This is a genomic window from Parabacteroides sp. AF17-28, from assembly GCF_003479205.1.
Classification (GTDB): Bacteria; Bacteroidota; Bacteroidia; order Bacteroidales; family Tannerellaceae; genus Parabacteroides; species Parabacteroides acidifaciens.
On record NZ_QUGV01000004.1, the window covers coordinates 227,816 to 271,450 of the forward strand.

The window sequence follows — 43,635 nt, forward strand, 5'->3', positions numbered from 1 at the left end:
GAACAGCGCCCGCCTGACCTGTGACTACCTTGGGCTGCGGCAAGGCGACAAGGCGTTGCTTTGCATGCCTCTCCGGTATATTGCAGGCAAGATGATGGTCGTCCGCTCACTGGTTGCCGGGCTCGACCTGGTGGTGCGCGAACCCTCCGGACATCCGATGCAGGATGTAGAAACGCCGCTCCGCTTTGCCGCCATGATCCCGCTGCAAGTCTATAATACGCTACAGGTACCGGAGGAGCGGGAACGTCTCTGCCGCACCGATATCCTGATCGTAGGCGGCGGCTCCATCGACCGCGAGCTGGAAAAGGAAATACAGGCATTGCCCAACCAGGTCTATTCCACCTACGGAATGACAGAGACCCTTTCCCATATCGCCCTCCGCAGGCTGAACGGGCCGGATTCATCTCCTTATTATACGCCTTTTCCTTCCGTCAGCCTCTCACTCTCGGCGGACAATACATTGGTCATAAACGCCCCGCTTGTCACAGACGAAACACTCGTCACCAACGACGTCGCCGAACTCCTCCCCGACGGACGTTTCCGCATCCTGGGGCGGAAAGACAATATCATCAACAGCGGCGGCATAAAAATACAGATAGAAAGCGTCGAGGAGGCTCTGCGTCCCGTTATTTCTGTTAACTTTGCAATCACATCGGTCCCGGACCCGAAATTCGGAGAGGCAGTCGTCCTGCTGATCGAAGAAACAGAGCCAGCGAGGAAGTCCCTCGCCGATGCACTTGAAACAATACCCAAATACCAGCGCCCGAAACACGTCCTGCAGGTCGAAGCGATCCCCCTCACAGGCAGTGGAAAGATCGACCGGGCCACCTGCCGGAAGCTGGCTATACAATTGACAATGGATAATTGACAATGGACTATTAATAAACACTATAAAACATGAAGCACCTATCTATCTTAGCATCCGCCCTTCTCTTAGGCGCTGCGTCCACATACGGACAAGCCCAGGAGAGTTGCCGGTTTGCACCCGATCCGACTCTGCAGAAGCCGGAATTATATGCAGGCTACGACTGTGTAAGCCTGCTGGACAGTACCGCCGTGACCGTGCAGCCGACCGGCTCCGGCTCATTTGCCGTCTGTAAAATCATCAAAGTGATGAATACTTGCGGAGCCGTCGCCAACCGCATTCTCAAATACGATTACGACCCGCTGACGGCACATGCCGAGTTCCACCGCGTCACGATCTACAAAGCCAACGGCGATGTGGTTAACCTCGACATCACACAGCAACAGGATTATGCCGCCCCCGCCCGTGCCATTTACTGGGGAGCCCGCCAGATCATGATGGAAGTAGGCCGCCTCGACCCGGGCGACATCATCGACTATCAGATCGATAAGAAAGGTTTCACCTACGCCCTGCTTGCGGATGCCAGCGACGACGAGTCCCGTTTCATCCCGCCCATGCGCGGACAGTTCTACGACATCGTCCCCTTCTGGGCGACCGAACCGACCGTCCGCAAAGTATATAAGGTAAACATCCCGATGGAGAAAGAGATGCAGTTCCAGTTCTACCAGGGCGAATGCACCTCCTCCATGCGCTACGAAGACGGCCGGAAAGCCTATACCTTCGTCAGCACAGACATCATGCCTACCCGCCGCGAACCGAACATGGTCGACCTCTTCGACGCCGCACCCAAGCTGATGATGTCCTCCACCCCACGCTGGCAGGACAAATCCCTTTGGTTTAACAAGGTGAACGAAGACTACGGCAGCTTCGACGCCATTCCCGAAGCCCAGAAGAAAGTGGACGAACTGATCCGGGGCAAGAAGACCGAGATGGAAAAGATCGCCGTCCTCACCCACTGGGTCGCCGACAACATCCGCTACTCCGGCATCTCGATGGGCAAAGGCGAAGGCTATACGCTGCACAACCTCAAGATGAACTATACGGACCGTTGCGGTGTCTGCAAAGATATCGCCGGTACCCTGATCGCCTTCCTCCGCATGGCAGGCTTCGAAGCCTATCCGGCCATGACGATGGCAGGTAGCCGTGTGGAAAGTATTCCGGCCGACCACTTCAACCATTGCGTAGCCGTCGTGAAGCTATCCAGCGGAACCTATATGCCGCTCGACCCAACCTGGGTACCCTTCTGCCGCGAACTCTGGAGCAGCGCCGAACAACAGCAGAACTACCTGCCGGGCGTCCCCGAAGGTTCCGACCTCTGCCTCACCCCGGTTTCCGCTCCCGAGAACCACTACGTACGCATCAAGGCGGACAACAAGCTCGATGCCAAAGGAACGTTGACCGGACAGTTCACCATTACCGCCGAAGGACAGTCGGACAGCAACATCCGCCGTATCTTCACAGGTGGCTGGCAGACGCAGTGGCAGAGCGCATTGGAGGCACAGCTTCTCGCCGTCTCTCCCAAAGCCCGCCTGATCAGTGTTGACTATGGCAAAGACCCGAAGGACTACCAGGCCGCCCCAATCAAGATGACGTTCCGTTATGAGATCCCCGGATATGCCCTTCCCGGCGAAGGGGAAATGCTGTTCAAACCGATGGTGATGAATAATCTTTACAACCAGGTGAAAAGCTACCTCCGTATCGATACCGACCTGGAAGAACGCCAATATGGTTTCAAGGACGCCTGCTCCCGCCTGGTCGAATTGGATGAAACGATCCAGCTCCCCGCCGGATACAAGCTGGTTAGCGAGGCTAAGGAAGACAGTAAGCAAAGCAACGCCGCCGACTTCGAAGGCTATGTCCACCAGGGAGACGGTAAAGTGGTGCTCCATCAGAAGCTGGCCCTGAAGAAACGCGTTTACGAGGCCGGCGACTGGGATGGTTTCCGCAATGCCGTCAATGCGCATAAGGCGTTCGGCAATTATCTGGTGATAAAACAAGGGAACTGATTGCTTAGAAGTAATCGCACCCGATTAGTCCTAAGTAATCGCATACGATTATACCTAACCAATCGCACCCGATTACTGGTAAGTAATCGCATCCTCCCACAAAAGGGAGAATAACAGAACAAAGAAGAAAGATTATTAAAGCAATAGATTACAATGATACAGAACAAACATAAACTCGCCCTCCTCCTCTGTCTCCTGTTAGCGACAGTCACCGCGTTCGGCGCCCCGGAGGCAGAATACAAGAAGTTGGAAAAGACCTGGACGCTCCAATCCGATGGTAGCCAGGAGTTCCGTTGCAACATGGAACTGACACTCTTCACCCACACCGCCATGAACGGCACATACGGAGAGAGCTTCATCGTCTACAACCCGCAATACCAGGAGCTGAAGATTAATTCTTCATACACCCGGCAGAAAGACGGCACCGTCATCAAGACACCGGACAATGCCTTCGTGGAAGTCCTTCCCCGCAATGCTGCCGACGCTCCAGCCTATAACCACTTGAAAGAAATGGTGGTTGTCCACACCGGATTAGAGCTGGGCGCAACGATCTATCTCGACTACACGGTCACTTCCAAGCCGGGCTACCTGCCGGAGGTGGATGTGTTCGAAACCCTGCTCCAGTCCTCCCCCGTCAAGGAATACAGGCTTACGATCGTAACGCCAGCCGACAAAGAGTTAGCCTTCACATTGGCCAGCAACAAGACGAAACCGTCCGTCACGCTCTCCAACGGGATGCGTACGACAGCCTGGACATTGCGCAACCTTCCGGCTGCCTCCCGCGCGCCGTTCGTTTCGGTTGCCAATGGCGATGTGCCCTTCCTTGCCGCTACGACCTATGCGACTGAGGGCGATGCACTGGCCACCCTGTTCAAACAGTTCAACCCCGTCGGCAACATACAGCTCACAACCCTGGCCGAAAGCCTCACAGAAGGCATCACCAAGGATGAAGACAAGCTGAAAGCAATCCTCGAATACACCACCAATCACATTGCGAACAATACGCTGACGCTCGAGCAGACCGGTTACCGCCTGCGCCCCGCCTACGAAGTCGTAAACACAGCCTACGGGACAGAGGCCGAGAAAGCCAATCTGCTCGCCGGCCTGCTGGGCGGTGCAGGTTTCAAAGCCGAACCAATGGCTACCTATCAGGCACACGCCGACAAGGGCTTGGCGCTGAAAGCGATCGACCAGTTGTTTGTATCCTGCATGGTGAACGGAGACTTGTATGTATTCTCCACTTATTCCACCCGTCGCCCACAGACGGTGAACTTCGACCGGACACCGCTCTTCAGCCTGACGGACGGAAAGCCTGTCGCTATCGCTGTCCCTAAGGACTATCAGATCAAGAGCGACATCGCCCTGACATTCAAAGACGGCAAGGTGGTAACATCCATGAAAGAATCCGTAGGCAATGCACTGATGCCCTACTTCACGACAGGCAACAGCGAAAGCAACAACACGGCGCCTCTAAAGATACAGGACGGATATGCGACAATCGTATTGCCGGATGCCGCCTACGGCTTCTCACACTTGGGTTACGGATACCTGAACAGCCAGCGGAAAGAGAACCTCCTGTTGCCCCGCCAGGTAAATGAGGTTTACACCTACACCGTCGAATGTCCCGACAACATGGAGCTGCGCACCCCGGAAGCCAACCGGACGATCCGTAACGCCGCCGGTAGCCTCACCCTGTCTGTCAAGAAGAGCGGCAAGACAGCAACCGTCACCCGCAGCCTCGAACTCAGCAAACAACTCTATACTCCTGCCGAATACACCGCCCTGCGCCAGCTCCTGACGGAGTGGAGCGACGTGAATGGGAAGACGTTGTTGTTCGAGGTTCACTAATTAAATACTTAAATTACCCCAATATGAAACTACTAAATCTAACCGCCGCCCTCCTGTTGGGAGGTGCGCTGCAAGCACAAAACCCGTTGCCGGTCATCCACCCGCAACCGCAGATGGTCATGCCGTCGGTCAACCCTCTGAAAGCGCCTCACGGCTTTATCCTCTCCGGGATGAAGAACCCGGATCCGGATGCCATACGGTTGCTCAGGGAGACCCTGTCGATCACAGACGAGCCCGATGCCCTGCCTCTCGAGATCACAATAGAGGGGCAAGCACCGGAGCCGAAACGATCCGGTGCTTATCGCTTGATTATCAATCATACGGGAGTCTACATTGTCGCCCCAGACAGCCGCGGTCTCTTCTATGCCGCCCAAACCCTGAGACAATTGGTTCAGACAGATAAACAGGGAAATCAGACACTGCCGATATGCACCATCATCGACTATCCCGACGTTGCTTTCCGTGGTACCGTCGAAGGCTTCTACGGCGATCCCTGGAGCCATGCCGACCGTATCGAGCAGCTCCGCTTCTATGGCAAGATGAAGATGAACACCTACATCTACGGCCCGAAGGACGATCCTTACCACAGCTCTCCCAACTGGCGTAAGCCCTATCCGGAGAAAGAGGCCGCCCAGATCAAGGACCTGGTCAAGGAAGCTGCCGCCAACAAAGTGGACTTCGTATGGGCCATCCATCCGGGACTGGATATCCGGTGGACGGACGAAGACCGGATGAACGTCCTGAATAAGTTCGGCATGATGTACGACCTCGGTGTCCGCTCCTTTGCCGTCTTCTTCGACGACATATCGGGCGAAGGAGCCAAGGCCGACAAGCAAGCCGACTTGCTCAACTTCCTGCAGAAAGAGTTCATTGAGAAGAAGGAAGGGGTAAGCCCCCTTATCATGTGCCCGACGGAATACAACCGTGCCTGGGCTGGAAGCGACTACCTGGACGTACTGGGCCGGACGCTCGACCCCGCCATCCATGTGATGTGGACAGGCAACAGCGTCATCCACGACATCACCCTCGAAGGGCAGGAATGGGTGAACAAGCGCATCCAGCGCCCGTCATACGTGTGGTGGAACTTCCCGGTGAGCGACTACTGCCGCGACCACCTGCTGATGGGACCTTCATACGGACTTGACCCGGAAGCCGTACACGCCATGTCGGGCTTCGTTGCCAACCCGATGGAACGGGCAGAAGCCTCGAAGGTGGCCCTTTTCGGTGTGGCCGACTATGCCTGGAACATGAAAGCCTACAATCCGGAGAGCAACTTCATCGATGCTTGTCGCTTCATCCTGCCCGAAGCACCGAAAGCCTTCCGCACCTTCTGTGAGAACAACTGCGACCCGGGGCCTAACGGGCACCGCTATCGCCGGGATGAATCCGTCCGCTATGCCGGAGATGCCGAAACATTCCTCCGCGACTTCCGCCGGCACAGCTATAATACAGAAGCCGCCGACCGGATGAACCAGCTGTTTGCCGAGATCACTGCCGCCCCTGCCGCTATCGAAACAAGCAGCAACAAGGCGCTGATAGATGAGATAAAACCCTGGCTGATGCAATTCCATTTGTTAGGTAAGGCCGGCCAGACCGCTCTTTCCGTTGCCTCGGCCGGACAAGGTGAAGATCGTGCCGCCACCTGGCAGACGTATCTCTCCCTCACCTCCCTGCTCGACAGTATGCGTACAATCGACCGGACATACAATCAGAACCCCTATCAAAAGGGAGTGAAGACTGGCTCACGTGTCCTGACCCCGTTTGTACAGGAAATCTATTTGCAGACAGGCCGTGACCTGCTGTTCCCCGATCAGGTAGACCAGGCCGCAGCGCAAATGAGCAAAGCCTCCATCCTGACGGATATCGAACAGCTGAAATACCAGCCGTTGAAAGAGAGTGCAGACCAGATCGGCTACAACCGCCTGAACGAAGTACTTCGCATCGAGCCGGGACAATCCTTCGGCCTTGCCTGGGAATTGCAGAAGGAGGCGACCTCATTCAGCTTTAGCCTGCCGAAGAGTGAGAATAGCGGACGCCTATTCGAATGGTCCGCCGACGGAAAGACATGGACAGCTATCACCAGCATTCCTGCCGACCAACCCCGTTTCAAGTTGGAGCAGATCGCACCGGAAGCCCGCTACATCCGTATGCGTAACACGACGGACAAGCAGATGCAAATCTATCTCTACGACTTTACAGTGACGACGAAGGAAGATATGTCCATCGATCCTGCCCGCTTGATGTACGACAAGAACCTGGAGTCAGCCAATACACTGCCGGCCGGTTCACGTATTGCTATCGACAATGGCAAAGGCGGTTCACTCGAACTCTACCTGTCCGGCTCATCATGCAGCCGTGTCGTAGTGGAAGGGACTCCGCTGAAAGGGAAAACCAAACAGGTTCTCTATTCCGGCCCGGCCGGTTACATCAAACTGGACAAGGAAGCATTGGAGAAGGTAAAGAAAGTAGAATTATGTAATGAGGGACCGGACGACGTCCGCATACATGAGGTTATTTAATTAATAAACTGGACGCAGATAACGCAGAAGACGCAGAGGAACGCAGATATTATTATTTGGAATAAAATAAGTCTGCGTTCCTCTGCGTTATCTGTGTCCAGTAAATACCGACTTTTGATACCCCCTCCTTATCATTCATCCATCGGGAACTGTACCCCCCACTCCGACCTGAGGTCGTCCAGCATCCGCATGACACGCAAGGTTTCGCTATGTGGCATATAAGGTGTTTCGATCTTTCCCTCACGGATGGCATCGATCGATGCCTGCACCTGATATTCGAAGCCTGTTATCTGCGGCGGACAAGTATAGCGGGCCACCTCCTCATGATTGATCGAATAAACGACCGCCTGTTGCGGGTTATTTATATTATCGACAATGATGTAGCCATTATCCCCGGAGATTACCCCCTGCCGGTCATTCGCACAGAAAGCAGTCATTTGCAGGACAGCCATCCGGTGGTTCTTATAGACAAACGTAATACTGTTCTGCAAATCCACGCCCGTCTCCCCTTTCACACAAGCCGAGGTAATCCCCGTAATCTCCGTACCAAAGAGCATCATGGCAAAATTGATCGGATAGACACCGATGTCCAGCAAAGCGCCCCCACACAGGTCCGGCCTGGCAATGCGTTCCTTCTCTGCAATCGGATAGCCAATGTTGGCAGTCAGCATCATCACCCGTCCGATCGTCCCGTTGTCCACTAACTCGCGAAGCGTCGCGGAGAAAGGCATATAACGCGTCCAGATCGCCTCCGTCAGGAACACCTGTTTCTCTTCCGATAGCCGGATCAGTAACTCCGCTTCCCGGGCATTAGCTGTAAAAGCTTTCTCCAACAAAACAGGTTTGCCCTTCCCGATGCACATCCGGGCATGCTCGAAATGGAAGGAATGGGGAGTGGCGATATAAATCAACTGTACTTCCGGATCATCCGCCAGTTCTTCATACGACCCGTAAGCCCGCGTAAAACCCCATTCACGTGCGAAACTTTCGGCATTCCCGAAGTTACGTGAGGCTACGGCATACGGTTCTACCCCTTCCATATCGCGCAATGTATGCGCCATTTTACGGGCAATATGCCCGGCTCCAATTATTCCGACTTTAAAGTTTTCCATAACATACTATTCATTTATTAGTCGGTAAATATACGAAATAATTGCTGATCTATTCCATGATGACCACCACCGGATTATCCTCCTCGCCTACTTTCTTCAGGGCGGAAACTGCGGCAGGGAGATCGGTTTTGCCGGCATTGTCCTCAAACCACTGGACCACCTCTTCAGAGGGGAGCACGGCGGCAAATTCACCGGCGGAAGAGATAGAGATCGGTTGCAGGGGAAGGAAACCGTTCATGTCATCGGTTATCTTTTCTTCGAAAGGATATACTTTTACCGTCCCGTCCGCCTTCCGGTAAAGGGCATTATAGGTTTTACTATTGTCAGTATAGACATTCGTCAGGAAGCGGAACAAGATAACGTCCTCGTTCTCCATGAATTTCCCCGGATAGATTGCATCTTTCTTGTCGTCAAAACGATCATCATAGTCCCAACGATGTGTGCCGAAGTCCAGTACACGCACCGGCTGCAAATCCTTGTCCGCTGAAACCTGGTAGATCGTATCGTTAAATGCCTGCCTGAAATAAAAATCCTCATCGTTATGCCAGAAACAACCGTTGCCAAGCGACGTGATAGAAGAACGGTTGTCTTTATATTTTATGATAAGTACCCCGTCTCCCCCGTCCCTCCGAACGGAAAGCATTGCTATTTCATCAACGGCGACAGCCTTTTCGCCTTTGCTGTCTATCGGCAACCATTGTTCGCGGACAATTTCATCGCCACGAAACAGGGCGAGGCGTGCCGGCACACTGTCGGTAGCCGAATAATAGCCTACGGTAAGGTCCGCATCCAGATTATCAAAAGAAGCAACTGCCGGAAATTCAGGAGCGGCAATCGGCGGGGTCCAGATATGGTCAAAGCTGCCATCTGCCCGATAGACCACCATTTTCCCGTTCCAACCGGAGAAATTGAGTTTGTTTGCATTCGGATTCAGCCATACCCCATGTGACGTCGAATAGCCTTCGGGATCTTCACCCACATGGCCGATATTACGGATGAATCGCCCGGTCTGTTTGTCGAACAACTGGCAAAGCTTACGCCCGGAGGTCACCACGATCCAGTCATTCAGAACAGTTACCCAAGCCCCCGGCCCCACAAGCGCGCTGTCTGTCGTCTCCAACGGGACATAGCGTATCTTCTTGAAACAGTCCGACGTTTTCAACTCCGCCTGCTGGTCGAAAGCGGCTCCCAAAGGGATTACCTCCAACTGTCCACTCTCCGTTTTATCCCCGCTGCAAGCGCCCAGGAAAAGGCAAGCCGCGAGGGTCGCCTGATACAGATAACTCTTATTCATTTTCTTTCTTCAAGGTTATTTCCATTATACTTCTATTCGCATATTTGTCCCCGTATTTCTCTGCCGCTGATTTCTTGGGCAGCATAGTCAGCGACTGAACCCTTGTCTCATCAAGTTCGGAGAGCTTATCGTAAGGATATTCCTTACCGTCGATAAAGAGAACCGGGTCCGGCTCCGGATGTGAACCGGGACGGGGAGCGGGACGCATTTTGATACCTTCCAGCTTACGGAACTTAAAATTTCCTATCGTACCGCGAAGCGTACCTTCCGGCTGAAGATCGGGTCTTATTTTCGTCGTCACGAGGATCACGCCGTGCTCTCCTTTCTTCCCGTAAAGCTCAATGCTTTTCATATCTTTCAGGACAGAAATGCTGCTGATCGTAGACGGATCGAGCGTATTCGCATCGAAATCCGGCTTCTCCACGCCGTCAATGATGAAGAGCGGACGGGGGACCAGTGAGTCTGCTACTACAACGTTCGTCGGCATATCGCCATAACCCACTACACGGACGGTGTCTTGCGGTACTGCCTGTTCCTGCGCCTGACGCGGGATCGCAGAAGCACGAACGGTGTTTACCGAAACAGGCCTGTTCTCCTGCGGCCCCGCGTCGAGCGCGGGGACTGGTTTCGCTTTCGCTATCGGAGCAGCGTCTATAACAGGAACAGCTTCCATAACAGGATCGGCCTCCGCAACAGGAAGAAATTCCGGGACGTTGACCGCTGAGATCTTTTCTAAAGAGCGCGAGATTTCCGGACGGGCAAACGCCACTACCGCAACAGCGGCAAGGGGCAGGACGTAAAGGAACTTCAACCGTGCCCAGGGATTTGATTTTTGTTTTAGCATCATAGTAATTCGCTTTTTAAGTTTACTGTGGTTAAAGCTGTTGGCCATAGAGGTGAAACGCTGTGTGCCGACCGCTTTTTTGATTAATAACATCTGATAATGTCGCGCATCCACACCATGTCGGATCACGCTTTCGTCCGCCTCGAACTCATGCACGTTCTGCAACTCCTGTTTCAGTAGCCAGGCGGCAGGGTTGAACCAGTGCAGGACGACACATACGCCGGCGAGCCACATATCCAACGAATGCCACGCCTCGATATGCGCCTGTTCGTGCGTCAGAATCTCCGTCCCACTCTCTTCCATATCGATGCGCGAGATGACGATGTAGCGCATCCAACTGAAAGGGCTGACCGGCCGATCGACCACAACAAGCCGCACGCCGCTATCCAGAACCGTCACTTCGCCCGAACGGATCAGACGCACAATCTGCCCGACGGAATAGAGAAAACGCCCTGCAAAAAACAGGCAACCGCCCACATAGATTACAAACAAGGCCGTCAGCCAGAGCGTCATGTCACTTGCCGGTGCCGTTGTCTCCTCAACCGGTGCGGCGGCCATCAACAGGAGCCGCTCGATGTCAAGCATCGTGCGCTGCACAGCCACCGGCTCGTCCGTCACCAGACGGATAAAGGGAATAGCAACGGAAAAGACAATCACGCCCAACAGCGCCATCCGGTTGAACCGATGGAACGTGTCTCGACTCAGCAGCAGGCGGTAAAAAAGATAGAACGCCGCCAGACAGCAGGTCGACTTCAACAGAAAGACTAAAAATGTACCCATACGTGCGTCGTTTTATTGGTTACCCTTCTCCACTTCGTCGATCAGCTTCCGGAGCTCGTCCACCGAAATCTCCTCCTCCCGGACAAGCGACGAGATGACGCCGAGATAGGAATTGTTGAAATATTTGGCAATGACGTTTTTCAACGTGCCCCGGCTGTAGTCCGCTTCCGAGACGGCAGCGTAGTACTGGTAGGTGTTACCATAGGTATTATGTGCCAGGAATCCTTTCTCTTCCAGGCCGCGCACAATGGTCGACAGGGTATTGAAATGCGGCTTCGGTTCACCGTAAAATTCGAGCAGTTGTTTCACAAACAACGGGCCTTCTGTCCAGAAATAGCCCATGATCTCTTCTTCTCTTGCAGTCAGTCGTTTCATGATATTTTAATTCTTTCAGGCAAATAAACTAAATATTTTAGTTTGCAAACTAATTTATTTAGTTAATAAACTAAAAGAATACGTTTATGTCCTCTTCTTACGATTGTTTTATCGGAATCCTGCCATAATAACACAGGGCTGAAGGATTGAATACTAACGACAGACTACTTACAAGGGGTTACTTATATCGTTAAAAAAGAAGAAAGGCTTCGCTCCGGAATAATCCGGATGGCGAAGCCTCTCTCTTTAACTTTTAATTTTCAACTTTCAACTGTTCTCATCGTTTCGGTATATCCACCGACGTCTCCTGTTCGCCCAAGAGATTGCGGGAGAAGTAGTCGACCATGCGCCAGTAGAAATATTCGTCCATATCGCCGAAGCCGTGACGCTGTTGCGGGAGCATGAGCATGTCGAAGCGTTTGCCGGCACGGATCAGGGCGTCTACCACGCGGAGAGTGTTACCCGGATGGACGTTGTTGTCGATGTCACCGTGGACGAGCATCAGGTGGCCTTTCAGCTGTCCGGCGATCTCTTCGTTCGTGCGGATGTTGTAGACAAAGGTCGTATCGCCCTTTTCACTGACCACCTCTTTCACGCCGTGGTGCGTCTCGCTCCACCAACGGTTGTAGATGCGGTTGTCGTGGTTACCGGCACAGGAAACGGCAGCTTTGAAGAAGTCCGGATATTGCAGGATAGCTGCGGTGGACATGAAGCCACCACCCGAATGGCCGTGGATACCGACACGGTTGATGTCGATAAACTTGCAACGGTCTGCCAACTGGATGATAGCTGCCTTCTGGTCTGCCAAGCCGTAGTCGCGCAGGTTGCCGTAACCAAAGTTATGATACCATTTCGAACGGCTCGGATGTCCGCCACGGTTACCGACAGTAACTACGATGAATCCGGCCTGTGCCAGACGGTCCGTACGAACGCCCATGCGGCTGAACGGATAAACGGTTGCTTCCACCTGTGGACCGGGATAAACATAGTCGATGATCGGATACGTCCGTGTCGAATCGAAGTCGAACGGTTTATACATCACGCCGTAGAGGTCGGTCACACCGTCTGCCGCCTTCACCTTGAAGGGTTCGGGGAACTGGTAGCCGGCAGCCAGCAGTTGTGAGAAATCGCTTTCTTCGAGTGACATCAGTTTGCGACCGCTCGCGTCCATCAAGTCCGTACGCGGGATGGTGTTGACGCGCGAGTAGTTGTTGACCACGAACGCTGCATTGTCGTCCATGCTCGCGATATGGAAGTAATCACCGGGCGTTATCATTTGTAAGCCGCTTCCGTCGAGGTTGGCACGATAGAGGTGTTCGTAGTAGGGATTCTCATCCTTTTCTTTTCCGTTAGCCAAGAAGTAAACGACGCGCTTGGCTTCGTCGACCTTCACGATCTGGTCTACATGCCAGGGACCACGTGTGATGCGGTTCTTCAGATTGCCTTCGCCGTCATAAAGATACAAGTGGGCCCAACCGTCGCGTTCGCTCCATTGAATCAGTTCCTTGCCATTTGCGAGGGCGGCCAGCGGACGTACTTCCTGATAGGTATTCATCCGTTCTTCGATAATCGGGCGAATCGAATCCTGCCCGATGGTATAGGAACAAATGTCGATACGGTGCAAGTCACGGCTCGAACGGGTGACGAAGAAGCGGTTGTTGTCGCCTAACCATACGCTTGCCACCTCTTTACGGTCGCGGTCTCTCTGTTGCCACGGCCGACGTGCCACACGCAAGGTCTGGTCCTTGAAAGCGGAGGTACGAATCTCCTTATGGCTGTTATCGTTCATATCGAAAAGGAAAAGATGATATTGGGGAGCTTCCTTTTCACCGGGCATCTGGTATTTGTATGTTTCCAGCGTCGGACGGGGCGAAGCCATGGAGTTGATCACCCACAGATCTTTCACCTCGCGCTCGTCTTCCACCGTAATGGCGAAGTAGCGGGAGTCGGGCGACCATACGCCCCAGACGCCTTTCCGTTTGCCATTGCAAAGCGTGTCGGTGTTGAGCAGGCTGTAAGGCTGGCCGAAACCGAAATCCTTCACGCCGAAGGTGGTAAGTTGGATGTCCGCCACAGTACTGTCTTTATCGTCTTTTTTCAGTTTCTCGTAGTCTTCGCGGGTCATGCGGTAGAGATTCTGGTCCTTGGCATAGACAACCGTCTTGCCGTCGGGTGAGAAAGAGGCCCAGTCGGGATATTCGGTCTCCTTTTTCTTATCCTCGAGCCAGGTCAGCTTGCGTGTCGGATAGTCGTAGGAGAAGAAGAAAAGCTCTTTCTTGTTTTTCGGTTCTTTCTTGTCGGTCGTATCTTTCTTGGCATCCTGCGAAGAGACGATGTGGAAGGTGAAGGTGCGGCCGTCTTCCTGCGCTTCCAACTTCTGGATAGGCAGTTGCTGGGCGGTGAATGGGTCTTTCACGATTTCCGTAATTTGGGCTGCCACGTCGTCGAGGTCGAACAGCGGCCGTTTGGTCTTTGCCACCGGATCGACAACATACCAGACTTTTCCTTCACTTGTTTTATATTCGTACCAGAAACAGTTTCCTTTCTGGAACCAGTGCGGATCGACCGTGGTAGAGAACAGCATTGTGTTCAATTTCTCTTTAGTAAAGCGCTCCGCCTGCACATAACCCGGCAAACGTTCTGCCTCCTGAGCCTGTGCCCCTGCCCCGTGCAGCATCCCCGCACAAAGCATAATCAATAGTAAATGTTTTTTCATCTAACGTTGTTTTTTAAGAAAACAAATCCCTTACCCGGAGAACCGGATAAGGGATTCTGTTTATACATTCGTTTTTAAACCGGAAGAGTTCCGCCGATCAGGATAACAACCAGCAAAGCCAAGATTGCATACAATTCAGGGAATACGGCCATAACCATAGTTGCACCGAACACATTGTGTCCTGCACCTACGCCGGCAATACCGTTCGCACAAACTTCTGCCTGACGGATAGAAGAGAACAAACCGGCAAATCCTAACACCAGACCTGCACCGAAAATAGCAGTCGCATTCAACATCGTAATACTGTCAACCAGGAATTTCTGCATCATGAAGTAACCGACGAATCCGTACAAACCCTGTGATGAAGGCAATGCACTCAGGGCGATATACGTACCTAACGCATCCGGATTTTTCTTCATTGCTCCGACTACGGCGTTACCCGCAATCGTCACACCATAACTACTACCGATGAAAGTCAGACCTGTCATCAACGCGATTCCAATGTAAGCTAATAAAATTGGTTCCATAATGATAATTGTTTTAATTTATTCTTTTGTTATTATTTAATTACTTTTTACCAGGGAGCGACTCCCTGTTTGTTATGCTTTCTTGAACGGTTTGTATTCTTTTCCACCGCCTTCAAACTCAGCATTCTTATAATACTCTACGAAGATAAGACGCAACGGATGGACAAGCGAACTGATCGTACAAAGTCCGATGTTGATCGAATGGCCTATCAGCAGGATAATCAGCATAGAGACCGCACGCAGCACGACATTCATACCTTCCGTCATATCCACAGCTAACGAGTTGAACACACCGCCCAGGATAGCGCCTGTCAGACCGATCGCGAACAGACGGATATACGACAGCGTATCCCCCAACAGCCCGGAAGCCATATTATAGGTGTTCCAAAGCCCCGTCCCGAAATTCATAAAGATATTCTTGCCCGGCGAATTGTAGAGGTAAGCCACAACCAGGCCGACAACCGCAATACCGACAAAGACACTCTGAACCGTTTCAGGCAGGTGCATATTCAACATCGGCAATCCGAAAGCTAACGCCAGGAAAGTGATGACCAGCACCCATGCAAAAGGCGCAATACTGTATTTGAACCCCTTCTGCGCTTTCGTCTTGAAGGCAGCCACCGTCTTTCCGAAGATAATCTGGACCAGACCGATGACGATAGAGAAAGTCATCAGGTTGTCACTGCTCACAAAGTAGTCTTTCATCTTCGAGAACGCCGGAACATCCGCCAACGCGATACCGAAGAACGAACCCGTACACGTTCCAACAATCAGGGCGGCAAGGCCGAGATACTGGAACAGGGTCAAGTAAGGCTTGAAATCCGGATTCACCTTCCGTTTGAGGAACGTACAGACCAGCATCACCAGCAACCCATATCCGCCGTCTCCGAAACAAAGCCCGAAGAAAAGCATGAAGAACGGGGCAAACAGCGGGGTCGGGTCAAACTCTGTATAGTTCGGAAGCGAGAACATCTTCGTGATCGGTTCGTATAGCTTGCTGAACTTGTTATTCTTTAGTTTGATCGGCACCTTATCTCCCTCTTCTATCGCCATCGGCTGGAAATAATAACCGTCTTTTTCAAGCGCTTCTTCCATTGCCGGAGCATCTTCGGTCGGGACAAATCCTTCCAGAATCATCAGCTTGTCGCCTGCCTCACGGCCGGTCTGCACCAACGTGTTAGAGAGGTTGAATTCGTTCTGGATGTTTTTGTCCAGTTCGATCAGCGTGTTATATTGCTTGGCTGCAAACTCCTTCGTGCGGGTATCCAGAGACTTGAAGTTCTCCATCAGCTGCTCGTAGGCTGCGTGCAACTTGGCCAATCCGCGGTCCGGCATCTTCGGACGTTCGGCATCGATCTCGATCGGAGTGCCGGTCTTCGTCACAGTCACGAAATAGGTCACCGACTGGAAGTTGTTCACCAGAAAGGCGTTGTACTCATCCCCCCACTTCGGTTCGTATTTGGATGTCGGGCAACTGAAGAATGTCACGTCATATCCCGCTCTCTTCAGGCGGTTGATATTGGCATAACTGAATTCGCCCCATATATCCATATAGGCGATATCCTTTTCCAGCGAAGCCCGTGCCGCCTGTAGCTGTACTTTCTGCTCCTGCAGTTCTTCGAGCTTATCGACCAGCTTCAGACCGTCTGCCTTCGGCAGCTCGCGAGCCGGTGCCAACACAGTGTCTTTCGACTGTTCGTTCAGGGCCTTGCAGAAGCGGATTGCCTGGTTGACGCGTTTACGTTCGGCCAGCAAGGCTTGCAGTTCCGCATTGTCCAGAATCGAATTCGTCTCCTTCACGTGCAAGACACCCAAGTCCCGGAGAGTCGCAAGGAATGCATCATATTCTCTATGATATACCATAAAGGCATATTTACTCATCTTTACTATCATGCTCCAGCCTCCTCTATTTCTTCTTTTGCTTTACGCTTTTCCTGATTAGCCCGCATGATCTTCTGTGACGACTTGGAAAGACTTTCTTCGTCTTCCATGAATCGTTTCACTTTGCGGATCGCATCCTTATAGCCCGGAATCTGTACCTTCTCGAAAAGGTTCACCTTCTGAGTGGTCTTTTTCCGCGCATGCTCCAATAACTCCAGCTTCATACCCGAGAACTCGGCTTCGATACCGGTACGCGCCAGCTTTTTCAGCAGCTCGATACCGTCGGTAAACCAGGCAGGGGCATTGAACAGGCTATAGCGGCCGATCTCGAATTGGATCTCGTCCAATACAGGAACGACCACACCGGCAATCTTCTTCGTGGAGAGCGAAACATCCTTGACTGCGATCAGTTCGGGATTGAACTCGTTCCACAAAGCGACCATGTTTTCGTAGCTCTGTATCTCCTGTTCCAGCTGAAGTTCCAATTTCGTCACTTCATCCTTGGTCCGCTTCACTTCGATACGCAGTGCGCTTTCCTTGCTCTTGATCGTCGGCAGGGAACGCTCGCGCATCTTCAGCTGCTTTTCCAATTGCTGAAGGGAGGTTTTATTATATTGAAACTTTATTGCCATAATTATCTATATTATTTCCATAACCATGCATACTAAATTCCTTGGGCATGCATTTCCATTTTCATGGGCATGGATTTATTTTTTCCAGTATTTGTCTACCAACGCCTGTTTGATATTCACTTCGGCAGGCTGGAAGTATTCACCGAACAGATTCCAAGCCACGTCGAGCATCTCGGTCGTATCGAGGTTGACATCGATTGCCAACAACTTGCTTGAATAGTCTTTTGCGAAAGCCAGCGTACGGTTGTCGTAGTCCGTCAGGTCGAAACCGTTCTCCATCTTCGTCTTTGCATTGGCGGCATCGGCATACAGACGGACGGCGGCATTCATCACCTGCGGATGGTCTTCGCGCGTCTTCTTTCCGGTTACCAGCTGTTTCAGACGGGAGAGGCTTCGGAACGGGTCGACGATAACTTTACCCACATCACTGTCCTTACGCAGGTACAACTGACCTTCGGTGATGTAACCCGTGTTATCAGGCACGGCATGCGTGATATCGCCACCGGACAGAGTCGTCACGGCAATAATCGTGATAGAACCGCCGGCAGGGAACTGCACGGCCTTTTCGTATATCTTCGCCAAATCCGAATACAAGGAACCCGGCATGGAGTCCTTCGACGGAATCTGGTCCATACGGTTGGACACGATTGCCAGGGCATCCGCATAGTTCGTCATATCGGTCAGCAGCACCAGCACTTTTTCATTCTTCTGGACAGCGAAATATTCAGCCGCACAAAGTGCCATATCCGGGATCAGGATACGTTCAACAGACGGGTCTTCCGTCGTATTGATAAAGCTGACGATACGGTCCAGCGCACCGGCATTGCTAAATGTATTCTTAAAGAACAGGTAGTCGTCATTCGTCATACCCATACCGCCCAGGATAATCTTATCCGACTGGGCACGCAAGGCTACCATTGCCATTACCTGGTTGAACGGCTGGTCAGGGTCGGCGAAGAACGGAATCTTCTGTCCCGTCACTAACGTATTGTTCAAGTCGATACCGGCAATACCCGTAGCGATCAGCTCGGAAGGCTGCTGACGGCGAACCGGGTTCACAGACGGACCGCCGATTTCCACATCTTTACCTTCTGGAATGGGACCGCCATCGATCGGATCACCGTATGCATTGAAGAAACGGCCGGCCAACTGGTCGCCCACCTTCAACGAAGGCGCCTTTCCCATGAAAACGACTTCAGCATTCGTACGGATACCTTCCGTACCTGAGAAAACCTGCAAGGTCACTTCGTCGCCGATAATCTTTACCACCTGAGCCAGCTTGCCGTCGACAGAGGCCAGCTCGTCATACCCTACTCCTGTTGCTTTCAACGAACAGGTCGCTTTTGTAATCTGGGTAATCTTCGTATATATCTTTTGAAATGCTTTTGTTGCCATACGCTTCTATTATTTATCTGCGCGCTCTGCAAGCAGTGCGTCAAGTTGATCGTTGAACTTCTTGAACTGTTCGCTCTCGTACTCGGAGTAGTTCATCTGCTTAAAGATGTTGATCATCTGCTTAAAGTAGTCCATTACTTCGAGGAAAGTATCGAACTTAAACTCGGTATGGCAGATCTTCACAACCTTATCCAGCATAAACTCCTGGCGGGCCAGCGACGTCACCGCATCGATCGCATCGAAGGCATCCTGTTGCAGGATCACGAAGTCGATCAGCTCAGACTTCCAGAACGTCACGTGGTATTCCACAGGCACACCGTCGTCACCGAGGATGTTGATCTGTTCGGAAATTTCCTTACCGCGCAACATACGGGTCTTGATCTCGTTCACCTTGTCGATCCAGGTCGGAGAGATATGCTTGGCGATGTATTCCTGAAATTCGGGATATTCCAGATATTTGGAATAACTGTCGATCGGGTTTACAGCCGGATAACGTTTGCGGTCGGCACGTTCCTGCTCCAGGGCATAGAAACAGCGGGCCACCTTCTTCGTATTTTCCGTCACAGGCTCTTTCAGGTTACCACCGGCCGGGGATACCGTACCGATAAAGGTCACGGAACCTGTCTGTCCGTTATTCAGATGTACATAACCGGCACGCGCATAAAAGTTAGCCACGATTGCCGACAAGTCCATCGGGAACGCATCCGGTCCGGGAAGTTCTTCCAGACGGTTGGACATCTCACGCAATGCCTGTGCCCAACGGGAAGTAGAGTCGGCCATCAGCAACACCTTCAACCCCATGCTGCGGTAGTATTCGGCAATGGTCATCGCCGTATAAACGGAAGCCTCACGGGCAGCCACCGGCATGTTTGACGTATTGGCAATAATAATGGTACGTTCCATCAGCTTACGGCCCGTATGCGGGTCGACCAGTTCGGGAAACTCGGTAAAGATTTCCACAACCTCGTTCGCACGTTCACCGCAGGCAGCGATAATCACGATGTCGGCTTCCGCCTGTTTGGAGATCGCATGTTGGAGCACGGTCTTTCCCGTACCGAACGGCCCGGGGATAAACCCTGTACCGCCTTCCACGATCGGATTCACCGTGTCGATCGTACGGACACCGGTTTCGAGCAGCTTATAAGGACGCGGTTTTTCCTTGTAGCAAGTGATGGCGCGTTTTACCGGCCAACGCTGTATCATGGTCACTTCCACATCTTTCCCGGCTTCGTCCGTCAGGACGGCGATCACCTCATTGATGGTATATTGTCCTGCTTCTTTCAGGCTCTTGATCGTATATTCACCTTTAAAGGTAAAGGGGACCATGATCTTATGCGGCTGGAAGTTTTCGTCCACTTCGCCCAGCCAGTCACCGGCCGCCACCTTGTCACCCGCTTTGGCAAGCGGCTTGAAATCCCACAGTTTGTCGTTATCCAACGGGAAGGTATATTCTCCGCGTCTCAGGAAAACACCCTCCATTTTATCGAGGTCGTTCTGCAAACCGTCGTAGTTGCGCGACAACATACCCGGTCCTAACGTTACCTCCAACATATGTCCTTCAAACTCGGCTTCGTCGCCCACCCGCATACCGCGCGTGCTCTCAAAGACCTGTACAAAAGCATTCTTACCTATTACCTTAATAACTTCCGCCATCAGCTTGACGCCTCCTACGGAAATGTAACAGATTTCATTCTGGGAAACCGGTCCGTCCACCTCTACAGTCACAAGGTTGGAAACGATTCCTTTTACAATTCCTTTCGTAGCCATAATTTATTTATCATTGTTTCTTTTAAATTCTTCCAGGGCATTCTCGCTGCCTTTCTTCATTGCTCCCACTATCTCGCGGAATGTTTTCTCGCCTGTCCCCTTATCCAGTGTCACCCAACGCTCGATCATCTCCAGTTTCAGCAGGTATGCAAATACACTCTCTATATCGAACGGTTTAAAGAACGTATGTTCCTCGAGCCATTCCCACTTCAGCAGGTCCACTTTCTTTTCGCGTACCATCAGATCGGTTTCTTCGGCGATGCGCTGCAAATCGGGCAAATAGTCCACCGTATCCCCCAGTCCGAAATCGCGGGCATTGGACGTACGGAGCGCCTGTGCCACTTCATTGTCTCCAACGATGTATTCGGCTTTATCAAGACCATGTTTACGGCAGGTTATTGCGGTAAGCATGTTGTTGATGTTCAGGTTCAGTTCGAACCAGTCTGCAACAAACTTGTTATGATTTTTCATCGCATACGCATAATAGAGTGTGGCCAGGCGGTCTTCCCATGGAACATCCTGCTTGTCCTCTTTCCCTTCACTTTCGAGATACAGTTTGAAGAACTCCTTAAAATAAGGAGGCATCCGGTCGTTCTTGGGTGGCTTTTCTTCTTCCTTCAACGCTTTGAGCAAAGCATTAAATTCGTCATACGTGATACATCCCCGCGGGTCCGGATCGGAATCCGGCTGTTTGGCTTGAGCGATCAGGTTCTTATTATCGAATTTGAGGAAGAACAGATCGATCAGCTTCTTATCGGCTTTCGTCAGTACGCCGTCCAATTCCTGCCTGAAGTCACAGACGGAATAGGTCAGTTTACTATCGTCGAGCGCGATATTGGGGAGTCCTGCAATCAAGCAATAATACTTACCCATATCAGAACAGCATTTCTACCAACCCGGGACGAAGGAATTCTTTGAAGAAGGCGACAAACTCGTCTTCCCCGAAACTTACTTTATAGGAACCGTCAGCCGGAACAATCGTGAAAGAGGCGTCATGCCCGCTTACTTTCTCGATCTTCACGCCGCCATCCAACAGACTCTTGGCGTTGGCGGTAAAATATTTGGTGAGTGCATCGGCTTCGGCAGTCTGGATCGTGATCGCTTCCTTCTTTGCCCATTCCTTTGCCATTTCAAGAATCACTTTCTGCATGAACGCAGTGTCAGAAACGATCGCTTTCACATTGGAAGAAGTTATCTTTCCGGTAATGAGGTTTACCACTTCGCTTTTCAGCGCTTCTACAGATTGGGTTGCAAACAATTTCAACTCGGCCTCCGTATTCTTTTTCAGTTCGGCCGCCTGCTTTTCGGCAGCTGCCACAATACGTTTTGCTTCTGCTTCCGCATCGCTCAATATCGTTTGTTTCTGAGCATTTGCATCGGCAATGATTCGCCCTGCTTCTTCGTTACCTTTCTCTACTCCTTCTTTGTAGATTTTGTCGGTCAGTTCCTGAATCTTTGTATCCATTTCTATATGTTTTTTATTAAATTGTTCCCCATGTATAGGTATTAAACGCCTACAAAGTTATTCTTTTTTATGAATTAACATTGTCATATACATAAAATCAATCCAAAAATTTAATTGTTGCGAATATATCCTCATTTTTTGTACTTTTGTTCATCTAAAAGTAGGAAATAATGTTCTCAATTACGAAAGCAACTGTTAATGATTGCCAATTAATTCAAGATCTGGCATCTAAAATCTGGGAGCCGACCTATGGTTCCATCTTGTCCCGCGAACAGCTGGACTATATGTTCGACATGATGTACAGTCATGAAAATCTTCTCAAACAGATGAACGAGCTTCACCATCAGTTCTTCATCGTCTATGCCGACGGCGTCCCTGCGGGCTACCTGTCCATCGAAACAGTTGAGAAGGATTTGTATGAATTTCAGAAAATATACTCGCTGCCCTCCTTGCACGGCACAGGCATCGGCCGTTACATCATCGAGCAGGGCATCGCTTACCTGAAAACGATCCATCCCGGTCCTTTCACCGTCGAGCTGAATGTAAACCGCCACAACCCGGCTGTCGGCTTCTACAAACACATGGGCTTCCACGAACATGCGACACGCGATTTCCATATCGGAAACGGCTACTATATGAATGACTATATCATGAGGCTTATTGTATAAAACGCATTTTTCCGGCCCGAAAGACATCCGAAACAAAACAAATGTTAATGGCTTTTTTTAACCTCAAAAAGGGACTTTTCCCGCTTTTTTGAGCGTTCCCAGCCATTACGACCGTCCTCTTTGCCACCGCGACCGTGCTAATGTGTAGTGCACTCGGCACCTCGCGAAGATTAGGACGGTCGTAATGGCGATTTGGACGGTCGTAATTGAAAAGAGGACCGTCTTTAGGGCAAAAAAGAACCTGAATTTACTTGCGATATTTGGAACGCCGTCCGTTTTGTTTTCAAATATTCGATTCTCCGGGAGTTAAGCTTTATCACTTTGTCAGTGTTTCCTGTTTTCGATAATCAAATTGTATGCATTCCGAAGTGACCTCGGCACCTCATTTCCGCTGTTGTCAGACAAAAAGGCCAAAACAATGAAAAGAGTCAATCCAAAACCGATCAAGATTTCGGACGAAATAGAAAAATGGCCGAAACAGGGGGTTATTGTATATTTCCCAATTTTGTAAAGCTTCAGTTCCTGCCCGATGAATCAACAGGACCGTTTATACATATTAAGTAATCAAGCATATTTCAGACTCCGGCAAAAGAAGTTTTTTCAATTGAGCCAATAATTACAGAATCTGAAACAACGAAATAAAATATTTTTGTGTAAGTTTGCATCCGCTAAGCGTGACATTTTAATACAGAACTTAAATACAAGAGTTATGCAATCAATTGACAATTTCAATTTTGCCGGCAAAAAGGCATTTGTAAGAGTTGACTTTAACGTTCCTCTGGACGAAAACTTCAACATCACAGACGACACTCGTATCCGTGCCGCCCTTCCTACTCTGAAAAAGATTTTAGCAGACGGAGGCAGTGTAATTATCGGTTCTCACTTGGGACGTCCGAAAGGCGTTACTGACAAATATTCACTGAAACACATCCTGAAACACGTTTCCGAATTATTAGGTGTAGATGTTCAGTTTGCTAACGACTGTATCGGCGAAGAAGCCGGTGCCAAAGCTGCCGCTCTGCAACCGGGCGAAGCATTGTTGCTTGAAAACCTTCGTTTCTATGCTGAAGAAGAAGGCAAACCGAGAGGATTGGCTGAAGATGCAACAGACGAAGAAAAGAAAGCTGCCAAGAAAGCCGTTAAAGAAAGCCAGAAAGAATTTACAAAGAGATTGGCTTCTTATGCTGACTGCTATGTAAACGACGCATTCGGTACGGCTCACCGTGCTCACGCTTCTACGGCTCTGATCGCCGACTACTTCGACACCGACCACAAGATGTTCGGTTACCTGATGGAAAAAGAGGTAAAAGCCGTTGAAAAAGTAATGAACGACATCGCTCGTCCGTTCACCGCTATCATGGGTGGTTCCAAAGTTTCTTCCAAGATCGAAATCATCGAAAACCTGCTGAACAAGGTAGACAACCTGATCATCACAGGCGGTATGACTTATACATTTACAAAAGCACAGGGTGGTAAGATCGGTAAATCAATCTGCGAAGATGACAAGCTGGATCTGGCTATCGACCTGATGAAGAAAGCGAAAGAAAAAGGTGTAAACCTGGTATTGGCTGTTGACGCTAAGATTGCTGACGATTTCAGCAACGACGCTAAGACTGCTTATGCTAACGTAAATGAAATTCCTGATGGATGGGAAGGTCTTGACATCGGTCCGAAGACAATCGAAATCTATGCAGACGTGATCAAGAACTCCAAGACTATTCTTTGGAACGGTCCTACAGGCGTATTCGAATTCGAAAACTTCACAGACGGTTCCCGTGCAGTAGGCGAAGCTATCGTTGAAGCAACCAAGAACGGCGCTTTCTCATTAGTAGGCGGCGGCGACTCTGTAGCTTGTGTTAACAAGTTCGGTCTGGCAAGCGGCGTTTCTTACGTTTCTACAGGTGGTGGCGCTTTGCTGGAAGCGATCGAAGGTAAAGTTCTTCCGGGTATCGCTGCTGTTAAGGGCGAACCTTACAAATAAGAAACAGATCGTAAATATCTAATAGAAAAGGGCTGCCTTCCATTTGAAGACAGCCCTTCTTTTTTATTGTAGCCGGATCACTTTATTGCAACCGGATCGGCTTCCCGCTCTTGGCACTTTTGATAGCAGACTCCAATATCTCGACAACGATCAGATTGTTTTCCAAAGAAGACAAATCGGTCGGAGCAACCTGGATATCTCCGCGCACGGCCGCTTTCAGGTAATAGAAGGAATCGTTATAAGGGGCTTGCAGTTTAGGCGACTGCCATTGGGTTTCTTTCTTTTCCTTATATACACGCATATTAGTCGGCGTGTCCTGGTAAATGTATCCTTTGCTACCATATATATGCATATCTTTCCGGTTTATCGGCCAGTTCCATGAACCCATGATCTGGACAGTCGCATCCGGGTATTCGGCAACAATCGTCGCATCATCATCCACATTCGGATACTTGTCGGGCTTCTGATGGTTCAAGACAGCATATACGCTGACCGGTTTCTGCCCGTCCATCAACCAGGTAGCGAGGTTCGCACCATAGCAGCCAAAATCGATAACGGCACCGCCGCCATTCAGCTTCGGATCTGTCAACCAATCGGTAAACGCCTTTCCGCAACCGATTTCAAAAGGTCCTTGATGGCCGTCATATACATTCATACGGGTTATCTTACCGATCGCATCGTCTTCCTTTATCAGGCAGTATGCTTCATGGTTCGTATCATACCAGGTCGTTTCATAATTGGTAAGCAACAGAATCTTGTTTTTGCGGGCAAGGCTTGCCATCCGGTTAGCATGCTCCATATTGACAGCCAACGGCTTTTCGACCATCACATGGATACCGCGCGGCGCACATGCCTCCACCACGGCAAGGTGATCATAAATGGAACCGTAGGCAACAACCACTTCCGGCTTCGCCTTATCCAGCATTTCTCCTAAATCGGCATAGAAACAGGATGCCGGTAATTTTTTACTTAGCCCGTTATTCGCTCTCAGTTCAGCATCCGGTTCCGAAACGCCTACTACCTCAAAATCGCCCCTGTCCATGCGGACAATCACTTCGTGCAGGTGCCCGTGAGAAACTCCGGCAACTCCCAAGCGAAGCGGCTTTCCCGACTGGGCATTTACGAACAAGGGGATAAAAAACAATGACAAGGCAATAATTGCCGTAATAAATCTACGTGTGTACATGGTCTATATAAAATTGATTTGTAGCAAAGATATAATTTTTTTGTACCTTTGCCCCTCGTTATTATAGAAAAACAACATCTAAGAAATAATAAAGAAATGGCAAAAGAGCTGAAAGAACTGACTCCGAGAAGTGTGAACTACTCGCAGTGGTACCAGGATCTGGTAATCAAAGCGGATCTGGCAGAAAATTCTGCAGTACGCGGCTGTATGGTGATTAAGCCTTACGGATATGCAATTTGGGAAAAGATGCAACGTATCCTCGACGATATGTTCAAGGAAACAGGTCACGTAAACGCTTACTTCCCATTGCTGATCCCGAAATCATTCCTGAGCAAGGAAGCCGAACATGTGGAAGGTTTCGCAAAAGAATGCGCCGTTGTAACTCATTATCGTCTGAAAACAAACCACGACGGCACAGGTGTTGTGGTCGACCCGGCCGCCAAACTGGAAGAAGAACTGATTATCCGTCCGACTTCCGAAACAATCATCTGGAACACATACCGCAACTGGATACAGTCTTACCGCGACCTGCCTATTCTTTGTAACCAATGGGCAAACGTAATGCGCTGGGAAATGCGTACCCGCCTGTTCCTCCGTACCGCAGAATTCCTGTGGCAGGAAGGGCATACCGCCCATGCGACTCAGGAAGAAGCTGAAATCGAAGCAAAAAAGATGCAAGGTGTTTATGCAAACTTTGCAGAAAACTATATGGCTATGCCTGTCATCAAAGGGGTTAAGTCTGCAAGCGAACGCTTCGCCGGAGCTTTGGACACATATACGATCGAAGCTATGATGCAGGACGGAAAGGCGCTTCAGGCCGGTACTTCCCACTTCTTAGGACAGAACTTCGGCAAGGCGTTCGACGTTACCTTTATCGACAAGAACGGAAAGAGCGACTATGCATGGGCTACATCATGGGGAGTTTCGACCCGCCTGATCGGTGCGCTGATCATGTCTCATTCCGACGACAACGGTCTGGTATTGCCTCCGCACCTCGCTCCTATCCAGGTGGTAATCGTTCCGATCTACCGCAGTGCGGAACAGTTGGCGCAGATCAGCGAAAAAGTCGACGGTATCGTTGCCAAGCTGAAAGCGCTGGGTATCTCAGTTAAATATGATGACGCCGACAACAAGAAGCCGGGTTGGAAGTTTGCCGAATACGAACTGAAAGGCGTTCCCGTACGTCTGGCTATGGGCGGACGCGACCTGGAAAACAACACGATCGAAGTAATGCGCCGCGACACACTGGAAAAAGAGACAGTGACTTGCGACAACATCGAAACATACGTTCAGAGCCTGCTGGAAGAAATCCAGAAGAATATCTTCCAGAAAGCACTCGACCACCGTACGGAAAAGACAATCACTGTCGATACATACGAAGAATTCAAAGAAAAGATCGAAGAAGGCTACTTCATCATGGCCCACTGGGACGGTACTCCCGAAACAGAAGAGCAGGTGAAGAACGAAACCAAAGCGACCATCCGCTGTATTCCTTTGGAAGGCGACAAAACTCCGGGCAAATGTATGGTAACCGGCAAACCTTCCGCACAGCGCGTATTGTTTGCACGGGCTTACTAATCAACCGAAATTTATATAATAGAAGAGAGGGTGCCAGGTTGAATCTGACACCCTCTTCTTATTTGAGACTTATCTTTTCCAAATCATCCGGTACAACCACAAATCCTGAAAAATTAAGGCTGGCTTCTGCCGTATAATCTTTCTTGCGGGTATCGAGACGGCTATCTTCCGTATGATATAACAACAGGTTTTTCACATTCAGTTCTTCCGCTAACCGGCCGGCTTCCAACGCCGTGCTATGGTGTTTTTCATAAGGCTTGAAAATCTCACGGTCTTCATACAGGCAAAAAGCCTCGCATAGCAGCCAGTCTGCATTTTCCACATATTGGCGGTTCGATTCATTGTAAGGTTCATCACCCAGACAAACCAATGATTTTCCGTCTGGAAGCAATGCCCGAAAACCAAATTGTTTTTCTTTCGTAGACAAAATATCAAAACATTGAAGTTCCATATCTCCTATCCGGAGCACATCCTTATCCGCTATCTCATGGAACAGGACTTGCTTGCCCAACAATGCTATTTGCTTTTGGGAAAGCATCATCCGGAGCATATAGTCCAAAACCTGCAATACTTTAGCATGGCTATAAAGGTTGAATGTCCCCGTATAACGTTTACTCAACATCCGTTGAATCACCATCCGGACCACCCAAACAGCTCCCAATATATGGTCCGTATGAGCATGCGTCACATACATTTCATGTATATCGGCCAGTTGTACCTGTGCCTTTTCCAGTTGGGTCAATATGCCGTTTCCACCGCCTGCATCAACCAGGAGCAGAGTCTCTTCCGTTTTAATAATAAAACAAGTATTGTAGCATTTGGTCACAGTTGCATTTCCAGTACCGAGCATGATCAGTTCCGTTGCTGTCTTTTTCATTTTATTGTAGAATTATTTCGTGCAAATGTACATAAAAGGCCTCTATTTTTCATTTATCTTCTCTATCTTTGGAGAAGAAACAAATTAGAACTTGTATGGAGCTCATTCTTCCAACCAATCAGAATACTTCAACACCTGTCACACTCGACACAAAAGTGTTGGTCGTAATCGGGGCCAACGGGTCCGGCAAAAGTTCCTTCGGCAGAGACTTGCACGAACGTTACGTAGAAAAAAGCGTATGGATATCCGGAATGCATTCCCTCTTTCTCAGTAGCGAGGAGAATGAAACGCCCGCGGACGGCAATGAACTGGCACGGCTTCAGTCGATGATTGCCGAACGGCTTTTCATGCCCCGTTTGTCGGAATATGAAAAACTGATCCTGCATCTGCAAACAGAAGAGTTTGAAGCAGCCGTCAAATATAAGGAAGATTGTAAACTCACACCCGATTTGTTGCCGCCGGTAACCAAGATAGACCGTATCCAGACCATCTGGGAAAAGATGTTCCCACACAATCGGCTGGTGCGCAAATCCGGTTTCATCGAACTGGCTTCTACCAGTATCGACGGGGATTCATACACGGCCGGCCGGATGAGTGACGGTGAAAAGTTAGTGTTTTATCTGATCGGAGCCGTACTTTGTGCCCCGGCGAATGCCCTCTTAATCATCGAAGAACCGGAAATCCTGCTTCACGACTCTATCAAGAATCCCTTATGGGACGAGATAGAAGCCATACGTCCGGATTGCACCTATGTATATCTGACACACGACATCGACTTCGCCGCCTCGCGCGACAGCAGCAAACGTCTGTGGATACGCTCCTACAATGCAGACGCCCGGATATGGGATTATGAGCTGATCGAGAACACCGACACCTTCCCGGAAGAGGTTTATATGGAAATCTTAGGGAGCCGCAAACCGATCCTGTTTATCGAAGGGACGGATTCGAACAGCATAGACAACCGGCTCTATCCGTTGATTTTCCCGGATTACAAAGTTAAGCCCATGGGCGGTTGTCAAAAGGTGATCGAGACGACAAAGGCTTTTTCGCAACTGAAAGACTTCCATACGTTGGACTCCAAAGGCATCGTAGACCGTGACCGCCGGACAGAAAGCGAGATCGCTTACCTGCGTGAACAGCATATCTATGTGCCTGATGTCGCCGAAGTAGAGAACCTGCTGATGCTGGAACCCGTCATAAAAACCGTTGCCAACCGTCTGATGAAAGACCCGGAACTGGTTTTCAGCCAGGTGAAAGAAAACGTGATCAAGCTCTTCCTGAAGGATCTCGAAAGCCAAGTGCTGCTCCATGCCCGCCACCGAGTGCAAAAGAAGTTAGAAACAGCACTGAACCGGAAAATGAGTACAGTTGAAGAACTGACCGAGCATGTGGAAAGCATTCGCGAGACGGTGCACGTAGACGATATCTATACAGGGATCAAGAGTAAGTTCATCCAATATGCCGAGACCGGCGATTACAAAAATATCCTCCGCGTCTACAACCAGAAAGGGATGTTGCCGCAATCCCAATTATGTAAATACTGTGGTATCAGCAACAAAGAGAGTTACTTAAATCTCATCCTCTCCATACTCCGGGAAAACAAGGAAGATGCCGATGTGATCCGTACTTCCATCAAAGAATGTTTAGGAACATAAAAAGTTTCTCAAAATGAAGAAAAAGTCCGTAAAAAGTCGTTCTTTTGCATTCTAATTAAAATGAATATAATGGGGTGAAGGCTCCTTACCGATTTAAACTATGCGCACACCGACTCTTCAATATCTCTATCTGCAAAAACCGGTAACGATGGTTATCGTCATTTGTATTATCTCTGTCCTCCCTTGGATAGGGCTGGGAGATTTTTCAACAAAAGGAGAACCTCGCGAAGCTGCAGTCGCAGTTTCGATGCTTGAAACAGGCAACTGGGTTTTGCCTCAGGTCTACGCAAACGAATTTGCTTACAAGCCGCCATTGGCGCATTGGATGATGGCCGCAGCCTCTCTGCCGCAAGGGCATGTGACCGAGTTTTCTTCCAGGTTACCGTCTGCGCTGGCATTTATCACACTAATCGGTTTTACATTAGTTTTCTTCGGTAAGCGGCTACGGTTTCAGCAAGCTTTTATTGCAACGCTACTGCTTATTACCTGTATCGAGATACACCGGGCTGCAATGACTACCCGTGTGGATATGCTATTGACAACGTTTATGGTGATCGGGCTTTTCCAACTATACCGATGGGAAGACAAATTGGATCTGAAAGGTGTGCCGATTGCCATTCCCGCCCTGTTAGGATGCGCCGTCCTGACGAAAGGGCCTGTAGGCCTTATCCTGCCGCTGTTTGTTTTCGGCGTTTACCTGCTGATGCTTCGCAAATATTCCTGCCTGGTGATATTCAAAGCGCTTCTCTATGCCGGTATTTCTTCCCTATTCCTGCCCTTACTGTGGTATGTTGCAGCCTGGAAACAGGGGGGCGATGCATTCCTGAATGTGGTATTGGCTGAAAACTTCGGACGTTTCTTCCATTTGAGCACACCGGAAATCCATTATGAACTGGGACATGAAAACGGTGTTTGGTACAATTTCATGACATTGGCAGCAGGATTTATTCCTTGGACAATCTTCTTCTTTTTCTCTTTATTCGGATTGAAGCTCCACAAACCGGAGAAATCCATGAAAGAGATTCTGAAAGATACCTGGAACAAGATACAATCGATGGAAAAAGAGAAACTGTTCAGCCTGGTCGCATTGGTTTGTATCATCTTTTTCTATTCGATACCATCCAGCAAACGGAGCGTATATCTGATGCCTGCCTATCCGTTTATCGCGATATTCCTGGCTCAGTACACTTTATATATTACAGAATACCGGACCAAAGTCACACGTCTGTTTGCCGCATTCATGGCTTCGATCACAGCTGTCGTAATGATTGCCGTAGGGTTGACAATGGCGGGTGTAATCGATCCTGTCAAAATAGCAAGCCAATACACGAACCGCCAAGCTACATTGGAAATGGTGGAGATGGTTTCGAATATGTTCTCGCATCCTTGCGGGCTGACGATCTGTATCTTGTTAGTTATACTGGCTATTCTGGCAACAGTCTATTACCAGATGTTTAAGAAGATCAATATCAAGATACTATATGCAACGATAGCGCTTGCTTTCGGCATTAACCTGTTGATCGACGGTGTTGTGATGCGCGGAATACGCCAGGGAAGTTCAGCCCGTCCGTTTGCCGAGCAGGTTCAGAAAGAATATCCGTTGGATGACACGAATATGTATGTCGTGAATGACCTGAAAACATATTCCAATCTTTACGGATTGAATTTCTACTTGGGGAATAAGTTCCATAACTTCGATCAGGAACAGCCGGTCAGCGGTTTCTTTTTCTGTACGGCGAAAGACTTGGAAAAAATCCAAAAAAATTATGGAGATAAGTACACGTTCAGTCTACTTACCTCCACAAAGAATGTTATCGCTGATGTACGTCAAAGAATCGTACTTTGCAGCTTTTTACAGAACGAATAATCAATATTTAAAGACTTTACCGCCGGCCAATACTTCCTGCCGTGCTTCATCGAACGTAGCCTTTTCACCGGTACGGAGAGATGCTGTACACATGATATTGGCAATCGAATGGTTGTAACCGGCATCTACAGGAGCATGCGGTTGTTTGCGGCTCTTTACGCATTCCATCCAGTTACGCATATGCAGGTTTGTCATCGGATCGGAACCGGTATTGGAACCTGTTTCCACTTTGATAGACGGCAAAACATATTCATCCAACAGATTCGGCTGCATACCCATTTCATCTGCAAAACGTTTGGTCAGACCACCTTCGGATGTTACTTTATTCGTATCCAGATTCAGTGTCCCGCCATTGGAGAAATACAATTCTTTCGTCCCGCCGGCAGAGTTATGCATACGGGAAGAATAAACCACCTGGAAGTTCTGTGAGCCGTCGGGAGTACCATAGTCGAACACTGCCGTCATCGTGTCATAACTGCGACGTCCGTCATTCCACTGATAGATACCGCCATTGGCAGCTACGCTACGCGGATGGTTGCATCCCGTAAACCAGTGTACCGTATCGATCTGATGCGACATCCACTGACCGGGGATACCGGACGAATACGGCCAGAAGAGGCGATACTCCAGATATTTACGCGGATCCCACTCTTCATACGGACGATTCAGCAGGAAGCGTTTCCAGTCTGTATCTTTTTCAAAACATTGTGCAACCAACGCCGGACGACGCCAGCGACCGGGTTGGTTGACATTCCAGCACATCTCTACCATCGTGATCTTACCGAACTTACCGGAACGGATAAAATCATTGGCCGCATGATAGTTAGGCGCCGAACGGCGTTGAGAACCAATCTGCACGATCTTTCCACTTTCCAGCACAGCTTTACGGGCGGCACGGGCATCCTCCATTGTTTCAGCAAACGGTTTTTCAACATAAGCATCGCATCCGGCTTTAACCGCTTCGATACAATGCAAAGCATGCTGGAAATCAGAAGTCGCCACAATCACTGCATCGCATATTTTAGCGTCATACAGTTCCTCATTGTTGCGGAACGCCTTTACCTTCTTTCCATACTTTTCCTGGAAGAAAGCAACCCCTTCTTCCCGGCGCTTTTTCCATATGTCGGAGACGGCAACGATCTCAAATCCCAACTCATCGGCACAAGCCATAAAAGACGGAATCAGGGAATAGCGGGCACGGTCTGAAAAACCGACAATGCCCACACGTATCTTTTCGTTTGCTCCCATTATGTTAGCGTAACTTTCAGTACTGAAACCCAGTCCGCCAATAGTCAGACCGGCCGCGCCCAAAGCGCTGTGTTTAAGGAAATCTCTGCGTGTTGTCATGGTTCTATTTTTTTAGTTAACTACTTCAGTTCTCTAATCTTGATATTCCGGAAAGATACTTCATCCCAGTGGTCCTGCAACAAAATATGGCCTTTGTCAGCTGTTCCGAAACCGCCAAACTCATTATATTCTTTCTTTGCAAACTTGCTACCCTTCACCAATTCGAGGAATGCGTCGGAAGCCCAGTCATATTCAACAGTCTTGAAGCCGTTCATCCAATGTTCGACATGCTTGTTGGGGAATACTTTGATTACACCCTGGTTCCACTGTCCTACACCGTTGAAACGTTTGTTTTTCGCTGCAATAATGTCATACAAGCTGGATACCGTACGGCTACCCGGATAGGTTGTGTACAGTTTAGCATCCGGATGAAGCTGATCGTCCAATACCTGGTATTCCGGACCGATCACAAAACCTTTATTCTTTTTGCTTTCCTGGATCAGATATTTCATACCACTGTTAGCACCCGGTGTCAGCTTAAACTCAAAGCTCAGTTCAAAGGCTCCAAATTCATCGTTCGTTACGATATCACCACCTCTTTTACCTTCCGGACCTCCGTTTTTCATAACTGTCAGTTCGCCGTTTTCAATCTTCCATCCATGTTCAGGGAAAGTTTCCTGACCGGCGCCACGCCATCCGTTAGACGTTTTACCGTCAAACAACAGCTTCCAACCGGCTGCTTTTTCTGTTTCCGTCAATGTATTCGGAATGCGGTTTACTTCCGGAGCCAACTGTCCTTGCATACGTTCTGCTTCCAGATTTTCCGTCTTAATGCGGATATTACGCCACCAGATTTCTTTTCCTTCCTTAGACATGTCTTTTCCGATTCCATGAACCTGGAAAGCGATAAAACCTTTCGGAGTCATATCATCGATCAGGTTGGAAGTGTTCACACCATTCAACCAGATACGGATATTATTGCCGATTGCCTCGATACGATACTTATTCCAGTCATCTCTCTTGTAAGCTGCACGACCTGCATCATTATCAGTCAAAGTAACCAACCATCCACGACGTGCTTCATCATAAATACCTCCGCTCCATGCACGATCGGAAGGATCGATTTCACACTGGTAACCATGTACACGGCCATTCTGGTAGTCCGGCAAACTTTCACTGCGGAACTGTACACCCGAATTAAGGCTCGGATCACACTTCACTTCAAATTCCAGGATAAAATCACCATATTCCTGCTCTGTAGCCATAAAACTATTCGGCTGGCCGGATACGGATTTACCAACGAGGCAACCATCCTCTACACGATAGGGAGCTTCTCCGTTTAATTGCTTAAAACCTGTGAAGTCTTTTCCGTTAAACAACTTCTGCCATCCGTCATTAGGTTGGCAGGCACCACACAGCAATGTCAAAGACAAGGCTGCTAATTTTAAATACGTTTTCATTTTGTTTTCTTGATACTATATTAGTTAGACAATCAATTTACATCAGTCGTTCTTCATGTGTACGTGCACAAAGATATAAGTTTTTACACTTCCATCGCGTTAAATCTCGAAAAATTCAATAAGATTTACGAATTTGTTCTTTAATAGCAGCGACAGAAGTTGCTAATTGATTATCCATATTATCCCATTTGCATTCAATTGAAAGCGCTCCGGCATATCCGGCCTGGTGCAGAGCCTTAAAGAAGGGTGTAAAATCGTCTCCTTTTACTCCAGGGGCGGAACGGATTTCATTTTCTGCTATATGGCAATGCTTCAGCCATTTTCCGGCATCGATAAGCGCACCGGCATCTTCATTCTCGCGCAGCATGTGAAAGAAATCCGCCAACACACCCAAATTCGGGTGATCGACAGCCTTTGCAATTTCCGTCCCTTGCCGTACCGTATTGATAAAATTAGTTTCTGAACTTTGCAACGGTTCAACGACTACATAAACATCATAACCGGCGGCATATTCGGCAAGCTTCCGGCATAAGGTTGTGAACTGCCCGGTGGCCTCTTCCCTACTGAAACCATCCGGGATATTACGGGCATTTCCACTCCCTAAGACCAATATCTTCACTCCGACCTCATGCGCACGCCTGATAGCCACTTTTCCATATTTCAGTATCTCGTCCAGACAAACATCCGGTCCGGTCAACCTAAGATCTCCGGGGAAAAAGCTATTACCCGAATATAAGGGCAACTCCGCTTCTTTCGCAATCTGCAAATTAGCTGCAAACGCGCTATCCGGCTGATCCGGCATTAAGAAAGAACGGATACCGATTTCCACATACGAACAACCTGCCTGTTTCAGCAAAAGAGCTTTATTGACGGAAGTGCAAACCCCGATGCGGTCTGCCAATGATTGTGCCTGCAAAAAAGAGACAAAGCAGAATAGAGTGATAAAAAGGATAACAAATCGTGTCTTCATAGGCTATACGATTATTACGAATTTACGCAAATGTAACTAATTATATTCCAATAAGAAGTATATTTGCACTCAAATTATTATAAATGAATTGATTTTATGGAACAACAGTTTATGAAGACTGCTTTTTTTGATTTCGACGGTGTGATTGTAGACACAGAACCTATTTACGATATTTACTGGAATGAGGCCGGAGAACGTTATGGTACAGGAATTCCTAACTTTGCGTCCTACATTAAAGGAACTACATTGCCTTATATATTAGATAAATTCTTTTCCGACCGGTCCGAAGAATTTAAGGAAATGGTAACACGCGAATCTATGGAGTTTGAACAGCAGATGCCTTTCCCTCCGGTTCCGGGCGCTATGGAATTTATCCATCTCCTGAAGAGCAAAGGTGTCAAGGTGGGATTGGTGACCAGCTCCGATGATGTTAAGCTAAAACGGGCTTTCAGCCTCTTGCAACTCGACGGGCTTTTCGATACAGTAGTGAGTGCAGACCGCATCACGAAAGGGAAGCCTGATCCGATGTGCTATTTGTTGGCTGCATCCGACCTGAATGTATCTCCTGCAGACTGCCTGGTGTTCGAAGATTCGTTTGCCGGAGTACAAGCCGGGACAAGTGCGGGAATGCGGGTGATCGGACTTTGCACGACTAATTCGGAAAAATCCTTAAAGGACAAGGTTTATAAGGTTATTCCCGATTTCAAAAATGTTACTTTTGAGGAATACATGCAATGGTAATTCTTTGATACAAAGAGGGCGTCAAAACTAACTTTTGACGCCCTCCTCTTTATTGTAATATCTAAATTTTAGAAATTATATCCGACACGAACAGCTAAAGCAGCAGCGTCCAGATCTTTTATAATATTATATTTAGCTTCCAAACCGACTGACACCCGGTCAGTTGCATAGACTTCTCCTCCCAGACCAATGTTTGCACCAAAACGGCTTTCATCCCAAGGACCGGCTTTCCAGAAAGAAAGACTCAAACCTGCCAACGGATAGAAACCAAACATATCACTCAGTTTAAAGACATAATGAGCATTCATATCGATCGCCCACGCGCTCAACCCGTCATTCTTTATTAAATGGGTAATAGAAGGAGTCAAACGAAATTCATCCGTCACACAATAACGATAATCAATGCCGACAGTTGCATTTCCAATATCATTAAAATTATAGCCCAAATTAAAACCGAATGACGACTGCCCCTGCTGTGTCTGTGCATATGCACCTATACTGAACACAGTCAACATCAACATAACAATTAATTTTTTCATACTTTTCTTATTTTGTTCAACAATCTCGCCAAATATACTATTTTTTAATTAAAGCGCATCACTTTACTTTTAATTTATCTCCCGCGCTCTTCACAATACTGCGATAATAGTCTTCATCATAACCCGGGAAATCAGGATACTCCGACAAACCATAACCATTCTGCTTGAACTGTCCGTTTTCTTCTTTCTTCACATTACCGTCCATATATTTGACTAACAGGTATTCGCCTAACTTCTTCCAGCGAGCTGTAGCCTGGTCGGCAGTTGTCGTACTGAACCAGGTCAGGAACTTGACTGCTTCCGCCGGATTTTTAGCATACAACTCCATCGCGGCCTTATCGATAGCCGGAATTGTCTGTTGGTAACCATTCTCCAATTCCTGCTGGACAGGACGGATATCTTGTATCATATAACTATACTTACCGTATGCCATGTTTGCTATCCAGTTATGAATCCAGAAGGCTGATGTCCAGGAGAAATTCATCATATCACCGTTTCCGACACGATAACACTCGGGAGAAGCCGTAACAGAACAATAAATCGGTGTAAAGACAGCCATATCCGCATCATCCACGCCAAACCAAAGAATGCCGCCAATGGCATCCGGTAACCAGCTGCGCATCTGCGGAACAATCACAAAGCCGGTCTGTTGTGTGGCAATCGCACGCTCGTTGGTATATTCCTGGCCGTCAATCTTGAAAGTCATCGGACGCCAACGATACGGGACCTTGTAAGAGCCGGCACCGGCATCCTTCGTCATATCCAGGTCCGTACCTTCAAAATGATCGCGCATACCGTTCTGTACATCCTGTACGGACAACAGGCGATCCGGCTTGATATACAAAGGCATCGGCTTTTTCGTCACATCGCCCTTGATCAGATCGGTATATTGATCCATCGACTTGTCGTATTTGCGAAAGAAAGACCATACACGTGCTTCACAACCACGCAAAGAGCCGAAATCGTACGGGCAATAGGCTTTCTGGAAACTGAAATCCTTATCCTTCCCGCTGAAATAACCCTTTTCACGGGCAAAAGACACGACGTCCGGCGAATACAGACAGTTTTCCTTATCTTCGAAAGGAATCTGCTGAATGCGGGACTGGTTAGCATGTGCCGAGATGCAATCATCCGGAATACGGATAGCAACCCAGACAGCCCCTTTATTACCCGGACCTTTACCGATCATCTCCATTACCCAGGCTTCATTCTTATCGGCAATAGAGAAAGACTCCCCACTGCTGTAATAACCATAATCTTTTACAAGACCGGTCATCACCTCGATCGCTTCACGCGCTGTCTTGGAACGCTGTAAAGCGATATAGATCAGACTGCCATAATCCATAATACCGGTCGTATCGACCAGTTCCGAACGGCCACCGAACGTACTTTCCGTAATCGCTACCTGATGTTCGTTCATATTACCGACTACGGAATAGGTCTGTTCTACCTGCGGAATCTGTCCTAACGGCTTATGTGTATCCCACTCGATCACATCCAGCATCGCCCCTTTCGGCCAGGTGGCGGCAGGCCAGCGATACAGTTCGCCATATAGCGTATGCGAATCTGCCGCATAGCTGATCATAACAGAGCCGTCGACCGAGGCTTTCTTTCCCACTAACAGCCCAGTACATGCGACAGCTTTCATGCCGGAAAGCATCACAGCACAAGCTGCCATAAAAATCCATGTTTTTCTCATATCAATAAAGTTTATGCAAATAATAACATATATACGCCGGCGCCACAGCAATAGCCGATCAGCGCCAGTATTGAAAATCGTTTGGTATAATACATGAAATCGATCTTTTCCAATCCCATAACCGTCACACCTGTTGCAGAACCGATAATCAGAATGCTGCCACCCGTCACGGCACAATAAGCCAGGAATGTCCAGAAACCACCGTCCGACACAAAGAACTGGGCATAAGGCGCCAGGTTTGCAGCATCCGGAACAATCGGATACATCCCCATCGTCGCAGCCACCAAAGCCACGTTATCCACACAGGAAGACAAAACACCGATCACAAAGCTGATCAGATAGGGTTCATGCACATGTTTGTCCAAAAACGTAGACATCAATCCCAACTGGCCGGATGTTTCCAAAGCACCTACCGCCATCAAAATACCGAGGAAGAAGAAGATTGTCGCCAAATCGATATTCGGAAGCAGTTGGGAGATACGCAACTTATTGGACTCACGCATGTGCAGCTTGCTGTACATGATATCCGTATAAAACCACAGAACAACCAAGCCTAACAGAACCCCCAGAAACGGCGGCAGGTTCGTCAGCATCTGGAACACCGGTACCAAAGCAAGTGAAAGGACACCGATCACAAATATGACGCGACGCGAATGATTCGGTATCTCCGGTGTATATTCGTCCGCCATCTCTTCCTCGCTCATCACACGCAACGTCGCATGTTTCTTAAACAACCAAAAATGGGCGATTGTCAACGGAACAAGCATATTGACCAAAGCCGGCAGGAAGACATGGGATATCTGATGCGACGCCGTTATGTTTTTCCCAACCCAAAGCAGGATAGTCGTCACATCCCCGATCGGTGACCACGAACCGCCGGCATTAGCCGCAATAATCACCATACAGGCATATTTCAAACGGTCGGTCCGGTCCGGAACCAGCTTGCGCAACACAGCCATGACAACAATAGCAGCTGCCAGGTTATCCAGCAAAGCAGAAAAGAAGAAAGCGGCAAAACTGATAGACCACAGCAACTTCCGCTTGTTGGCAGTCCGGATATAACCGGTCACGGCCCGGAAACCACCATGTTTATCGACAATATCGACAATCAGCATGGAACACATGACAAAGAAAAGTGTTTCCGCCACATTCCCCAAGTGATAGACAATCGAACGATTCGTGATAAAAGTAATAAACTGATCTTTCAACGGCGCATTCGCCATTTCCGGATTTTGTGTCAGAAACTCCTGAAACAAAGGGCTGGAGCGTTCAACAAAAATATTATAGGCGTCAAACATCAATATCATCCACAGTGATATCGCCATAAACAAAGCTATCGCAGCTTTATTGATCTTTATTTTATCCTCCAATGCAATCGCAAGGATACCCAGAACAAAAATGACAGGCATTAAAATAAACATAATACAATGTGTTTAATTTGTTATTTATTCGCAAAAGCAGAACTTTTTGCCCTATACTCTTGCGTGTTTAAAAAATTCACCGTACATTTGGGCTTTCATAGTTAAGGTTTTGGTTAAATAGAAAGGAGTGACTTGTGAAAGCCGCTCCTTTCGCTTTTATATAGAATACAGATATTCAATCTCTTCCGCCCAAATAGACTCATCCGGTGTCTCCAGAATCAACGGGATATTGTCAAACCGGGGATCTTCCATCAACATCTTGAATGTAGTCAATCCCATCACTCCCTTTCCTATACTGTCATGACGGTCCACACGGGTTGCCAGGTCTTTCTTGGAATCATTAATATGCATTCCGCGCAAATACGAAAAACCGATTATTTCATCAAAACGTCGAAATGTCTCCGTAAACCCCTCGGCGGTCTTGATATCGTAGCCTGCCGCCAATGTATGGGCAGTATCGATACAAACCCCGATACGGGATTTATCTTCCACCTTATCTATAATATAGGCAAGCTGCTCGAAGGTATATCCCAGGTTCGTACCCTGTCCGGCTGTATTTTCCAACACGGCGCACACACCCGATGTTTGCTCCAACGCCCAGTTGACCGATTCGGCAATACGGCTCAAGCAATCCTCCACACTCATCTGGTTCAGATGGCTTCCGGGATGGAAATTCAGACGGTCCAGCCCCAACTGTTCGCAACGTTGCATCTCGTCTAAAAAAGCATCCCGCGATTTCTGCAACCCCTCCGCCTCCGGATGCCCCAAATTGATCAGGTAACTATCATGCGGCAAGATATGTTCCGCCGTATAGCCGAACTCTTCGCAACGCTCCTTGAAAAGAGAAATACTCTTTTTGGTCAGCGGAGACGATTTCCATTGACGTTGGTTACGGGTGAACAAAGCGAAAGCTTTTGCCCCGATCTCATGCGCATTCACCGGAGCATTCTCCACTCCACCTGATGCCGACACATGTGCTCCAATATACTTCATTTGTTATTTATGTTTTTATTGTTTATTCCCCTTCTGCCCTACATCCTCCAAAATGAAACTTCTCGGTCGCCTGTTCCTGTGTGACCACGAAATAGACCAGGTCTGCACGCGTACATAATTCATTCTGCGAATTATAGATTTCCGTTTCAATAAAGATCGCATTCCGCTTACGGTCTTTGATACGTCCCCGGATGGTCAAACTGGATTCACGAGTCGAGATGCTTTTCATAAAACGGGCATCCAAACGGGATGTCATACCTGAAGTCTGTAACTTCCGGAGTACCACCCACCCTGCCAATTCATCCATCAATGTAGTCTGGATACCGCCATGCAGCGTGTTCAACCACCCCTGATAATGTGCTTCCGGCTCCCAGTATGCAACAATGTCATCACCATCCTCATAAAACTCCATGTGAAGCCCCATCGGATTACTCGGCGCACAGCCAAAACACATATATCCTTCCAGCCCCTCCCAGGGATTAATAATCTTTTTCATACACAACAACAGGTTTAAATAAATTGTTCTTAAAATTAAGAGAAATCCCGAATAAATGGGCTCACAAATATAAGAAACTAAACGCTTACTTCGGTTGCCATCATAAAAAAAGCAGAAACAAGGAGTTTTCCTTATCTCTGCTTTCTCATAATAATAAGCTAACAATAATTATTGCTATATCTCTTTTTACTCTTCAACGTCCGGTTGCAAGAAATCAACAAAACACAGGGCAGCCAACGCTGTTCCGTATCGTTTCTCGATGGTAATACCTTCCGTGATGAAGTTCAACTCGCCCAGGTAATACTTACCATACGTATTCAAGTGAAGGTCGTTGATCACACGGATCAGACGGGATTCCAACTCCTCGATACGATAACGGCCGCTTACCTCACATACAAGACCTCCGACTTTTTCATCGAAGTTTTCGTCTTTGTACATCCAGGCGTAAACCACACCGGCAGACACAAACTCATCCTGATACCCATGAGAGACAGCCATAATGGTCTTCATTTCAGAACCAAACGGAGGAAGATCGATCTCATCCATGGTGGCCAGATGCGCAGTTGCCGGGATAACAGACGAATACGTCATAATGTTAAAGTCTGCAATACCAGCATCATAAAGAGCCATGTGGTAAGATCCTGCATGTTTTTCCAAATCAGATTCACCACTACCCTTTGTAATAAAAAAGGTGTTTGGAATTAAATTCCCAACTTTCTTTACCATCTACGAATATGTTTTACTAATTAATAATAAGGGCACAAAAATAGAAACTTATTCGGGATTACACAACGATTAGACTGCAAAACATTAATATAGTAACACTTTTACCACACTTTATCTTCCTTTCATTTTAATATTTTCCACATATCGGTTTCCTTTCCGGTATGTTTCCCCTTCTTTTGTATAGACATAGTCGCCCTTATTCGTGCGGACCGTATAGCGGATAGCCTTTCCTTCGAGCGCTGTTTCATCAGCCATAAACAAGGATATATTAGCTGTAAATATACCTTCTTTCTCCACCGGTGTTTTGTCTGTCGTCAGAAAAATAGAACCGGAACGCGGTTGCATCTGACGGAATCCGAAATAACCTGTCAGATAATCGTAAAACGGGGTGCTGTTGTCCACCACATCCAGCTGTACACTGGCGATGGTCAGTTCATCGCCGGTATCATTCTTAAACCGGATCGCCAACTGGCTGGTCTGGTGTTTCAGAACCATAGAGGCCGATATATTTCCTTCTTCATCTGTCTCCGTACGGCACGCACCAACCACAATATCGTACATACCAAAAGTCCCGTCTTTCGACTGATACTGCTGGCAGATGTTGTAGTTCATCATACTTTTGTGAATAAAATAGCCGACCAGTGAATCAGCACCGGAAACGATATTTCCTCCGAAAACAGCGGACACCGAGTTCAAACTATCCTGCATGATAAACGGAAGCCCCTCCATATGCGGATCATGGGACGGATAACGATATAGCAACTCCCCTTTCCCATCCATCGATACGACGGCAAAGCCCAGTCCCTTGTCCCATTGCCTGAAACAATAGAACGCCGTATCTTCCGGCACCTCCAAACCAACTGTCAACAAAATCTTTTCTACAGGCGGACGAACGATATCCGGCCTCGGATCAGGAGCCGGCTCCGGAATATCATCCATATTGTCGGAACAACCGGCCACTCCCGCCAATGCCATTACGGCTACAACGGGTAAAAACTTCCATACATTTTGTTTCTTTCTCATAACACGTAGAATTTTTATCTATATAAATGCAGAGAAAAGAAAAACCTTGCATGCAAACCAAAAAAGAAAACAAATAAGTCGACTACTCGTCCTGTAACTCTTTCTCTATTTCTTCAATGCTTGGCAAGGAACTACGGAAGTCTTTAGGAAACGATTCTACTAACTGATATTCGGATATGCCGATAGGTTGGTTTGTATTTTCCAACGTGTATTTAGCGACCACTTCATCCTTTGTTTTGCAAATCAATAAACCGATAGTAGGATTATCATCTTTGTGCTTCATCTGATGATTAACAGCAGAAACATACAGTCCTAATTTACTGATGTATTCGGCCTTAAATCTGCCGGTCTTCAATTCCGTCACAATGAAGCAACGAAGTTTATAATTATAGTTTACCTGAGCGGGGGCATCGCTGCCCCAACTCGGCTTCAAAACCGTACG

General features: G+C 48.6%; 35 protein-coding genes (1 of these 35 running past the window's edge). 10 read left to right on the forward strand and 25 right to left on the reverse strand.

All coding sequences use genetic code 11. The features are described from left to right. The 4 genes from DWW90_RS04525 to DWW90_RS04540 all read left to right on the forward strand — a co-directional run. Positions 1 to 868: the 3' portion of an AMP-binding protein gene (locus DWW90_RS04525; RefSeq protein WP_122344154.1), read on the forward strand. The gene continues 125 nt to the left of window position 1, outside the view; only the last 868 of its 993 coding nucleotides appear in the window; the start codon falls outside the window, past its left edge; the stop codon is at positions 866 to 868. A gap of 29 nt (positions 869 to 897) precedes the next feature. Continuing rightward, on the forward strand, positions 898 to 2,871 hold the full coding sequence (locus tag DWW90_RS04530; protein ID WP_122344155.1) for a DUF3857 domain-containing protein: 1,974 nt from the start codon (positions 898 to 900) through the stop codon (positions 2,869 to 2,871). 153 nt (positions 2,872 to 3,024) lie between these two features. Continuing rightward, complete coding sequence (locus tag DWW90_RS04535; RefSeq protein ID WP_122344156.1) at positions 3,025 to 4,719, forward strand: DUF3857 domain-containing protein; 1,695 nt, start codon at positions 3,025 to 3,027, stop codon at positions 4,717 to 4,719. A 23-nt stretch (positions 4,720 to 4,742) separates the two neighbouring features. Beyond that, entirely contained in the window at positions 4,743 to 7,238 is a 2,496-nt protein-coding gene (locus DWW90_RS04540; protein WP_122344157.1) for a beta-N-acetylglucosaminidase domain-containing protein, read from the forward strand. A 131-nt stretch (positions 7,239 to 7,369) separates the two neighbouring features. Here the strand turns inward: DWW90_RS04540 and DWW90_RS04545 are convergent, their stop codons facing one another. From DWW90_RS04545 to DWW90_RS04600, 12 genes are all read right to left on the reverse strand, one after another. Continuing rightward, entirely contained in the window at positions 7,370 to 8,350 is a 981-nt protein-coding gene (locus DWW90_RS04545) for a Gfo/Idh/MocA family protein (protein ID WP_122344158.1), read from the reverse strand. A 49-nt stretch (positions 8,351 to 8,399) separates the two neighbouring features. Beyond that, on the reverse strand, positions 8,400 to 9,644 hold the full coding sequence (locus DWW90_RS04550; RefSeq protein ID WP_122344159.1) for a DUF4934 domain-containing protein: 1,245 nt from the start codon (positions 9,642 to 9,644) through the stop codon (positions 8,400 to 8,402). Then, positions 9,637 to 11,268 (reverse strand): M56 family metallopeptidase, encoded by a 1,632-nt coding sequence (locus DWW90_RS04555; RefSeq protein WP_122344160.1) that lies wholly within the window; start codon positions 11,266 to 11,268, stop codon positions 9,637 to 9,639. Before DWW90_RS04555 ends, DWW90_RS04550 begins: the two co-directional genes overlap by 8 nt. A gap of 12 nt (positions 11,269 to 11,280) precedes the next feature. Next, positions 11,281 to 11,643, reverse strand: a complete 363-nt coding sequence (locus tag DWW90_RS04560) for a BlaI/MecI/CopY family transcriptional regulator (RefSeq protein WP_122344161.1) — start codon at positions 11,641 to 11,643, stop codon at positions 11,281 to 11,283. 277 nt (positions 11,644 to 11,920) lie between these two features. Further along, the gene (locus DWW90_RS04565; RefSeq protein ID WP_122344162.1) at positions 11,921 to 14,359 is read right to left on the reverse strand and encodes a DPP IV N-terminal domain-containing protein; all 2,439 of its coding nucleotides are present in this window, start codon (positions 14,357 to 14,359) and stop codon (positions 11,921 to 11,923) included. Positions 14,360 to 14,433: 74 nt separating this feature from the next. Next, positions 14,434 to 14,886, reverse strand: coding sequence for an ATPase (locus tag DWW90_RS04570; RefSeq protein WP_115501072.1), 453 nt, complete (start codon positions 14,884 to 14,886; stop codon positions 14,434 to 14,436). Positions 14,887 to 14,958: 72 nt separating this feature from the next. Beyond that, positions 14,959 to 16,779 (reverse strand): V-type ATP synthase subunit I, encoded by a 1,821-nt coding sequence (locus tag DWW90_RS04575; RefSeq protein ID WP_122344163.1) that lies wholly within the window; start codon positions 16,777 to 16,779, stop codon positions 14,959 to 14,961. Then, positions 16,776 to 17,399, reverse strand: a complete 624-nt coding sequence (locus tag DWW90_RS04580) for a V-type ATP synthase subunit D (protein WP_115501074.1) — start codon at positions 17,397 to 17,399, stop codon at positions 16,776 to 16,778. The genes DWW90_RS04575 and DWW90_RS04580 overlap by 4 nt, the downstream gene beginning before the upstream one ends. A 75-nt stretch (positions 17,400 to 17,474) precedes the next feature. After that, positions 17,475 to 18,794 (reverse strand): V-type ATP synthase subunit B, encoded by a 1,320-nt coding sequence (locus tag DWW90_RS04585; RefSeq protein ID WP_115501075.1) that lies wholly within the window; start codon positions 18,792 to 18,794, stop codon positions 17,475 to 17,477. A 9-nt stretch (positions 18,795 to 18,803) separates the two neighbouring features. Then, a complete protein-coding gene (locus tag DWW90_RS04590; protein ID WP_122332700.1) occupies positions 18,804 to 20,561 on the reverse strand; it encodes a V-type ATP synthase subunit A in 1,758 nt (585 codons plus the stop codon). A gap of 3 nt (positions 20,562 to 20,564) precedes the next feature. Further along, on the reverse strand, positions 20,565 to 21,434 hold the full coding sequence (locus DWW90_RS04595; protein ID WP_122332701.1) for a DUF2764 domain-containing protein: 870 nt from the start codon (positions 21,432 to 21,434) through the stop codon (positions 20,565 to 20,567). 1 nt (position 21,435) lies between these two features. Further along, on the reverse strand, positions 21,436 to 22,026 hold the full coding sequence (locus DWW90_RS04600; RefSeq protein ID WP_115501078.1) for a hypothetical protein: 591 nt from the start codon (positions 22,024 to 22,026) through the stop codon (positions 21,436 to 21,438). A gap of 170 nt (positions 22,027 to 22,196) precedes the next feature. On the opposite strand from DWW90_RS04600, the gene DWW90_RS04605 reads away from it, so the two are divergent. Then, positions 22,197 to 22,694: a GNAT family N-acetyltransferase gene (locus DWW90_RS04605; RefSeq protein ID WP_122332702.1), complete on the forward strand. Its 498-nt coding sequence runs from the start codon at positions 22,197 to 22,199 to the stop codon at positions 22,692 to 22,694. 709 nt (positions 22,695 to 23,403) lie between these two features. After that, positions 23,404 to 24,675, forward strand: a complete 1,272-nt coding sequence (pgk, locus tag DWW90_RS04610; protein WP_115498621.1) for a phosphoglycerate kinase — start codon at positions 23,404 to 23,406, stop codon at positions 24,673 to 24,675. Positions 24,676 to 24,757: 82 nt separating this feature from the next. On the opposite strand, the gene DWW90_RS04615 is transcribed toward pgk, so the two are convergent. Beyond that, positions 24,758 to 25,861 (reverse strand): Gfo/Idh/MocA family protein, encoded by a 1,104-nt coding sequence (locus DWW90_RS04615; RefSeq protein ID WP_122344164.1) that lies wholly within the window; start codon positions 25,859 to 25,861, stop codon positions 24,758 to 24,760. Between the two features lie 96 nt (positions 25,862 to 25,957). Here DWW90_RS04615 and proS point away from each other — a divergent pair, with 96 nt between their 5' ends. Then, complete coding sequence (gene proS / locus DWW90_RS04620) at positions 25,958 to 27,439, forward strand: proline--tRNA ligase (RefSeq protein ID WP_122344165.1); 1,482 nt, start codon at positions 25,958 to 25,960, stop codon at positions 27,437 to 27,439. A gap of 58 nt (positions 27,440 to 27,497) precedes the next feature. Here the strand turns inward: proS and DWW90_RS04625 are convergent, their stop codons facing one another. Beyond that, positions 27,498 to 28,316 carry an MBL fold metallo-hydrolase gene (locus tag DWW90_RS04625; RefSeq protein ID WP_122333441.1) on the reverse strand — a complete coding sequence of 273 codons (819 nt, stop codon included), beginning with the start codon at positions 28,314 to 28,316 and terminating at the stop codon, positions 27,498 to 27,500. 95 nt (positions 28,317 to 28,411) lie between these two features. Between DWW90_RS04625 and DWW90_RS04630 the strand changes: the two genes are divergently transcribed. Both DWW90_RS04630 and DWW90_RS04635 read left to right on the forward strand, forming a co-directional pair. Then, the gene (locus DWW90_RS04630) at positions 28,412 to 29,971 is read left to right on the forward strand and encodes a DUF4435 domain-containing protein (protein WP_122344166.1); all 1,560 of its coding nucleotides are present in this window, start codon (positions 28,412 to 28,414) and stop codon (positions 29,969 to 29,971) included. Between the two features lie 100 nt (positions 29,972 to 30,071). Next, a complete protein-coding gene (locus tag DWW90_RS04635; RefSeq protein ID WP_115498616.1) occupies positions 30,072 to 31,838 on the forward strand; it encodes a glycosyltransferase family 39 protein in 1,767 nt (588 codons plus the stop codon). Here DWW90_RS04635 and DWW90_RS04640 read toward each other — a convergent pair whose 3' ends face one another. The 3 genes from DWW90_RS04640 to DWW90_RS04650 all read right to left on the reverse strand — a co-directional run bounded on the left by DWW90_RS04640 (position 31,839) and on the right by DWW90_RS04650 (position 35,555). Continuing rightward, positions 31,839 to 33,185, reverse strand: a complete 1,347-nt coding sequence (locus DWW90_RS04640) for a Gfo/Idh/MocA family oxidoreductase (protein ID WP_122333438.1) — start codon at positions 33,183 to 33,185, stop codon at positions 31,839 to 31,841. It abuts the gene before it with no gap. A gap of 20 nt (positions 33,186 to 33,205) precedes the next feature. Continuing rightward, a complete protein-coding gene (locus DWW90_RS04645) occupies positions 33,206 to 34,585 on the reverse strand; it encodes a DUF1080 domain-containing protein (protein ID WP_115498614.1) in 1,380 nt (459 codons plus the stop codon). A gap of 115 nt (positions 34,586 to 34,700) precedes the next feature. Continuing rightward, entirely contained in the window at positions 34,701 to 35,555 is an 855-nt protein-coding gene (locus DWW90_RS04650) for a sugar phosphate isomerase/epimerase (protein WP_122344167.1), read from the reverse strand. Between the two features lie 96 nt (positions 35,556 to 35,651). Between DWW90_RS04650 and DWW90_RS04655 the strand changes: the two genes are divergently transcribed. Further along, positions 35,652 to 36,296, forward strand: a complete 645-nt coding sequence (locus tag DWW90_RS04655) for an HAD family phosphatase (protein ID WP_122344168.1) — start codon at positions 35,652 to 35,654, stop codon at positions 36,294 to 36,296. A gap of 68 nt (positions 36,297 to 36,364) precedes the next feature. On the opposite strand, the gene DWW90_RS04660 is transcribed toward DWW90_RS04655, so the two are convergent. The 8 genes from DWW90_RS04660 to DWW90_RS04695 form a co-directional block, all read right to left on the reverse strand. Then, a complete protein-coding gene (locus DWW90_RS04660; RefSeq protein WP_167451640.1) occupies positions 36,365 to 36,835 on the reverse strand; it encodes an outer membrane beta-barrel protein in 471 nt (156 codons plus the stop codon). 58 nt (positions 36,836 to 36,893) lie between these two features. Then, entirely contained in the window at positions 36,894 to 38,534 is a 1,641-nt protein-coding gene (locus DWW90_RS04665; protein WP_122344169.1) for a dipeptidase, read from the reverse strand. Between the two features lie 11 nt (positions 38,535 to 38,545). Then, positions 38,546 to 39,955 carry a sodium:proton antiporter NhaD gene (nhaD, locus tag DWW90_RS04670; protein ID WP_122344170.1) on the reverse strand — a complete coding sequence of 470 codons (1,410 nt, stop codon included), beginning with the start codon at positions 39,953 to 39,955 and terminating at the stop codon, positions 38,546 to 38,548. A 156-nt stretch (positions 39,956 to 40,111) separates the two neighbouring features. Beyond that, positions 40,112 to 40,948, reverse strand: coding sequence for a deoxyribonuclease IV (gene nfo, locus DWW90_RS04675; protein ID WP_115498609.1), 837 nt, complete (start codon positions 40,946 to 40,948; stop codon positions 40,112 to 40,114). A 22-nt stretch (positions 40,949 to 40,970) separates the two neighbouring features. Beyond that, positions 40,971 to 41,444, reverse strand: coding sequence for a PaaI family thioesterase (locus tag DWW90_RS04680; RefSeq protein WP_122344171.1), 474 nt, complete (start codon positions 41,442 to 41,444; stop codon positions 40,971 to 40,973). A gap of 186 nt (positions 41,445 to 41,630) precedes the next feature. After that, positions 41,631 to 42,170 carry a pyruvoyl-dependent arginine decarboxylase gene (locus DWW90_RS04685; RefSeq protein ID WP_115498607.1) on the reverse strand — a complete coding sequence of 180 codons (540 nt, stop codon included), beginning with the start codon at positions 42,168 to 42,170 and terminating at the stop codon, positions 41,631 to 41,633. A gap of 111 nt (positions 42,171 to 42,281) precedes the next feature. After that, positions 42,282 to 43,193, reverse strand: a complete 912-nt coding sequence (locus DWW90_RS04690; RefSeq protein WP_122344172.1) for a hypothetical protein — start codon at positions 43,191 to 43,193, stop codon at positions 42,282 to 42,284. Between the two features lie 82 nt (positions 43,194 to 43,275). Then, the coding region (locus DWW90_RS04695; RefSeq protein WP_122344173.1) for a PDDEXK nuclease domain-containing protein at positions 43,276 to 43,635 on the reverse strand (360 nt) is incomplete at its 5' end.

Bases quoted from the DNA above. Each gene is read 5' to 3' on its own strand.
- DWW90_RS04530 (WP_122344155.1), top strand. From the start codon at position 898: ATGAAGCACCTATCTATCTTAGCATCCGCCCTTCTCTTAGGCGCTGCG.
- DWW90_RS04535 (WP_122344156.1), top strand. From the start codon at position 3,025: ATGATACAGAACAAACATAAACTCGCCCTCCTCCTCTGTCTCCTGTTA.
- DWW90_RS04540 (WP_122344157.1), top strand. From the start codon at position 4,743: ATGAAACTACTAAATCTAACCGCCGCCCTCCTGTTGGGAGGTGCGCTG.
- DWW90_RS04545 (WP_122344158.1), bottom strand. From the start codon at position 8,350: ATGGAAAACTTTAAAGTCGGAATAATTGGAGCCGGGCATATTGCCCGT.
- DWW90_RS04550 (WP_122344159.1), bottom strand. From the start codon at position 9,644: ATGAATAAGAGTTATCTGTATCAGGCGACCCTCGCGGCTTGCCTTTTC.
- DWW90_RS04555 (WP_122344160.1), bottom strand. From the start codon at position 11,268: ATGGGTACATTTTTAGTCTTTCTGTTGAAGTCGACCTGCTGTCTGGCG.
- DWW90_RS04560 (WP_122344161.1), bottom strand. From the start codon at position 11,643: ATGAAACGACTGACTGCAAGAGAAGAAGAGATCATGGGCTATTTCTGG.
- DWW90_RS04565 (WP_122344162.1), bottom strand. From the start codon at position 14,359: ATGAAAAAACATTTACTATTGATTATGCTTTGTGCGGGGATGCTGCAC.
- DWW90_RS04570 (WP_115501072.1), bottom strand. From the start codon at position 14,886: ATGGAACCAATTTTATTAGCTTACATTGGAATCGCGTTGATGACAGGT.
- DWW90_RS04575 (WP_122344163.1), bottom strand. From the start codon at position 16,779: ATGATAGTAAAGATGAGTAAATATGCCTTTATGGTATATCATAGAGAA.
- DWW90_RS04580 (WP_115501074.1), bottom strand. From the start codon at position 17,399: ATGGCAATAAAGTTTCAATATAATAAAACCTCCCTTCAGCAATTGGAA.
- DWW90_RS04585 (WP_115501075.1), bottom strand. From the start codon at position 18,794: ATGGCAACAAAAGCATTTCAAAAGATATATACGAAGATTACCCAGATT.
- DWW90_RS04590 (WP_122332700.1), bottom strand. From the start codon at position 20,561: ATGGCTACGAAAGGAATTGTAAAAGGAATCGTTTCCAACCTTGTGACT.
- DWW90_RS04595 (WP_122332701.1), bottom strand. From the start codon at position 21,434: ATGGGTAAGTATTATTGCTTGATTGCAGGACTCCCCAATATCGCGCTC.
- DWW90_RS04600 (WP_115501078.1), bottom strand. From the start codon at position 22,026: ATGGATACAAAGATTCAGGAACTGACCGACAAAATCTACAAAGAAGGA.
- DWW90_RS04605 (WP_122332702.1), top strand. From the start codon at position 22,197: ATGTTCTCAATTACGAAAGCAACTGTTAATGATTGCCAATTAATTCAA.
- pgk (WP_115498621.1), top strand. From the start codon at position 23,404: ATGCAATCAATTGACAATTTCAATTTTGCCGGCAAAAAGGCATTTGTA.
- DWW90_RS04615 (WP_122344164.1), bottom strand. From the start codon at position 25,861: ATGTACACACGTAGATTTATTACGGCAATTATTGCCTTGTCATTGTTT.
- proS (WP_122344165.1), top strand. From the start codon at position 25,958: ATGGCAAAAGAGCTGAAAGAACTGACTCCGAGAAGTGTGAACTACTCG.
- DWW90_RS04625 (WP_122333441.1), bottom strand. From the start codon at position 28,316: ATGAAAAAGACAGCAACGGAACTGATCATGCTCGGTACTGGAAATGCA.
- DWW90_RS04630 (WP_122344166.1), top strand. From the start codon at position 28,412: ATGGAGCTCATTCTTCCAACCAATCAGAATACTTCAACACCTGTCACA.
- DWW90_RS04635 (WP_115498616.1), top strand. From the start codon at position 30,072: ATGCGCACACCGACTCTTCAATATCTCTATCTGCAAAAACCGGTAACG.
- DWW90_RS04640 (WP_122333438.1), bottom strand. From the start codon at position 33,185: ATGACAACACGCAGAGATTTCCTTAAACACAGCGCTTTGGGCGCGGCC.
- DWW90_RS04645 (WP_115498614.1), bottom strand. From the start codon at position 34,585: ATGAAAACGTATTTAAAATTAGCAGCCTTGTCTTTGACATTGCTGTGT.
- DWW90_RS04650 (WP_122344167.1), bottom strand. From the start codon at position 35,555: ATGAAGACACGATTTGTTATCCTTTTTATCACTCTATTCTGCTTTGTC.
- DWW90_RS04655 (WP_122344168.1), top strand. From the start codon at position 35,652: ATGGAACAACAGTTTATGAAGACTGCTTTTTTTGATTTCGACGGTGTG.
- DWW90_RS04660 (WP_167451640.1), bottom strand. From the start codon at position 36,835: ATGAAAAAATTAATTGTTATGTTGATGTTGACTGTGTTCAGTATAGGT.
- DWW90_RS04665 (WP_122344169.1), bottom strand. From the start codon at position 38,534: ATGAGAAAAACATGGATTTTTATGGCAGCTTGTGCTGTGATGCTTTCC.
- nhaD (WP_122344170.1), bottom strand. From the start codon at position 39,955: ATGTTTATTTTAATGCCTGTCATTTTTGTTCTGGGTATCCTTGCGATT.
- nfo (WP_115498609.1), bottom strand. From the start codon at position 40,948: ATGAAGTATATTGGAGCACATGTGTCGGCATCAGGTGGAGTGGAGAAT.
- DWW90_RS04680 (WP_122344171.1), bottom strand. From the start codon at position 41,444: ATGAAAAAGATTATTAATCCCTGGGAGGGGCTGGAAGGATATATGTGT.
- DWW90_RS04685 (WP_115498607.1), bottom strand. From the start codon at position 42,170: ATGGTAAAGAAAGTTGGGAATTTAATTCCAAACACCTTTTTTATTACA.
- DWW90_RS04690 (WP_122344172.1), bottom strand. From the start codon at position 43,193: ATGAGAAAGAAACAAAATGTATGGAAGTTTTTACCCGTTGTAGCCGTA.